This window comes from Compostibacillus humi (assembly GCF_014637175.1).
In the GTDB taxonomy this organism is placed as follows: Bacteria; Bacillota; Bacilli; order Bacillales; family Amphibacillaceae; genus Oceanobacillus; species Oceanobacillus humi.
In genome coordinates this window covers 1-40,825 of record NZ_BMEV01000028.1, presented here as the reverse complement: position 1 = coordinate 40,825, position 40,825 = coordinate 1, and the positions used below count along the sequence as shown (strand labels likewise).

Here is a 40,825-nt window from a genome sequence, read left to right as displayed (position 1 = left end):
TGACTATATTTTACCAAAAAGGGATGTTTTTTTGTTCATTTTTAGATATAATGTTGTGAATTCTTTCAGTCATATCAAGTGTTTACTAGTGTTTTTCGACTGCGAAAGTTGAGATTGTAAAAGAAAAAGACGGGGTGGTAGATAATGGATAAGATGCAGGGATTGGAAGAAATGTTCAGAGCGATCAATCAGCTGTCGGAAGGGGAAGCGAAAGCTATACTGAAACTACTTTATGGGAGTCTTAATACATATGCAGCGGGAAACGGAGAATATACGAGTGAACAGTTAATTCAGGATATAAAGAATGTATTTATAAAAATCCCGGATGCTGCGAATTAATATCTTCTATGGCAGGAAAACGAAAAGCTCCGCATGTCATTATGCATGCGGAGCGAATGATTACATCATTTGTTTCGTTTTTGTTTCTTCAATTTTTGCGTCTTTCACATAGGCTTCTTGCAGCTTTTCGGTTATTTCGCCCGGTTTTCCGTCAGCAATAACGATATCGTCCACTTGGATGACCGGGGTAATTTCTGAAGTGCTGCTCGATAAGAACATTTCATCAGCAGATGGAATATCATCCAATGTAAAGCTTTCTTCGATAAATGGAATGTTTAAGTCTTTTGCAAATTTTTCTACGGCCATCCGCACGCAGCCGTGTAAAATATTTTTTGTTGCAGGGTGGGTATAAATTTTTCCGTCTTTTACTAAGTAAATATTGGATGAGCTGCATTCGGTAACGACACCATCTTTATGCAAAACTGCTTCATAACAGCCTTGTTCACTGGCCTCTTGTTTCGCAAGCACGTTCGGCAGCAGATTTAAACTTTTAATATAACAGTTTTCCCAGCGGGAATCTCTTATACTAATTGTTTTGACTCCGTTTTCCAATGCTTCGAGATTACGAGGCAAATCTTCAATATAGGCATACAGATTTGCAGTAACTCCTTTAGGAAACACATGATCCCGAGGTGCTGACCCCCTCGTTACTTGCAAATACAATTTTCCGTCGCTCGTCATTTTGTTTCGTTTTATCAATTCTAGTAAAAGCCGGGAAAGTTCTTCTTTTTCAAATGGAATGTTCAGTTTGATCGCCTCTGCCGAGCGGTAAAGCCGGTCTACATGTTCCTGGAACAAATAGTAGTTTCCATGATAAATCCGAATCACTTCATAGATTCCATCGCCGAATTGTAATCCCCTTTCCTCAAAAGGGTATTTTAGGCTGTCTTTATGTTTAAATGTAGATTGGCTTAAAATAATTGGATATAAAGACATTTTTCTCCCTCCCTAAACACTTCCAGTGTACCATAACAGACTGAAACTCTCCATTGAAATTTATGAAACTGGCAAGTAATAACCACTTCATTAATATTATAATATAGGAAATTGAGGAATATTGTCCGATTCTGTCAAAAAAATGGTTGATTTGTAATCGGAACCTTGATATAATACTTTTTGTCCACAAAATATAACGCATGTGCGGGTGTAGTTTAGTGGTAAAACCACAGCCACGAGCAATGCTTCTGCCGAATAGGCTGCGAGTTGCCTCGAAGCGTAAGACCATCTACGATTAGGCTAAGTAGCTGCAGAGGCATGACACGGGCGTAAACAAATTCAAAATTAAATATTTTTATAATATGCGGGTGTAGTTTAGTGGTAAAACCACAGCCACGAGCAATGCTTCTGCCGAATAGGCTACGAGTTGCCTCGAAGCGTAAAACCGTCTCTGAGCAGGCTAAGTAGCTGCAGAGGCATGACACGGGCGTAAACAAATTCAAAATTAAATATTTTTATAACATGCGGGTGTAGTTTAGTGGTAAAACCACAGCCTTCCAAGCTGTTGTCGAGGGTTCGATTCCCTTCACCCGCTCCATACATAGTGTCCAACGCAGTGTTTCGTAGAAATGGCTACGAAGCGTTGCGTTTTTTATTTTTTATAGCACTGAAATATTTCTTCTTAACTTGAAATTCTGCTTTTCCCCATTGTAGACTGGGAGTATCAGAGAAAAGAAGAGGGATTAAGATGAAAAAGCTGGTCGAACAGTTAAAACTGCTGCATCAAAAAGGATATAAAGCTTATAAAAGCATCCAAGGCCGTTATGAAGGCGATAAATTTACTTTATATATTGATTATGTTCAAGGAGATCCCTTTGCAACTCCGTCGAAGATCCGCCTGGAAATACCAGTCCGTCTCCTTCCGATTCAAGCAGAGTGGTTAAAATTGCGGCATGAAAAAACAGCCGTTGAGGATTGCATTGCCCGTGCCGTTGGCAAAGCAGTATCAGAGCTGGACAATAGACCGCGAGGGAGCGGACATAGCGGAAAAATTTTCTTTGACAAACCAGGGCAGGAAATATTAGAGAGAACGGCAGTTATGATGAATGATCGAACGGTAACCGTTTGTATGTCCGTCGGATTGCCGGCAAACGGACGGAGAATCAATGCGAAGGAGGCAACACTACTATTTGCCAGCCGTATTCCTCACATCTTAAACCGTTCTGTCTTTCGAATTTCCTCAGAAACGATACAAAGTGCTGTTTGCCTTGCTGACCAGCAAGCCGCCATTCGTGAAGAACTGAAAAGAAACCAGTGGATTGCCTTTATTGCCAATGGTTCGATTTTGCCCCGGGAAAGCGGCATTAGCAATCTCCCTTTAAAAAACGCCCTTCCTTTTCAAAGTCCAAGAGAGCTGGAAGTGGAATTAACGGTGCCCCATCGGGAAAAGCCGATAAAAGGGATGGCTATCCCCCGCGGGATTACGCTAATTGTAGGTGGCGGATATCACGGAAAAAGTACTTTGTTAAAAGCAATCGAGCGAGGGGTATATTTTCATGCAGAAGGGGATGGAAGGGAATTTGTTATTACGGATCCGGACGCTGTAAAAATTCGTGCCGAAGACGGCAGGAGTATTCAAGGGGTAAACATTTCTCCTTTTATTAACCGTCTTCCCCGTCGAATCGATACGACATTTTTTTCTACCGAAAATGCCAGCGGCAGCACCTCCCAAGCAGCCAATGTGATTGAAGCAGTAGAGACTGGAGCAACGGTATTATTAATAGACGAGGATACGAGCGCAACGAATTTTATGATTCGGGATGTTCGGATGCGGGAATTGGTCAGCGAAGAAAAGGAGCCAATTACTCCATTTATTGACAAGATTGTCGCGCTGCGGGATAAATTTGATATTTCTGCTGTATTGGTCATGGGCGGTTCTGGAGATTATTTTTCCGTAGCCGATACGGTCATTATGATGGATGAATATAAGCCAAAAGTGGTTACCGAAAAGGTAAGGGAAATTAACCGCAAATATCCAGCACCAACAGAAACGTTTTCAAGAGATTTTGGCATCGTAACTCATCGTCAGTTCCATCCTTCCTCGCTGCAGACAAAAAAGGGAAAGCGTCATAAAACTCAGGGGAAGGAACTTTATACAATCATCATGGGAAAAACAGAAATTGTTTTCGATGCATTGGAACAGTTAGTCGACCTGTCCCAAACGAGAATGATTGCTGAAATTATCCAATATCTGGAACGGACGAACAGTTTAGAAGGCAAAACGTTGACGGAACTCCTTGCTGAAATTGAAAGGAAAATGGATAAAGACGGTCTAGGATTTGCAGTGTTGAACGGGGATAAACATCCCGGTGATCTTGCCCGGCCGCGTAAACATGAAATTGCCGGGGTATTGAACCGGATGCGGACGTTAAAAGTAATTAGACAAAATTAGAAAGGAGGGGTTCTTTTGCAAATCGATAAATTGAAGGATGAAATAAAGGAATATGCGAAGGAAATAGGCATTGATAAAATCGGTTTTGCATCGGCAGATGTATTTGGTGAATTAAGGGAGCGGCTGCGGCGTCAGCAGGAACTGAATTATCAATCCGGTTTTGAGAAGGGCTCCATTGAAGAACGGACTGAACCGCAACGGTTGCTGCCGGAAGCCCAATCGATTATTTCCATTGCACTCGCTTATCCGTCAAGAATGAAAAATGCGCCAAAAGGAACAAAGGCTGATCGGAGGGGGATATTTGCCCGCGCGTCTTGGGGAATGGATTACCACCTCGTGCTGCAAGACCGGTTGGAAAAATTGGACAGCTTTATTAAAAAAAGAGTTCCGGATGCTGTCACAAAGATTATGGTCGATACAGGGGAATTATCGGATCGGGCGGTAGCCGAACGGGCCGGTATTGGCTACAGCGGAAAAAACTGTGCCATCATTACAAAGGAATTCGGTTCTTTCGTATATTTAGGAGAAATGTTGACCAATATTCCTTTTATTCCCGATGAACCGGTGGAAGATAGCTGCGGAGATTGCCGTAAATGTATAGAAGCTTGTCCGACCGGAGCACTTATTGATCACGGCGGGCCTAAGGGAGGGCAGATTAATGCCCAGCGATGTATTTCTTTCCTAACGCAAACGAAGGATTTTATGCCTGAGGAGTTTCGCGGAAAAATTGGAAACAGACTGTATGGATGTGATACGTGTCAGCAAGTTTGTCCAAAAAATAAAGGAATCGATTTTCATATTCATAAAGAGTTTGAACCGGACCCGGAAGCGGCCAAGCCAAAATTAAAGCCGTTATTGCGTATTTCCAACCGGGAGTTTAAAGAGAAGTTTGGCTATATGGCCGGCTCCTGGCGAGGGAAGAAGCCCATTCAGCGGAATGCACTTATTGCCCTCGGTCATTTTAAAGACGAAACTGCCATTGAAGATTTAAAAGAACTTTTGCGAAAGGACCCTCGTCCGGTTATTCGCGGTACAGCTGCCTGGACATTAGGAAAAATAGGCACAGAAGAAGCGGTAAAAGCGATTAATGAAGCCATGGAAAAAGAAACCGACGAACAGGTTTTATATGAAATGGAGAAAGGATTAGATTTAGCAAAGATAAAATAATATTAAGAATCGGCGGAAACTGGAAAAGCAGTTGTACGTCTTATGGATAGATGGGTTATTATAATGACCGTTGAAACAGAAGCCTTCTAAAGACCACTTAAGACGGAAAATATTTTTAAAAGTGCTCATAGGAGCGCTCTAAAGACCGTTTGAAACAGAAATTGTCTTTAAAAGTGCTTATAGAAGTGTTCTAAAGCCCATTATAAACGGAAATTGCCTCTGAAAGTGCTTATAGAAGTGTTCTAAAGACCGTTTGAAACAGAAATTGTCTTTAAAAGTGCTTATAGAAGTGTTCTAAAGACCGTTTGAAACAGAAATTGTCTTTAAAAGTGCTTATAGAAGTGTTCTAAAGACCGTTTGAAACAGAAATTGTCTTTAAAAGTGCTTATAGAAGCATTCTAAAGACCGTTTGAAACAGAAATTGTCTTTAAAAGTGCTTATAGAAGTGTTCTAAAGACCGTTTGAAACAGAAATTGTCTTTAAAAGTGCTTATAGAAGTGTTCTAAAGACCGTTTGAAACAGAAATTGTCTTTAAAAGTGCTTATAGAAGCATTCTAAAGCCCATTATAAACAGAAATTTCTTTTAAAAGTGCCTATAGGAGTATTCTAAAGCCCATTAGAAACAGGAGTTGTCTTAAAAAGTGCTTATAGGATTGTTCTAAAGACCGTTAGAAATGAAAAATAGCTTCGTAAGTGCCCATAGAAATGCCCCGTTGACAGCGAAAATATTATCAGCTGCAAAACTAAACCAAAAGGATGAGGAGAATGGAAATTTATTATGATGAATGGGAATCTCCCATCGGACCACTGCTCGTTCTTGCATGCGAAGAGGGGATTATTCGCATTGATTATGGCAGGATGAAAGATTTAAAGGACGAGATATCAGCCTGGCTTTTAAAAAATGGAGTAAAACCAATTTTCATTAAAGATTCTAATCAGACTACTCAAGCTAAAAACGAATTGGAACAATATTTTAAGGGAGAGCTCCGGAAGTTTGCCATGCAGCTCCATCTATTCGGCACTCCGTTTCAAAAAAAGGTGTGGCAAGCATTGCTCGATGACATTCCCCATGGTCAAACAAAGTCGTATCAAGATATTGCCTATACTATTGGAAATCCGAAAGCTGTCCGTGCGGTTGGCGGAGCGGTGAATCGAAATCCAGTTGCGATTGTCGTTCCCTGTCACCGGGTTATCGGCAAAAACGGCAAATTAATAGGGTATAATGGCGGACTGGATAAAAAAGAGTTTTTGCTAAAACATGAAGGTTTTCTTAATTAATTGTGGAAGCATAGACTGTCTTTTCGGCAGGTTATGCTTCCTGTTTTTTATAAAAATAGTTCTGTAATAAATACTGCCATGCAAGCAAAAAGTGATACGGCAATCAAACTGTTTCCGCGATAGGCAAAGAGAATGGCAATGATAAAACCGGCGAGTGCTGACCAGGGAGATGCTGTGGCATCCAATATAGCAGGGAAAATCATCACTGCCAACGTGACATAAGGTACGTAATATAAAAAGGATTTCACGTAAGGATTTGTTATTTCCCGGCGGACAAGGGTGAGGGGCAGCACCCTGATTAAATAGGTGACGCCGGCCATAACTAGGATATACAGGTACACTTGGTTCACGCTTCATCCTCCTTCACAGGAAAAAAATAAGCGGCGATTCCGGCTATGATAATCGTTAGGAGAATAATTTTTACTCCGGAAGAGATTTCGTTAAGCACCGGGAGCTGGGAGAATAACAGACTGCTCGCCATTGAAATAACAATAAGCGAAGCGATAACTTTATTCCCCCGGGCAGGAGGGATAATGACAGCCAGGAGCATACCGTATAAAGCAATACTTAACGCACTCACCGCCCTTGGAGGCAAGAGGTCTCCAGCAATGACGCCGGTCAACGTGCCGAATATCCATCCAGGCAGGGCAATAGATGCCACCCCATATGTATAAAAAGGATGCAATCTTCCTTTTGCAGCTGCTGATACAGCAAATACTTCATCGGTAATTCCGAAAGCCATGATGAACCGGTGAATCATTGGCGTATTTGGAGCAATTTTTTGGGATAGAGCAAAGGACATTAGAAAATAACGTGAGTTAATAATCAGCTGGGTCAGTGCCATTTCAAGGAAAGTAGCACCGCCGATAATTAAGGTTACTCCGGCAAATTGGCCAGCAGACGTAAAATTAGTCCCCGACATCGCTACAGCCTCGTTGGGCGTTAAGCCTGCCTGTTTGGCAATAATCCCAAAGGTAAAGGACACAGCAAAATACCCGAGGGCGATGGGGATTCCGTTTTTTAACCCTGTCCGCCACATATTCATCTTCGATTCCATTAGAAATCCTCCTGTAATGTTGAACCCATTGTTAAAAGTTTTGAGAATAAATTTATCATAGGAGTTTCCATAAGTAAAATTAATTTATATAATTAAAATATAAGAATTTCTTATGCAAAGGGAGATTGTATGAATCGTTACGAAGTGTTTCTGAAGGTGCTGGAAAAGGGGAGTTTTACAAACGCCGCAGAAGAATTGGGTTATACCCAATCGGCTGTCAGTCAAATGATTCTCGCTTTGGAACAGGAATTGTCAACGACGCTGATCATCCGATCGCGGAAAGGAATATCGTTAACGGCAGATGGGGAAGAATTTTTGCCCTTTATTACAAAAGTAGCCAACTCTTACCGGGAGTTAATGGAGAAAAGTAAGGAGATGCAAGGGCTGGAAAGCGGCAATATTCGAATTGGCACCTTTTCCAGTGTATCTTGTCATTGGCTTCCGGGTTTAATTAAAGAATTTAAGCAAAGGTATCCGTCCGTACACTTCCATCTTGCCCAAGGGGAATATACGAGTATTGCACAGTTTATTAAAGAAGGAACTGTTGATTTCGGCTTTGTAAACCCGGATGCAGCAAAGGATTTACAGACGGTAACATTGAAAAAAGATCGGATGCTTGCTGTCCTTCCTGTAAATCACCCGCTTGCCAAAAAGGAAAGGATAACGGTGGAAGAATTAGCAAAGGAACCGTTTATTTTTTTGGAACAAGGAGAATTAAGTGAACCGTTAGAGATTTTTAAGGAGAAGGGGTTTTATCCGAATATTCAATACCGGGTTTTTGATGATTATACGATTATGTCGATGGTGGAAAATGAATTAGGAATTTCTATTTTGCCTGAATTAATTTTGCAGAAAGTAGATTACGAGATTGTAACGAAGGAAATCGACCCTCCAATTGTCCGCACCCTCGGTATCGCGTACAAGAACAAAAAAACATTGCCAATTGCCAGCAGGTATTTCATAGATTTTATCATTTCCCGGTTTCAAAGTTCCAAAGTAACAGAAAGCAGGTGATATGACTGATATCACCTGCTTCTTCATTAACGGCCGCGCCAAGTATGGATAAGACTTTGATCTTGGCCGCGGGCGAATACGTCCGTACGGTTTGGTCCCCAAGAAACAGCAGCTGGTGCGGATGTAAGGTTTCCGCCAATATTTTCCCAAGCTGACCAGCGGGTGCCATTCCACTCCCTGCGGAAAAGTCTATTTCCTGTGCCCCTGACAAATACTTCCAGGTGGTTTGGTCTTCTGGAAGATACGGCTGGAGCACTTGTCAAAGTTCCTCCTAAGTTTTCCCAATTGCTCCACGATACACCGTTGAACCAGCGATGGATTAACTGGTTATTTTGTCCCCGGGCAAAGACATCAATACGGTTTGGCCCCCAGGAAACGGCAGCCGGTTCGGAGGCAAGATTTCCTCCAAGGTCTTCCCATTCTTCCCAACGGCTTCCGTTCCACGTCCGTTTATACAGCCGGTTTCCGCTTCCGCGAACGAAAACGTCCAGTTGATTTGTTCTCCGGGAAGATGCTGCCGGCCCGCTCGTCAGAACGCCGCCAAGGCTTTCCCAGTCATTCCATCTGGAACCGTCCCACCATTTATGATACAGTGCATTATCTGTGCCTCGGGCGAAAACATCGATGCGGTTTGGTCCCCAGGAAACAGCGCCTGGAGCTGATGTCAGCACTCCGCCGAGATTCTCCCAGCTGCTCCAGCTTCTCCCATTCCACCAAATATGATATAGGGCGTTATCGGTACCTCGGGCAAAAACATCCAAGCGGTTTGGCTGCCAAGAAGACACAGCTGGGGCTGATGTTAATACTCCGCCAAGGTTTTCCCAAGGGGCCCATCCATCTGCAGGCTCCTCCGGCCGCAGTAATTGTAATGTAATTTCAATAACCCTGGTTAATATTCGGTTCATGACATTTCTCGGTACATTTAATTGGGTAAACAATAAAGTTAGCCATGGCACTTGCCGCTGAAACTGCTGGTAAATTTGTGCTGCAGACTGGTTCGTATTAGCCAGATTTAATGTGAAGTTAATAACAAAGAAAAACACATATTCCGCAATTTGCCGGTCCATTCCTGCCTGTTGCAGCTCATTAAACAGGCTGCTGTGCTCAGTACGTATATGCTGCAACACCTGCTGGGCATTGACTTGCTGGCGCATTTGATACATCGGTTCTAAACGATGAGTACTTGCTGGTACGGGTATATATACAGGTACCAAGAAATACGAGTGATTGTACATATCCATTCCTCCGCTTTTTCATTAGCATATGCGTTGAATGGAAAAGTGGGTATATAACAAATAAAAAATGATTTATTATGCTAAAATAACGGAATAGGTAAAGGAGACATTACATGAATAGACAGAATCGGATACGGGAAAAATGGATTGTTTTGGCAGTTAGTTTAGGAGTTATTTTAAATCCGTTAAATACAACGATGATCACCGTTGCGCTGCCATCGATTCAAACTGATTTTCAATTGGATGCAGCGGATATTTCCTGGCTTATTGCGTCTTATTTTATTATTAGTGCCGTTTTTACTCCGTTAATCGGAAAGCTGAGTGACGCTTACGGAAGGAAAAATATTTATCTCATCGGACTTGGGCTTGTTGTTGTTTCCTCTATTTTGGCACCCTTGTCTTCGTCCATGCTTGTTCTTTTATTTATGCGGGGAATTCAGGCAATTGGGACTTCCGCCCTTTATCCGGCGGGTATCGGAATTATACGCAATACAATTCACCATAATCAGAACCGGGTTATCGGAACGTTATCGGTATTTGCAACGACTTCCGCCGCATTCGGTCCGACGATTAGCGGCCTGCTTATTCAATTTGGCGGCTGGCCGATTATTTTCTACGTTAACTTGCCGGTACTAGCGATTGGTCTTATCTTAACTATTTTATATATCCCAAGGGACGAAAAGAGCAGCAAGAAAACATACAAATGGGATGGGATTGGAATTCTTCTTTTTAGTGGGTTTGTCACTTGCTGGATGGTTTTTCTATTGGCATTAGAAGAACAATTCCAGTGGGGAACGTTAATCATCGCGATTCTTTTGACATTTTTGTTCTGTTTATACGAAATGCGGATAGAGGAGCCGTTTATTAATGTCAACTTTTTCCGGAAGAACATGAACATTTCGCTCATCTATGTGCAATACATATTATCGACGGTGATTTTCTTTGCCATTTTGCTCAGCATTCCGACATTTCTGCAGAGTGTATTGCAAGCCAGTTCCCAGGCAGCCGGCATGACGATGCTGTCTTTGTCGGTTTTTGCGATGATTTTTACCCCGATAGCAACGAGATGGATGGAGCGGGCCGGTTTTCGTATGCCGTTGTTCATAAGTGCAATTATTGGCCTGGCCGGAAACTATTATTATTTACTATTGAGGAACATTCTTTGCTGCTTTGGGTCGGCATCGTGCTGGCAGTTACAGGAATTAACAATGGGATCCAAAATATCGGACTGCAAAATTTACTTTATTCTTTCATAAGCGTGTCAGAAAGCGGCATTAACTCCGGGCTGTTAATGACTTCCAGATTCATTGGAAATATATTGGCATCAAGCATTTATGGTGTCGTCTTTGCATCGGGGATGAACTCGGCCAATTTAGATAAAATGTCAGTCGTATTGCTGGCGGTTGCCATCGTACTTATCCCGGGAATGGTTTCAAAAGCGCAAAGAAGAAAAGTTCGGCAACTAGTGCGGAACTTTCGGCAATATAGGCAAGCCTTCCTTCCATATACATAAGATGGAGGGATTGCTTATGGAAATTTTAAAGCAGTATTGGCTCGATTTTTTTGGGGAAATGCGTGACGAGGAAAACTGGTGGAAAAGGAAACAAAAGCTATGGGAAAGCCGGGACGGGAAAATTGTTCAAATGAAGGGAAAAGGGAGGATTTACGAAAAATACGTTTTTCGCAATGAAGAAAAATATCAATACCACTTGCATTTACGCTTTCTTATTAAACAGAAAGACCGTTTTCATCTGGAAGAACAGATCATTCCGTATGAATTGCTTATCGTCAATGGAAAGGTAAAGGAACATAAGGAAGTCAAAAGAAGGAGTATGCCCGATGGGGGAAAACTATCCTTTGAAATAGAGGCTGGTACTGGTGAACGGTTTACGTATAACCGCTTGCAGGCGGTACAGTATGCGGAACGGTGGTGGAACAGTTACAACCCTGCTTACCGCAAGTTTGAGGTGGACTGTACAAACTTCGTATCCCAATGTTTGCGGGCGGGGGGAGCGCCGATGCGGGGAGCGCCGGTGCGAAGCCGCGGCTGGTGGTATAGCGGTGACAGCTGGAGCTACAGCTGGGCGGTGGCCCATTCTCTTCGCTGGTATTTAAGCGGTTCCACCGTCGGGCTTACAGGAACGGAAGTCGAACGGCCAGAGGAACTGGATCCGGGGGATGTCATATGCTATGACTTTTCCGGTGACGGCAGATGGGACCATAATACAATTGTCGTCAGCAAAGATTATTATGGAATGCCTCTCGTCAATGCCCATACTGATAATAGCAGGCACCGTTACTGGTCCTATGAAGATTCCACCGCATATACCCCCGATATTCAATATAAATTTTTCCGTATTGGCTAGCGAAAAATGTTATAATGAATGATGCTATCTATCATAGTAAGGAGAAATGAAAAGTGGGACTGCACGTAGTTTTATATCAGCCAGAAATACCTGCAAACACGGGGAATATCGGAAGGACATGTTTGGCTACCGATACGACGCTCCATTTAATTCACCCGCTGGGCTTTTCGACGGATGACCGGATGCTGCGCCGGGCCGGGCTGGATTATTGGAAAAATGTGGATGTACGGGAATATCAGTCAATCGAAGAATTATATGAAACTTATCCCGAAGGGGAATTTTACTATATCGAAAACTTTGGTACAAAGCACTATACAGATTTCGATTTCAGCAGTCGGGAAAAAGAATTGTTTTTTGTCTTTGGCCGGGAAACGAACGGTATACCAAAAGAATTGTTAGTCGGAAAAGAAGACCGCTGCCTCCGCATTCATATGAATGATAAAGTTCGTTCGCTAAATCTTTCCAACACAGCGGCGATTATCATTTATGAAGTGCTGCGCCAGCAAGGATTTCCGAATTTAACGTAAATAAAAAGCCGTCATGGTCTGTCCATGGCGGCTTTTATCATTATTGGTTATCTTTAGGGACTCCAGCCTTTGCTTCATAACCGGAAGTAAATATGGAAACGAGAAATGTAATAACAACCCCAATGATTAAAGCTAATTTCATTTTATAATCCTCCTCGATATGTAAAAAACTAGAAATGGGTTCATCTGTATTTATTATAGCGAAAATCGCTTACAAAAGAAACATGGAATACATATATTAAAATTTAGGAATTGTCTGCGATTTATCGATAAATGATAAAAGTTTGCGATAATTCTTTTTCTTATCTAAATATCTGAACTTATGTTGTTTCCAACAATAAAATAAGGTATATTAGTCTTTGAGGGCAAGAAATATAACCGTTTACAAACGGTCAAAGGTATATGGGGGTATATATCGTGGTAGAATACGAGGAATCTACACTAAGATTCTGGGATCAGTTTTTTGGTCCGAACAAGGGGTATGTTGAAGAACAGTATGAATTGTACAAACAAGATCCAGAATCCGTAGCGCCGTCCATTAGAGAGATATTTGATAAATATGGGGCACCTATTTGGCTGCATGAGGATTCAACTACTGTCTCCGTGTCTCAAGCGCCTTCAAACACAGATGTGAAAAAGTTATCCTCAGCATTCCGACTTGTTGAGGCTATTCGGCGTTATGGGCATTTAGAGGCAGATATTTATCCGGTCAGTAAACATAAAGACCCGCATACTGCGGAAATTGACCCAAAAACTTACGGGCTGACGGAAGAAGATTTGCGGAACATGCCAGCATCCTGGCTATGGGATAAGGCGCCAGCCGGTGTGGAGAATGGGCTGGACGTCGTCAAAACATTAAAGAAATATTATACTGGAACAATTACGTTTGAATATGATCACGTGAATAATGATGAAGAAAGAAAATGGCTATTTGATTTAATAGAATCTGGAAATGCTAGATTGGAATTATTAACAGAAGAACGGAAACAGTTATTGGAACGACTTGCCGAAGTGGAAGGATTTGAAAACTTCCTCCAAAAAACGTTCGTCGGCCAGAAACGATTTTCTATCCAAGGGCTGGAAGTAATGGTTCCGATGCTCGATGAAATTGTGGACCATGCCAAAGAAGATAAAGTGAACAATATTATGATGGGAATGGCCCATCGCGGCCGATTGGCAGTTTTAGCCCACGTATTAGGCAAACCGATTGACAAAATATTCTCGGAGTTTAATGCCGGGGCGGATAAAGAACTTATCCCATCGGAGCAGGATTCGAGAAATATTCACTACGGCTGGACTGGAGATGTGAAATATCACTTCGGTGCCGAGAAAGTGATTGAAAACGAAGGGAATCCTTTGAAATTAACGTTAGCCCATAATCCTTCCCATTTAGAATTTGTCAATCCGGTAGTAAATGGGTTTACAAGGGCTGCTCAAGATGACCGAAGTGAGAAAGGATATCCGAAGCGGGATATTAATAAAGCATTCAGTGTGTTAATCCATGGAGATGCAGCTTTCATTGGCGAGGGAGTTGTCGCCGAGACATTGAACTTAAGCGGACTACCTGGCTACAGTACAGGCGGAACGATTCATATAATCGCCAATAACTTATTAGGATATACAACGGACCGGGAAGACGGCCGTTCCACCAGATATGCCAGCGATTTGGCAAAAGGATTTGAAATCCCGATTATCCGAGTCAATGCGGATGATCCGATTTCCTGTATTTCAGCAGTGAAAATTGCCTACGAATATCGCAAGCGATTTAATAAAGACTTTTTAATTGACTTAGTCGGCTATCGCCGTTACGGCCATAACGAAATGGATGAGCCGAGAACGACTCAGCCGCTGCTTTATAAAGAAATTGACAATCACCCTTCCGTAGCAAACGTATTTGCTTCATCGCTAATCGAGAAAGGATATATCAAGGAAGAAGACTTCCAAAAGATTACTGAAAAAATAGAAAGTAACTTACGGGCAATTTATAACAGCTTGATTGAAAAAGAAGATGCTGATGTGGAAGTCCCTTATATGCCGGAAGTATTGAAAAATGGACTGGATCACTTTAATACGGCAGTGGACTTAAATGTCTTGAAAAAATTAAATAAGGACTTGCTCAAACGTCCAGAAGGATTTAACGGATTTAAGAAAACGGAAAGAATATTAAAACGCCGTGAAAATGCACTGGAAGAAGGAAACAAAGTCGATTGGGGAACAGGGGAAGCACTAGCCTATGCCTCAATTTTACGGGATGGCATTCCAATCCGAATTACCGGTCAGGATACGGAGCGGGGAACGTTCGCCCACCGTCACATGGTGCTGCACGATGTCAATACGGGAGAAAAATATTGCCCGTTACACGGATTAGAAGATGCCAATGCTTCCTTTGAAATTAGGAACAGTCCGTTATCCGAGGTAGCGGTACTAGGATTTGAGTATGGCTACTCAATTGAATCTCCGGAAACATTGGTTATATGGGAAGCACAATTCGGAGACTTTGCCAACGTTGCGCAAACGATGTTTGATCAATTTATTTCCTCTGCCCGGGCCAAATGGGGTGATAAGTCCAATTTAGTGATGCTTTTGCCGCATGGATACGAAGGCCAAGGACCGGAACATTCCAGTGCCCGTTTAGAGAGATTTTTGCAAATGGCAGCGGAAAACAACTGGATTATCGCCTATCCGTCATCGTCGGCCCAGTTTTTCCATCTGATGCGCAGACAGGCGATGTTAGGCGGACGGGATGAAGCAAGGCCGTTAATTGTCATGACGCCAAAGAGCAGCTTAATCCGGAATCCGCGTATGGCTTCAGAAGGAAAGGAATTTTCCGAAGGACGTTTCGAATTATTGCGAAATCAGCCGAATTTTGCGGTTAATAAAGACGCGAAACAGCTCCTAATCGGCACCGGGAAAATTATGATTGATATCGAAGAAGCAATGGAACAATCCGGCGGCAGCTATGATTGGATGCGCATTGTACGAGTAGAACAAATTTATCCTTTCCCTGAAAAAGAATTAAAGAGAGTAATAGATGAAATGCCTAATTTGGAAGAAATTGTTTGGGTACAAGAAGAGCCGCGCAATATGGGTGCTTGGGATTTTGTCGATGATTATTTGCGCGAATTGAAGAAGGAACACCAATCTCTTCGTTATATTGGTCGTCCTGACCGTTCATCACCAGCAGTAGGTTTGCCAAATGTTCATAAAGAAGAACAGCAACAAATCATACAACAAGTGATAAACCCTGAAGGAGGAAATTCCAGTGCAAGAAATTAAAATTCCAGAATTAGCAGAATCCATTACCGAAGGAACGATAGCAGAATGGTTAGTCAAAGTCGGAGATAAAGTCGAAAAGGGAGATCCGGTAGTAGAGCTGGAAACCGATAAAGTCAACGTGGAAGTAAACTCTGAGTTTTCTGGTGTCATTACGGAAATTGTGCAAGAAGAAGGCGCTGACGTATCTGTAGGGGACGTCATTGCGAAATTGGATGAAAGCGGAACTCCTGGGGCAGTACAGACGGAATCTGCACCAAAACAAGCGGAAGAAGCTCCAGAGAAAAAAGAAGAAGCGAAGCCGGCTGCACCGGCAGCACAAGAGCCTGCAGGAAATGCAGGTGTTATCGCAACACCAGCAGCAAGAAAACGGGCTCGGGAATTAAATATTGATCTCAGCTCTGTCCAGCCTGTTGATCCATTAGGCCGCATCCGTCCGGAAGACGTGGAAGCAGCTGCTCAAGCCAAGACGGCACCTAAACAAGAAAAAGCAAGCAAATCTGCGGCTAAACCAGCAGCACAAGAATTTACAAAACCGGTAGAAAGAATCAAAATGTCCCGCCGCCGGCAAACGATTGCGAAGAACTTAGTCAATGTCCAGCACGAAGCAGCGATGCTGACAACCTTTAACGAAGTAGACATGACCGCAATTATCGAACTCCGGAAGCAACGGAAAGACAAATTCCTTGAAAAACACGGTGTTAAACTCGGATTCATGTCTTTCTTCACAAAAGCTGTTGTCGGGGCATTGAAAGAGTTCCCGCTTTTAAATGCGGAAATTCAAGGAAATGAAATTGTCGTGAAGAAATTCTATGATATCGGTGTTGCCGTATCGACAGACGAAGGATTAGTTGTGCCAGTTGTTCGTGATGCGGATCGTTTAACATTTGCCGGAATCGAAAAAGCGATTGCTGACTTAAGCAAAAAGGCAAGGGAAGGCAAGCTCGAGCTTAGCGATCTGCAAGGCGGAACCTTCTCAATCACAAATGGCGGTATTTTTGGTTCGATGATGTCTACGCCAATCTTAAATGCGCCGCAAGTCGGTATTTTAGGAATGCACAACATCGTAAAACGTGCGGTTGTTATGCCGGATGATACGATTCAAGTTCGTCCGATGATGTACTTGGCACTTTCCTACGACCACCGCATTGTCGACGGAAAAGAAGCAGTAAGTTTCCTCGTACGAATCAAAGAAATGCTCGAAGACCCGGAAACTTTATTATTAGAAGGGTAATAGATGAACGAATAAACCCTGTATTTGACGTCGGTCAAGTACAGGGTTTTTTCTTTTTAATCGAATAGGGAAATCCTTTAATTTAATTGTTTTTTGCAGATTTAAGTTTAAGCTGTTTTTCGTTTCGTGCTGATTGCAAAAGATTAACGTACGTTCCTACTTTCATATAGTTGAGATGATTTAAAAGCGTATTGTTTCTGGATATAAAACTGCCGCCATAGGAGAGCAATGGCGCCGCATGTCAGGCCAATCGTAATTCCAATCCAATAGCCAAAAGCTTCCAGCGCAGTATAGTTTGCGAAAATCCATCCGATTGGCAGCCCGATAAGCCAATAAGAAACGATGGCAATGAAAAAAAGAATCCGTACGTCTTTATATCCCCGCAGCACCCCTTGGATTGGTGCGCCAAAGCTGTCCGCCAGCTGATAAAATATGGCAAGAATAAGAAACTTGCTCGTTAACTCGATTACTTCGGTATCGGTATGATATAAGGAAGCGACCGGTTCCTTGAAAACAAATAAAATAACACTATTAAAGACGGCCATTAATAAGGAGCAGCTTATGCCGATATTTGTATATGTCCGGGCGTCCTTCAGCCGGTTTGCTCCGACTTCATAACCGACGGCAATCGTTAATGCCATGCCAACGCTTAATGGAATCATATAAAGCAATGAAGAAAAGTTCATCGCCGCCTGATGCGCAGCAATCGTATTTGTTCCATATCCGCTCATTAAAATTGTTACAGCCGAAAAAATACTCGTTTCCAAAAACAGGGCAGATCCAATCGGCAGACCAACCGTCAGCTGTTCTTTCCATTGCTTAAAAATCGGCTTTTTCCAATTTTTAAAAATATGGTAGGAACGAAACGGAGTAAGAGCATACACACAAACGACAGCGATAATGCAATTGATCCAATACGTCATCGCCGTTGCCAGTCCGGCGCCGATTCCGCCCATTTTCGGCAAACCGAATTTCCCAAATATGAATATGTAATTCAATACAATATTGACTGGCAAAGTAAGAAGAATAATTGCCATGGACATTCTCGTTCTGCCTAAAGCATCCATAAAATTCCGCAGCGTATTAAAAATAAAATATGGAATAATGCCTAAACTTAGCGCGAACAAATAATATTTGGCAATTCTCTCCACATCCTGCTGCAAATTCATTACTTGCAATACCGGATCCAAAAGAAGAGCTCCCAAAATAATTACGAAAATCCCAAGAAATATTGCCACATAGATGGCTTGCTGCATGCTTTCTTTTATCTCTTTTTGTTTCTTTGCTCCTGTAAGCTGAGCTATAATGGGGGTGACTGCCAAAAGAATGCCATACATCCCGGTATAAATCGGCACCCATAGACTCGTTCCGATGGCAACCCCAGCCAGATCCTTTGCCCCGGCCTGGCCGGACATAATGGTGTTAAAAAAGTTCATCAGAAAGAGGCTAATTTGGGTAACAAAGATAGGAACGAAAATGATGACAAAAAGTTTTATTTTCTCGGTAATGGAAGATGTTTCATACATCGTAAAATCTTCCTCCTATGTATAATAAGCATAGAGACTTATACGGCATGAGGATAATTATAACCTTTATTTTCAAAAAGGCAAAGAAAGGAAGTACATAATGACTAGGAAACGGATATTATTTACCGGAGGCGGAACAGCAGGCCACGTCATGGTCAATTTGGCTTTAATTCCCGTATTTTTGGAGAAGGGCTGGGAAGTGGATTATATTGGCTCCCATCATGGAATTGAGCGGGACTTAATTGAAAAAATTCCTGAAGTAACATATTATCCAATATCGACTGGAAAGCTTCGCCGGTATCTATCTAAAGAAAACTTAAAGGATCCATTTAAAGTAATGAAAGGAACGCTGGAGGCGTACCGGATTATCGGAAAGAGAAAACCGAGCATCGTTTTTTCCAAAGGAGGGTTTGTCTCCGTACCAGTTGTTGTTGCAGCTAAATTAAGGGGGGTCCCGGCTGTTATTCACGAATCCGACTATACACCTGGACTGGCAAACAAATTGTCTGTTCCTTTTGCCAAAAAAGTGTTGACAACTTTTCCAGAAACGTTGAACTATCTGCCGGCAAAAAAATCGGAAAATGTCGGCGCGGTCATCCGGGACGAATTGTTTCAAGGCGAGAAGGAGAAAGGATATCAATTTACCGGTTTTTCTGGAAAAAAGCCTGTACTGCTTATTATGGGCGGCAGTGCCGGTTCGGAAAAAATTAATCAGGCGGTCCGGGACAATCTCCCCGTGTTACTGGACAATTTCCAAATTATCCATCTTTGCGGAAAAGGAAAGGTAGATACGGACATTCGCCGGGAAGGTTATTTACAATATGAATATCTTCATGAAGAACTGAAAGATATATTCGCTATTACGGATTATGTCGTATCCCGGGCGGGGGCAAATGCAATTTTCGAATTTTTAGCACTGCGAATTCCGATGCTTCTTATCCCGCTTTCCCGGGCAGCAAGCCGAGGAGATCAAATTGATAACGCCAAATCTTTTGCCAGTAAAAAATATGCCCGCATGCTGGAGGAAGAAGAACTGACAAATGACAGCTTTATACGTGAATTATTTCGCCTTAAGCAGGAAGCTCCGGTAATGATCGATAAAATGAGAGAATATGAAAGTACCAAAGCGAAAGAAAGGGTCATTGACATTATTATGGAAAATAAGAAGTAGAGGGTGTCCGAAAAGTAAAAATTTCCAAAGAGGCGATAAACAAGAATATTGATATATCAAGATTTTGAAACATGAAAAAAGAGCTTCCAGAAGTCGAAATACGACTTTCTGGACAGCCCCTTTTACATAATCGTTCCATGATTTACTATTTTTACTTTCACATTATATTTAACTGATATTTCCGGGAATTTTTCCCGCCATTCCTCATTCGTTAAATCTTTTTCCCGCAATGTTGCAGCATAATATTTACCATAGCCAATTACATCTGAATTTATTTCTTGCAGTTTGTTAAGCAATGTTTCATAGTCCTTTTTCAAACTTTTTTCGATTTCCTTTTCAAGAAGCTTAAAATTCTTTTCGTTTATTTTTATAGACCGGGAAATTTCGTTTAAATTCATTCTTAAGTTTATGTCAGTTTCGTATTGCAAGTTTTCCTTATCCGTCAGGGAAATTTTCGATTTGCCCTTCAAAATGGTTAACATTAGTGAAATTTCCTCGACATCAACCTTAGGGTCAAATTGGATATAGGGTGCAAAAGGTTTTGCAGGAAGGGTTATTTCAATCCGTGTATCCTTTAAAGTCTTTTTCATTAAGTTGACTAATAATGCATCTTTCATTGATATCCGGTCAACGTACTTATCTTCCTGAAATACGGCCAGTCCTGTCAATGTTGGTTTATTGTTGACTAAATCGATAATCGGCAAAACCGGGTCGATGCCAATTTCTGTGTGCATATGGTCAAAATGGGTAATGGAAGTTTCCGGCAGCCGTCCATCATTCATTTCTTTTTCAATCAGGTTTTGCAAATATTGCCCGATATTAATGGCCACATTCTCCTGTCCTGCCGTCAGCACCTCTTTTGCAGTACTGTCTGTAATGGCGAAATAGGCTGTTTCGTTATCCCTTGCATCCCTAACAAGGCCATTTAAATAGCTGGACAGTCCCCGTTCCGCCAGCTCCCTGCCAAACATTTCCACACTGATTTGGCCCGGCACGAGATTATAGCTCATATGATAGCCTGCCCTTTTTCTTGCTCCTTTAATCGTTTTTCCCCTTTCAATAATCGTATTCGTCATAGCGGAATGCTGAATGTCAAATTGAAAAACGATTAACGTCGTTTCCAGCAGTTCGTCACTACTTTCTTCGTATAAATCAACTCCGCGGGCATTAATAATTCCCAGTGTTTCCAGTTCCTGTGTCTGAACGCATGCAGCGAGGAACGTAAACAGGGCAAGGAGCGGGAATATTTTAAGCTTTTGCATGTTTTTCATTTCCTTTCCTTTTTCGGCTTCGATTTTTTATCCATACCCAAGGCAAAAGGAGAAAAGGATAGACATAGACAATCCATAAGCCAATAGCAGAAGATAAATCGATGATTTTATGAATGAAAAAATGGTCACTGATGAGAATGATGCAAATAAATAAAATAATGGCGACGATATATAGAGTAGTTTTTTGCGAAATTTGAAAAAGACGTTTTGCGCCATACGTAATTACCCACATAAATATTACAATATTCGGAATCACAACCATCATCCACTCGGCAACAACGACATAGTCAAAGCGCTCAACAAAAGAAAAGGTTTGCAGCTTATATAAATCTAATACGGGCCATTCCCTTCTCGTTAATTGACTGGCATTAAAATAGCCAATGGCAACCACTGTTAAAACCAGGGTTTTAGCTGCCGAAAATCCAATAGCTGTTTGAGTCGCCTTATTCGTCTTTTGCTTATTTTGAATAAAAGGATAAATAAAAAACAAAAGCTCAAAGCCCATCATTGTATAGGAAGTCGATTTTGCTCCGCTGACAATTTCATTGAAAGAGGCTTTAAGAACCGGCTGGAAATGAAGAATGTCAAAGTTTAATATCGGCTGAATCAGCAGGAGATGCACCCATTGGGTCAGGAAGAAAAAGATAAAACAGACACCGACAACTATGCGAATTCCGCCAAGTACAGTATAAATTGCAAGAATGAGCAGCAATCCGCCTAAAATGTAATTATCCATATCCGGAAAAATATAGACTTTTACTACTTCAATATAAGTGATGAGGATGGATAATAAACCAATGGTAAAATAGATCAGATAAATCGTTCCGAGTATTTTGCCGATCCATTTTCCGAATAAATCTACTTGAATTCCGAGAATATCTGCATTTTTATATTGCCTTAAAATATAGATCATGGTCCATACAACAAGAACGATATAAAAATAGGAGAGCAGGATGGAAATCCATCCATCGTGCTCTGCTTCGAGATAAACAATTCTAGGCACGCCTAAGATTCCTACTCCAATCTGTATGGAGGCAATGAGAAAAAATACGTAAAAAGCTTGAAACTCCAAATCTGGTTTCTTTTTCACGTTAATCTCCATACATTCACCTACTCATCAATATCTCTTTTTTTCCGCGCATCCTTTTTGCTGTACCGAATCGCTTTTTTGGGACGATAGGATATAAACCGTTTATTTTGAAAATCATTCGGCAGCCGGAATATTACTTTATTCAAATCTTCCCAGCGGAAAGGGTAGATTGGCGCTAAATACGGCCGGCCAAGGGAAGTCAGCTTTAACAGATGGACAACAAGAAAACTCATCCCGTATACGATGCCGACGATTCCAAGGGTGCCAGCAAGAAAAATCATCGGAAAGCGAATTAGCCGAGCCGTCGTACCCATTAAGTAGTTTGGGGCGGTAAAAGAAGCAAGGGCGCTCAAGGCAACGACAATCAGGAGAACATTGCTCGTTATCCCGGCTTCCACTGCTGCTGTCCCGATGACAACACCACCAACGATACCAATGGTCTGGCCGACTTTTGTCGGCAGTCTTGCCCCGGACTCCCGCAATAATTCAATGAGCAATTCCAGGATTAATACTTCCAAAATCGGGGGAAAGGGCACTGCTGCCCTTGATTGGCCAAGATTTACTAATAAAGATGTCGGAATGATTTCATAGTGAAAGGTAACGACGGACACATAAATTGGCGTCAGCAAAGTAGAGAGAAGAAAGGACAAATATCTGAGAATGCGCAAAAATGAGCCGACATTCCAGCGCATATATAAATCTTCGGTTGATTCAAAAAAACTAAAAAATGTGGAAGGAGCAATGATAGAGGTCGGACTATTTTCCACTAATACCCCGATTCTCCCCCGGGAAATGCTGTAGCAGAACCGGTCAGGCAATTCGGTTGACAGAAACTGGGGAAAGATTGACCGGGATGAATCCTCTAAATATTGCATTAATACCGAACTGTCATCCACGTTGTCAATGTCCAGTTCTGTCAATCTTTGACGCATCGTGTTAATATCCGAAGTGTTTGCAACGGATTTTATATAAACGAGCCGCACTTCCCTTGGTTCTTGTTTTCCGACTGTATACTTTTCCATCACGAGGTTTTCTGAACGAATATTCCAGCGGATCATATTCAAGTTTGTAATAAGGGATTCGGTAAAACCGACTTTTGGGCCTAAAACGAGCGATTCCGTTTCTGCCTGCACTAGGGACCGTTTTTCTTTTTTCAGCAGCAAATAGGAAAGGGCTGCATCTTCCCCTTCAATGTAGACAAATACTTTGCCGATTAAAAGTCCGTCCAGTAATTCTTGCAGTTTCTTCTTCTTTTCCGCTTCAGCAAGGGGAATATTGTTGAGTATCGCTTTGTTTGTCCATGGTTCGTTTCCTTCTAGTAATGTCTTTACTAGCGATTCATGGACCCATTGGGTTTCCACAATATAGCTGATAAAAAATACAGCAATTTTTTTATTTTCGTGGTCGTAAACGGTAAAACTTAAATCCGGATTATTTTCAAACCGATTCTTCAAAAGTTTTTCCAGTTCCTCTATTTTCATAGGGAAAATATTTTTATCATTGCTGCCGCTCCCTCGCATCTCGAAATCCTCCAGAAAGTAATTCTACCGTTTAGTGTGTGGAGGAGCAGAGGATTTTATGAATGAAAAACCAATTATTTTTTATTTCTCATTAATCCCCCCTCGTTACAACGTCCACTTTCCCCGTTTCCGGATCGATGACGAGCCCATGAACTTTGATTCCTTCCGGCAGCAGCGGATGTTCCCTTACAATTTGAACGCTTTTCAAGACGGATTCCTCCACCGTGTTAAAACCATGGAACTCTTCGTCCAAGTGAATTCCACAATGTTCAAGTATATCTAGAGTTGATTCCGGAATTCCCCTGTTTACCATTTCTTTTTTTAGTGCTTCAATGTCAACATTGGACATGCCGCAGTCATGATGGCCGATAATGACTACTTCTTCGGCTTTTAATTTATAAATGGCAACTAAAATGCTTTTCATGACCGTATCAAAGGGTTTCCGGATTATTGCTCCGGCATTTTTAATTATTTTTACGTCACCATTTTGAATATTTAGCGCCCGGTGGAGAAGTTCGACGAGCCGGGACTCCATGCACGTAAAAATGACCATCCGTTTATTCGGATACGTATCCGTTTTATACAATTCGTATTCTTTGTTTTCCACAAATCGTTTATTAAATGCCAGCATCTCATCTAAATACATTGTTTCACCTGCTCCTTTAGAGAAAAATTTAAAAAAGGGAGGGGTATAACCCTCCGTTAGAAGTTTACCATATATGTAGTTTAAATGTCTCCTAATTTTTTTATTCCTTCGATTCCGCTTGCCAGCTGGCTGTCGACCACTTTGGCATCATTAATATGTTCCAGGAGCGCTTCTTTTATGGACTGGAAGTAGCTGTCCGAATGATCGATATGTTTTACCATATCTTGGGCAAGCTGATTTTGTGTATGGATATGATCAAGGACATCCTGGGAATTAGTTCTCACTGTTTCCAAAATCTTTTTCATTTCATCAAGCATTTTAACGGTTGTATTATTGAAGGCAGACGATTGTTTTACCTTTTCCTGACTGTCATACGCGCCCTGCTCCGCTTCGAAAATTTTTTCCTGGATCATGGTTGTTACTTCGTCGATATGCTGCGTGCTCTCCCGAGTATTTTCAGCCAGCTTGCGAATTTCCGAGGCAACAACGGCAAAGCCCCTGCCGTGTTCTCCTGCTCTTGCGGCCTCAATGGAAGCATTCAGCGCCAGCAGATTCGTCTGATTGGCAATTTCGCTGATAACTTGCACGATTTCCTTAATCGTATTGGAATGTTCCCCCAGTTCCTGCATGCTATTCGCTGTTTTTGTCATCTGGTCCGTTAAGTTATCCATAAATTCTTTATTTTGATGAACCGTTTCCTGATAATAATTTGTATACCCATTTAATTTATCGTAGGATTCCATTAATTCGTTTCCTTTTTTCACTAACGTATCCGATTGCTCAATTGACTCATGTCCAAGGGAATGAATGTGAAGCAGCCCTTCTTTTATTTGCATGACCAAATGTTCCAAATCCTGATGCTGATTGTTTACGATTTCGTGCTGCTCAATAGTACGGATAAGGTTTTGCTGGAATTCTTCTAAAATTTGTGCCTGTTTTTCGATGATTTCTTTCTTTTCTGCCTCTAATTGGGATATTTTTTCTCTGGCTTGAATAAGCTGTTCCTGGAGCAGTTTAATTTGCTTTGATTTTGTTACCATCACTTTACCCCCGAAAAATAATAATAAATAAAAGCGAATAGTTCATTTAACCTATATATTTATTTTCGGTAATGTGGTATAAAATGTAAAGGGTTGCAAGGAAAAGTTAACTAAACTTTCTTTTTTCCAAAGAATATTAACTTGATTAGAAAGGCGGAGGTCGCGATGATGAAAAATATGCTAATCATCCCAAATCAGCTTGTTATATGGATATCCGTGGCTTTCCGCTGGGAAATGTAGGAGACCGGCCTGTCTGTGCCCTCTTATCTCATATTGACTTTCGGAAGCATACGTCACGGACGTATGCTTTTTTCTGTTTCAGTTGCAGAAGGATATACTTTTTGCTAAAATTTTTAAATATTTTCTCAATAGTTTCGGACAAAAGAAGGTGATCCATATGTTTTCTGTATTAAAAAAATTAGGATGGTTTTTTAAGCATTACTGGAAGCGGTATATATTTGCGATTATTGCTTTGAATATGGCGAGTGCCCTCGGTCTTATTCCGCCGAAATTGGCTGGATTCGTCATTGATCATATTCAATTTGATACATTAACATCTCAAATTCTGTTTACCGTAATCATCGGCTATTTGGGATTGATCGTTACCCATTATACGATCTCGTTTTTGTGGGATTATATTCTCTTTGGCGGGGCGGCTATTCTGGAAAAATGGATGCGCAGCCGTTTGATGGATCATTATTTAAAAATGACTCCGTCTTTTTTTGCCAAATATCGCACCGGAGATTTAATGGCAAGGTCCACGAATGATTTGAAAGCAATTAGCCAGACGGCAGGTTTTGGGATTCTGACGCTTGTTGATTCTACCATTTTTATGTTTATGATTATCGCAATGATGGGGTTTACAATCAGCTGGAAACTGACTTTTGCCGCGCTGATTCCTTTGCCGATTATGGCAGTCATTATGAATAAATATGGTGCGGCAATCCATAAGCGCTTTACCGTTGCCCAGCAAGCTTTTGGAAATATGAACAACGAGGTGCTGGAATCGATCCGCGGTGTACGGGTCATTCGGGCATATGTACAGGAAGAGCAAGACGTCAAACGGTTTGAAAAGATGACGGAAGATGTTTACGGAAAAAATATGGAAGTTGCCAAAATCGATGCCTTGTTTGAGCCGACGATGAAAATTCTTGTCGGACTCTCCTATACAATCGGAATCGGCTACGGCGCCTTTTTAGTATTTGACAATGTCATCACTTTAGGGGATTTAGTCTCTTTTAACGTCTATTTGGGAATGTTAATTTGGCCGATGTTTGCCGTTGGAGAACTCATTAATGTTTTGCAGCGGGGAAATGCATCTCTCGACCGGGTAAATGAAACGCTAAGCTATGAACCTGATGTAAAAGATAAAGAGAACCCGGTACACGTCCCTTCGGTGGAATCGATTATTTTTGACGACGTATCTTTTTCTTATCCGGGAACGAAAGCAAAACAGCTGCAGCATATTAACTTGGAAATAAAAAGGGGACAAACGATCGGAATCGTTGGGAAAACCGGAAGCGGAAAGACATCATTGTTCAAAATTCTGCTCAGGCAATATCCCGGTTTTACCGGCCGTATTACCATTTCTGGCGTAAATCTGGAAGATATTAGCATAAAACAGATTCGGAACTGGATCGGCTATGTCCCTCAAGATCAGATGATGTTTTCCAAAACGATTCGGGAAAATATACAATTCGGAAAAAATGATGCAACCGATGAAGAAATATTGCGGGTTTTGGAATTGGCTCATTTTCTGGATGATATTCAGCAATTGCCGGAAGGGCTCGATACGAAAGTTGGAGAAAGCGGAGTAACGTTATCCGGGGGGCAAAAACAGCGGGTCGCTTTAGCAAGAGCATTTATTAAAGATCCGGAAGTTTTAGTTTTGGATGATTCTTTGTCGGCTGTAGACGGGAAAACGGAGGCAAAAATCATTGCCCATTTGCGAAAGAAGCGAAAAAACAGAACGACAATTATTTCCGCCCACCGCCTCTCAGCCGTAACCCATGCCGATCATATTATCGTTTTGGAAAACGGAAAAATCGCTGAAGAAGGCACGCACGAACAATTAATGGAGCGAGGCGGCTGGTATAAAGAACAATATGTGAAGCAACAGCTGGAAGAACAGGAGGTGGCACCGTAATGAAACCTTCTACGGAAAAACGTTTAATCCAATATGCCCTCAAATTTAAAAAGGAAATTCTCATTGGATTTTTTTGTCTGATGATTGCCGTTACCCTCGAACTGGCAGGCCCGCTCATTGCGAAAAAAGTAATTGACGACCATATTTTAGGTGTTGAAGGCTATTGGGTGGAAGTAAAGGATAGGGATAATCAAACCGTACCGTTTCAGGATAGTTACTATAAAAGAGCGGATCGGCTGACGGAGGAAGAAGATATAATCGGTGATCCGGTTACGATTTTGCATGTTGGCACCAATTATGTATACATTCCGGATGAAGCGCCGCTGCAAGGGAAAAGAGAGATACGGGATGGAGAAGTGGAAATAACGGCCGGGGAAGAAGTGTCCACCTTCCCGATGGAAAAACTTTCTTTGTCCGAGATTTATCCGTTTTTCAAACCGGAACAAAAACCGATTTTATTATTGCTCCTGCTCTACATGGTACTTATTATATTTTCCGGTCTGTTTAAGTTTTTTGAGACCTTTTATTTGCAAAAAGCAGCCAATCAGATTGTAAAGAAAATGCGCAACGACATATTTCGGCATATCCAGCGAATTCCGGTCAGCTACTTTGTCAATCATCCGGCAGGTTCAATTGTCGCCAGGATTACAAATGACACGGAGGCAATCCGGGATTTATATGAACGGGTACTGTCCATTGTCATTACAAGTTTTATTTACATGGCAGGAATTTATACTGCCTTATTTATTCTTGATCCGAAAATGGCAGCAATCTGTTTATTTATCGTTCCGTTATTATACATTTGGATGAAAGTATATAAATATTTCGGAACAAAATATAACAAAGTTGTCCGTGAAACAAACAGCGAAATAAATGGAAATATTAACGAAGCAATTCAAGGAATGACGGTTATTCAGGCATTTAATCAAGAAAAGAAAATGAAAGAGGATTTTGAAAAGCTAAATGAAAGACATTTTATCTATCAGCGAAAGCTTGTCAAATTAAGTGCATTGACTTCCTATAATCTCGTGACCGTTTGCCGCAACTTAACCTTCGTCCTTTTTCTCTGGTATTTTGGGTCGGCTTCGTTAAATATCGAAAATGTCATCTCCATTGGGATGCTTTACGCATTTATCGATTATATTACCCGTCTGTATGAACCAGTAACAGATATCGTAAATCAATTGCCATTGCTGGAACAAGCGCGGGTAGCAGGAAGCAGGGTATTTGCACTGATGGACGTTGAAGGGGAGGACGTTTTAATTAAAGAAACTGAAAAAATAAAGGGCAAAATCACGTTTGACGGTGTTACCTTTTCTTACAATGGAAAGGATGAGGTGATAAAGAATATTTCCTTTGAAATCAAGCCGGGCGAGACGGCTGCTTTTGTCGGCCATACCGGGTCTGGAAAGAGTTCCATCATGAATTTATTGTTCCGTTTTTACGACCCGCAAAAAGGAACGATTGCCATTGATGGTTATAACACAAACAACTGGTCGAGACAGCAAGTGCGCAGCCATATGGGTATCGTCCTGCAAGATCCGTTTTTGTTCAGCGGAACGATTCTTTCCAACGTTACGATGAACGATCCGAACATTCCAAAAGAAAAGGCCATCGCCGCCTTAAAAGCAGTAGGAGCGGATGATTTTATCGAAAAGTTGCCGAAAGGTTATGAAGAAGAGGTGACGGAAGGCGGCAAAACGTTCTCCCTCGGTCAGCGGCAGTTAATCTCCTTTGCCCGGGCGCTTGCTTTCGACCCGGCAATTCTCATCCTGGATGAGGCAACAGCAAATATCGATACGGAAACGGAAGAGACGATACAGCAAGCCTTGGAAGTACTGAAAAAAGGACGGACGACCTTGGTTATTGCCCACCGGTTATCCACCATCCAGCAGGCGGACATTATTTTTGTATTAAATCATGGTACAATAGTGGAAAAGGGAAATCATGAATCATTGATTGCCGAGAAAGGGCTATATTACCAAATGTATGAAATGCAGCAAGGGAAAACGAATGTGGTAGTATAAGCATTTCGGATGATGGAGTGAACGATGGATAAAAAAGAACAGTTGCAAGATATTATTGATGAGGATTTGTACGAAGAAATTGATGATGAGGAAATGTATGAATTAGTACAAAAAGAAAGGGAAAAGGCGCTGGCACGGCTGAAGGAAGAGAAAGAAAAACCGAAACAGCCTTTTCCAAGATGGGCTTTTTGGCTTATTGCCTTCTTTTTAGTATTTAATGTGTTCGCCCTTATCCCGGAAACCTTTTCCATTCCTGCAATTAAGTTTTTAAAAGCATCGGCTTCGTTGTCACTAAATCCGGATATCAAACAATATAAGGATGCGGTAGTCGTCATTGAAACGGAAAACAGCAAAGGAACCGGGTTCGCCATTTCACCAGACGGCATAGTAATTACAAATTACCACGTTATTGAGGATAAAAATACGTTAACTGTTGCTTTTCCGGAAGACGGGCTTTATTATGCAGAGGTGACAGAAATATACCCTTCGATCGATCTTGCGGTGCTTCAAGTAGAGGGGGAACAGCTGCCCCATTTAACCTTGGCAGAACATGCAGCCTATGAAGATAAGGAAAGGATTCGTTTTATCGGAAACCCTCTTCGGTTCAATGGCATTGCGAATGAAGGGGAAATTGTCGGTTCCACCCAGCTATCCAGCTGGAAAGAAGAAGTAATGATGATTAAAGCCCCAGTATACCGGGGAAATAGCGGAAGCCCGGTCATAAACGGAGAAGGAAAGGTGATTGGTGTCATTTTTGCTACCATGCAGCATGAGGTACACGGAAAAGTTGGCCTGTTTGTGCCGATTGATTTGTTCCATCAATATCGCTCAGAATAAACTTAATCCCCCAAAAGTTTAAGAAGCTTTTGGGGGTTGTCTTTATATTTCCATCGTTAACGTCGGGGTTTGTTTCATGGCGTGGTCAATATAATAAAGAAGGTTATCATGGGTACGGATTATTTTCTGTTCATCAAAAGAGTAATGGAAGGCATGCAAAAATTGCTGTATCCGCTTCGATAATATATCGTCTTCAGTTCTTACCATCAGCACGAGCAAATCATCCCATTGGCCCCAAAGGGTATAATACAGTGCTTTGTCGTAATCTAACACAAAATTCCCCTCCTTCGTTTCCAGGGCTATTCATATTTTACCCGTTTATCTTATTAAATGTTGCTTAAACCAATGGTGTGAGAACCATTTAAAGGCAAAGGTTTTCAGGTATAGACGGTTTAAGAATAAACATACTAAAGCTAGGTTCACCAAAAAGGAGGTTACTTCATTTGAAAAAAGTACTAATTTCTGGTGGATTAGCTGTATTTATAGCCCTGGCCGGCTGTCAGGCAACGAATGAAGAAGGGGCAAGGCATCCCGACAATAACATCGACCGCTATCAAAATACTACTACAGAGCGGTGGGCAAACGATCGAAACTATACAATGGAGCGGGATGCGGACCGTTACCAAAACCGGGATTTTCGCAATGTAAACAACCGGTTTGGCGACCGTACTGATAATGTTCAGCGAGTGCGGAACAACAATAACGAAAACCGCTACGAAATCGCAGAAGAGGCAGCAGAGAAAATTACGGAACAAGTGGCAGAAATTGAAAGCGCATATGTATTGACGACAGACAACAATGCTTACGTTGCAGCCGAATTGGATACAAGCCATCGGAATAAAAACACGAATAACCGTAACCGTTTTGATGATGAAGTTTCGGACGAAGTAAAAGAAAAAATTGCCGATATTGTCCGTTCTGTCGACCGGGACATTGAAAATGTGTACGTATCAACGAACCCTGATTTCTTTGACTTGACGAACGGATATATTGATGATGTAAACCGTGGTGAACCAGTAGAAGGATTTTTTGATCAATTCAGCAATATGATTGAACGGTTATTTCCGCAAAACCGGTAAATTTGCAAAAGGGGAGAGCTATTGATTGAGCTGTCCCTTTTTTTATGCGCATATTCTATTTTTTTCCTATCAGCTGTGCTACAATATGTTAAAAAATGGAATGGGAGGAAACTAGATGAGTCATAACGTTTTGACCTATTTACAAGAAAATCGGGAACAGCTGCTTGAAAAATTAAAAGAATTTTTAGCGATACCTAGTGTAAGTACAGACAGCTCCCATCGAAATGATATTCAGCAGGCAGCAGACTATCTCGTTACATATTTACAGGAAATCGGTTTCAAAGCGGAAAAAATGCCGACAGGCGGGCATCCGCTCGTTTACGGGGAATACCTCGCCAGAGAAGATGCACCAACCGTACTTTTGTATGGTCATTATGATGTACAGCCGGCAGACCCCCTGGAAGAATGGGAAAGCGAGCCGTTTCAGCCGGTAATCCGGAACGGGCGGATTTATGCCCGCGGAGCTAGCGATGATAAAGGACAAGTTTTCATGCATTTAGCTGTGTTTGAAGCATATATGAAGACAGAAGGGAAGCTCCCTGTCAATGTTAAGGTTTGTCTCGAAGGGGAAGAGGAAATTGGCAGCAAAAATTTATATGCATTTCTGGAGAAGAATAAGGAGTTATTTTCTGCCGATTTTGCCGTAATTTCCGATTCTGGGATGATTGCCAAAAATCAGCCGACGATTGTATACGGTCTAAAAGGTTTGGCAGCCATTGAAATTACAGTAACCGGACCGGATCACGACCTTCATTCCGGAGCATATGGAGGTGCAGTCCGGAATCCGATTATGGCCTTAAGCCATATTTTGGCATCGATGAAAAATAAAGATGAAGTCGTCACTGTTGAAGGATTTTATGATGGGGTAGAGCCTCTTAGTGAAGATGAACGAAAGAAAATCGCTCAAATTCCAGGTGAAGACTTTGCAGAGGCAACCGGCGCACCGGAAACCGTATCGGAAAAAGGCTATACACCGGAGGAACATACGATGGCAAGGCCGACATTGGAAATTAACGGGATTTATGGAGGTTATCAGGGAGAGGGTACAAAGACGATTATCCCGTCCAAAGCTACAGCGAAAATCACCTGCCGCTTAGTACCAGGCCAAGATCCGAAACGAATTCAAAAACTTCTGGAAGAACATGTGCAAAAAACGGCACCTAAAGGGGTTACGGTCGAGGTGAAAAAGGAATCCGGTTCGGCAAAAGCGTATAAAGTGGAGCCGAATCACCCATTAATTCAAAAGGCGGCCGAAAGTTATACGAAAAGCCTTGGCAAGGAGACGGTGTACGTACGCATGGGCGGTTCCATTCCTGTTGTGGAATGGATTGACGATATATATGACATGCCGATTGTTCTCCTCGGATTCGGTACACCAGAGGACCGGCTTCATTCTCCGAATGAAAGCTTTCCATTGGACAGTTTCGATAAAGGGATGGAAACATTAGTCTACTATTGGGAAAAAGTTGCGTCTAAATAACGGTTGAAAGGGGAGGAACCGGTTGGGTAAATTTGCAGTAGTTACGGGCGATTCAAGAGGATTGGGGAAGGCGGTCAGTTCGCTCTTTTTAGAATCCGGCATCGGAGTCATCGGCCTATCCCGAAACCGAAACTTGGAGCTGGAAGAAATAGCTGAAGAAAACCATTGTTTCTACAAGCATTTGCCGATTGACCTAGCCAATATACAATCCATTGAAGAAAATTTCCCTGCGATAGCTGACACCCTCCTGGAGCAGGAAGCAACAACGGTTTATTTGATTAATAATGCAGCATCGGTAGAGCCGATTGAACGGGCAGAAAATGTAAAGCAGACAGATTTATTGCGGCATTTTCAGCTCAATGCGGTTGCCCCGATGACATTAACTAATTTATTGTTAAAATTTGCCTCCGAAAAAGGAATGCTGCTTCGGATTACGATGATTACGTCCGGAGCGGCTGTCCGGCCGACATCTGGATGGAGCGCCTATTGTTCTTCAAAGGCAAGCATTAACATGTATACGCAAACGGTGGCCCTGGAGCAGGATGAAACGAATACCGGCCATAAAATTATTGCATTTAGCCCAGGTATAATGGATACGGAAATGCAAGCGGTTATCCGTTCCAGTTCCGCATCCGCCTTTTCTGGCGTGAAGACTTTCCAGCAGTATAAAGAAAATAATGCATTGCGGAACCCGGCGCTCATTGCCAGCGTACTAATCGACATCTTATTTGATGAAGGAATGGTTAACGGGAAAATATATGATGTCAAAAATTATGTTTAAGGTTTCAGCAGGAAAGGGGACGCATGTCCCTTTTGCTGCTTTTCTTTATTTCTCTCCTGCAGAAGTAATCACTTTATGGTACACTCAATAATAGCATTTTTTAATTCATGCTTCAGAGAGGAAGATGTAAGTTGATTACCCGTAAAAGCAAACGAGAAATTGAAAAGATGAAAAAAGCCGGAGAACTGCTCGTTCAATGTCATAAAGAAATTGCCAAGATGATCAAACCTGGAATAACGACAATGGAGATCGATACTTTTGTAGAGGAATTTTTGCGCAAGAACGGGGCAACACCAGAACAAAAAGGGTATAACGGATATCCTTATGCCATTTGTGCCTCCATCAATGATGAAATCTGCCACGGATTTCCCCGCCATGAGAAACTTAAAAACGGGGACATTGTGACAATAGACATGGTTGTTAATTTAGATGGAGGGCTTGCCGATTCGGCGTGGACATATGCTGTCGGGGAAGTAGATGAAAAAGGGAAACGATTAATGGAAGTGACAAAAACTGCGTTATACAAAGGTATTGAACAAGCGCAAGCCGGCAATCGGATTGGCGATATTGGCCACGCCATTCAGACATATGCTGAAGGGGAAGGCTTTTCCGTCGTGAGGGATTTTACCGGCCATGGCATCGGACCGACTATTCACGAAGATCCCCACATTCCGCATTTTGGCCTTCCGAATAAGGGGTTAAGGTTAAAGGAAGGAATGGTTATTACGATTGAGCCGATGATCAATGAAGGCGTTTGGCAAAGCAAAATGGATGCTAATGGATGGACAGCCAGAACAGCCGATGGCAGCCGTTCTGCCCAATACGAGCATACGTTAGTTATTACAAAAGACGGTCCGCTTATTTTAACAGAACAAGATAATTGATTCGGGAGGGCTTGGAATTATCCAAGTCCCTTTTTTTTTAATTTAAGCAAATAGTCAAAACTCTTTCTCTTATTAACAAAATTCGTTATAATAATTTTAATTTTATCAAAATAATGGGGGGATGACCGATGGGGACAAAAGTGAATTCAAATGTTTCGCAAAAGGCGGCAAAATCACCTAGCTTAAATATGATTCAGCAAGGGCTAATCACCGGTTTTCCGATCATGCTCGGATATTTGCCCATCGCGATTACCTTTGGCGTTTTGGCAAAGCAAGCAGGAATGACTCTTTGGGAACTGACCTTAATGAGTATGCTCGTATTTGCCGGTGCATCCCAGTTTATGGGAGCAAATATGATTGCTGTCGGAGCAGGTGCAATTGAAATCGTCATAGCTACATTCGTGCTTAATTTCCGGCATTTCGTCATGAACTTATCATTTATGAATCAGCTGCGTCCTATTGCGCTAAGATGGAAAATTCCACTGTCTTTAGGATTAACCGATGAATCATTTGCGGTATCCTCCATGCATCCGGATAAAGCAAAGGAGGAAAAAGGCGGATATTTTTACGCATCTCTTTTTCTCGTTGCTTATCTTTCATGGGTGTTAGGTTCGCTATTGGGCGGTATTTTAGGGGATATTATCCCGGAAATATTAAGCCAAAGTATGGGGATTGCCCTCTATGCGATGTTTATCGGATTGCTAGTTCCGTCCGTGAAAAAGGAGAAAAAAGTCGGGCTCATTGCTATTCTGGCGATGCTGATAAATGCTCTGTGCGTACAACTCGGCATGAGTGCCGGATGGGGTATTGTTACGGCAACAGTTATTGGCGGATTTAGCGGCATCTTCTTGCTAAAGGAGGAGAAAGAATGACAATTATAATGATTATACTTGGTATGTCTTTTGTTACGATGCTGCCGAGGGTTATTCCGGCTTTTGTAGTAGAAAAGCTGCAATTCCGTCCCTGGATTAATCAATGGCTTAGCGCCATCCCCTATGCAGCCTTAGGAGCGTTGATATTTCCCGGGATTCTTTCCGTCGTTCCGGATCAGCCGTTTATCGGTATTATTGGCGGTATCATTGCAATTATATTAGCTCTTTTTGGGTTAAATGTCGTTCTCGTCGTTATCGGTGCGATTTTAACTGTATTCCTATTGACACTTTAGCCGCCGCATCCTTATAAGAAATATATCCGCGACATTTGGCAGCAATTGTTTGCTTCGGAAAGAAGGACATTTTAGCTGTATACATAATGCTTCCAATAATTAAAAGTCCTGCATATACGGTCAAATATTTGCAGGACTTGTCGAGTTTTAATCATTTTCCTGTTTCTTATGCTGATTTTCCTTCGGGAAATACGGTTCGATATGGATGTGGGCATGGCTTATGCGAAAATTCCCTTCCAGCTGTTTCTCTACTTTATCTGCAATTTGGTGGCCTTCATCTACTGTTAACGACGGGTCTACTAATATCGTTGCTTCAATTAACAGTCCATTTCCGTGGATTCGGCCTTTTACATCTAAAACGTGCAGCACATCATCTACTTCTCGAATACTTTCTTTAATTTGAATCAGCTGATCTTCATCAAACCCATCGGTTAATGTATGAGTTGCATCTTTAAAAATCTCCCATGCAGTTTTGCAAATAATAATTCCTACGATAAAACCTGCCAACGGATCTAACCAAAGGAGACCGAGTTGGGCTCCGCCAATTCCGACGAATGCTCCTAGACTGACTAAAGCATCGGAGCGGTTATCCTGGCTTGCGGCGTATAAGGACGCGCTTTCAATCCGTTTGGACAGCTTTAAATTGTACCGGTAGACAAAAAACATGACAAGGGCAGAACCGAGGGCGGTCCAGGCGGTAATCATGTCGGGCTGGGGTACCGTGCCGGAAAAAATAGTTTGGAGCGTGTCAATAATTACCTCAATTCCGACAACTGCCATAATAAAAGCGGCGAATAGCGATGCGACGGATTCAGCCCGGTAATGGCCGTAATGGTGATCTTCGTCCGGCGGTTTCCGGGAGATTTTCAGGCCAATCAAGACAGCGACCGATGCGACAACATCGGTCGAATTATTTAATCCGTCCGCTCTGAGTGCATCGGAATCGCCAATATAGGCAACGACGATTTTGACAGCAGATAAAATAATGTATGTAATGATGCTAAGCCAAGCACCTTTTTCCCCTTTTTTTAAGTTGTCTGAATAATTCATCTTTTCCTCCACTGCTTGTTTAAGCTTATTTCAGTCTATCAAATGAAGTTGGGTGGGTCTAGAGCAACAAAGAAGAGCATGGTAATATGTATTGGCTAAAGGAAACTTTCCGTATATGTTGAAATTTTCTGAATTTTCCACGATAATATAGAGAATAGGAATTTAGTTTGAATACCAATGATAGAGGTGGCTTATGGGTAGAAATAGGAAAGTAATTCGTCGGCAAAACCGGATTTTAATTAACATTCTTATCTTTTCTTTTGTGCTCGGAGCAGGTGCAGAGCTTATTTTAGGTGCTCCAACAGCCAATATTTTATCCATTAGTATTGGTGGAATCTTTGGCATTTCCCTTGCTCTGTTTTTCCACATAAAAGAAATATATATGAAAGCTGTACCTTATATTGCAATCTTTGTGATATCCGGTATTACCTTGTTAATTATGGCCAGTTCCAGCTATGTGACAAATATATTATTTATCTTTTATTTGCTGGCAGTAGCAGCTGTGTCGCTGTCTTTGACGGTTTTACATATTGGCGGGGCACTCGGATTATTGCTGCTTGCCTATTATGTCGGAATCAAAGGGGGGATTGTCGGCTTAGATTTACGGGCAACCGCCATTACGATCGTCTTTTATATTCTTATTTTTACTGTGCTTGTGATGCAAGTGAAAATTGCCCGGTCCCTTATTTCCGATGCGGAAAATGCATTACAGCAAAATCACCAATATTTACGAAAACAAGAGAAATTTGTTGAAATCGTTCAAGATGGGGCAAAAGACGTACGAAAACAGATGGATATCATTGAACAGGACAGCCGAATGAATTCAGCCTCTTTCCAGGAAATGCTGCAAGCCTTCCGCGAAATCAATGAAGCAGGCAAAGCTCAGGCCGAATCGGCAACTAGAATTACCGTAACGACCGAAACGGCGGAAAAATTAGTGGAAGAGATGATCGATTCCTTTATGGAGAACAGCAAAAACGGCAAAAAACTGACGGATTTATCCAAAAAGGGAAGGCAGTCAATGGAAGCACTAATGAATCTGCTCTATGGATATCAACAATCCTTTAATCAGCTGATTACCAATACGGAAGCTTTAATCGCAAAGCTGAAGGAAAATCACCAGTTCACCTATAAAATTCAGGATATTGCCGCTCAAACCAATTTATTGGCCCTAAATGCCAGCATCGAAGCGGCAAGGGCAGGAGAATCAGGTAAAGGTTTTTCTGTCGTTGCTAATGAAGTCCGCAAGTTAGCCGAGCAAACCCATAATTTTGCAGTCCAAATGAGCGAAAATTTAAGGGCTGTCGAAACGAACGTCATGGAAACGGAGCAGGAAGTCCAGAGAAATAAAAAGCAATTGGAAGAAAGCTCAGCGACGGTTGCCATTGCTAACGAGCATTTTGAAGAGATTTCGGAGCAATTATTCCGTTTTGTGCATGAAATTGACTCACTTCATAATAAAGCAGAGAAAATCAAATACTCGGCAAAGACAATTGATCAGTCTGTTGACCAGCTTGCCTCCCTCATGGAAGAAACATCGGCAACCATCGAACAGCTGGAAGGGGTTATTAACGGACAGGCCGATCGATTGAAACATTTAGTAGAAGCGATCGAACGATCTAACGAAGCAGCGGCTACATTGGAAAATTTAAGGTAATCTTAAAACTTCATTTTTCCCAGGAATGGTATGATGAATGAAGATTATGCGCAACAATAAATTGTTTAATAAGGCAAATTTAAGAGGGAGGGAAAGAGTTGGATAAGAAAAAAATTCAGCGCAGCTGGATGCTGTATGATTTTGGAAATTCGGCTTTTGCGACGACGATTATGGCTGCAGTTCTTCCTGTATATTATTCTACCGTCGCTGCCAGCGGGATTGACAGCCATTTGGCGACAAGTTACTGGGGGTATTCCCAGTCGATTTCCGTACTTATCGTAGCGATATTAGCTCCGATTTTAGGTGCGATTAGTGACTTCTCCTATGCTAAAAAGAAATTTCTGCAATTTTTCGCGTTTATGGGTATTGTTGCCAGTATTTTATTGGCCTTTGTCGGAGAAGGGGATTATATTTTAGCTTCTGTATTATTTATCGTAGGATCAATCGGTTTTTCCGGTGCCAACGTCTTTTACGATGCACTGCTGCCTCAAGTCGCAGACAAAGAAGAAATCGACCGGGTTTCTTCCGGAGGCTTTGCCTACGGCTATATTGGCGGGGGAGTCCTTTTGGCAGTCAATATTTTGATGATTTTAAAACCTGGATTATTCGGCCTGCCAAACTCGATTGTCGCCACACAACTTTCTTTTGTGACGGTCGGGATATGGTGGCTCGTTTTTTCCATTCCGTTAATCAAGAATATAAAGGAAGAAAAGAAGCAGACGGTAAAAAGGAACCGTTCCTACGTTGCCATTGGCTTTTCCCGGCTTGGGGATACCTTTCGGGAAATTAAACGATATAAACAGCTTTTATTATTCCTTTTTGCCTTCTGGCTATATAATGATGGAATTTCTACCATTATTAGGATGGCAACCATCTATGGCAGTGAAATAGGAATTGACAGCAATGCGCTTATTGTCGCTCTGTTGATTACCCAATTCGTTGGAATTCCTTTTACTTTCTTTTTTGGCTGGCTGGCAGGAAAAATAACCGCGAAAAAGGCGCTCTATATTACGTTATATTCCTATTTAATCATTGTTATTATCGGCTATTTCATGTCCAGCGCCTTGCATTTTTACTTATTGGCCATCTGTGTCGGAATGGTGCAAGGAGGTGCCCAAGCCTTAAGCAGATCCATTTACGGCAGCATGATACCAGAGAATAAACACGCAGAATTTTTTGGGTTTTATGGGATTTCCTCAAAATTTGCCGCGGTGGCTGGTCCGTTTGTCTTTGCTTTTATTGGGCAAATTACCGGAAATAGCAGATTTGGAATCATATCCTTAATCATTTTCTTTATTGCCGGCATCATCTTATTAAAGTTTGTCGATGTAGAGAAAGGAATAGAAGAAGCAAAAGCGGGATAATAGAAAGGAAAAGAGGCGGAATTGTTCCGCCTCTTTTAAATAATTGCATCGTAATATTTATTTTCTAACCCGAGTTCGACTGGTTTGCCAGTATCATAAGATATATCCCCAATAAGGGTCCTAAGCTTATGAATGGATGAATGCTCCTCTTTCCAATAGCGGATGATTTCCGTTATTACTTCGACCGCTTCCATTTTGCTCTCTTCAAAAAGCTCCAAAAAACTTTTGTTGCTCGGCTCATTCGTTGCAGAGTGATACCAGGTAGAATGGTTTAAATTCAAGTAATCCCGATCGTCTTCCACCGGCTGATGGGAATAGGAAGAAATCAGTGACGGAATTAGAGCATTTTTCCAGCCGTACGGATCATATAAAATTTTTAGTGCCAAGAGCATATCCCGGTACGCTTTTTGGATATAGGCAGGAGAGTCCTGATGATGTTCCGGATAATGTTTTCGAATCGTATCATGCAGTATGTGGACAATGTTCCGGTCTAAATGCCTGCCGACATCAATTTCTTTATATACTTTCGTTTTCCATGTTTTCAGATTGTATTTTTTTTCGGCCAGCAACGTATCGATAATAATTTCTAACTTTTGATGGTTGCTGCCTTGGTATCCTGCCCGATAATGAATATATGGATGGGTATTCCGGTCGAGTATATGATGGGTAACGAAACCGATAATAAAGGCTTGTGCCTGCTGGCTCGCATGTTTCCCGGAAATAATCAAATCCATGAGGAAATCCCCACATTTTTTCGTGTGGATTGCCATACCGATTTCACGTACAGGTTCGTCTTTCACCCACGGCCAAAACCGATAGTAAAACAATGGATCTGGTCCTTGTGCCCCGAGTTTAATGAACGATTCATTCGGAGAAGAGATTGGTTTCGTTATCGCATCGACTACTTCTTCACTAAAAAGAATATGGGTCCATACATTCGGCATAGCACTTTCCTCCTTTCTTTGGAAACAAACTTCCCTTTACTTTTATTATAAAGAAGAATAGCACGGTGCGGATAAGTTTAGTATTACAAATTTGTGGCGTTTCCCTTGTTGTATAACAATTTTAGCAAATTTGAGCACAGAGAGGAAATAGTTTTATTTAAGTTTACCCAAAAATAAAGCTTGACTTTGAAACAAAAACAGGCATCCGAAAATTTGGTGCAAAAGAGCACTTTTGGATGCCTGTTTTTCTCTCTATGGATCCAAAATGG

At 41.8% G+C, this 40,825-nt stretch carries 36 protein-coding genes and 1 tRNA gene; 24 read left to right on the top strand and 13 right to left on the bottom strand.

From position 1 onward, the window contains the following. The first annotated feature begins 144 nt into the window (after positions 1 to 144). Positions 145 to 339: a hypothetical protein gene (locus tag IEV18_RS08790; protein WP_188392018.1), complete on the top strand. Its 195-nt coding sequence runs from the start codon at positions 145 to 147 to the stop codon at positions 337 to 339. 60 nt (positions 340 to 399) lie between these two features. Here IEV18_RS08790 and dat read toward each other — a convergent pair whose 3' ends face one another. Further along, entirely contained in the window at positions 400 to 1,275 is an 876-nt protein-coding gene (gene dat / locus IEV18_RS08785) for a D-amino-acid transaminase (RefSeq protein ID WP_188392017.1), read from the bottom strand. A gap of 524 nt (positions 1,276 to 1,799) precedes the next feature. Between dat and IEV18_RS08780 the strand changes: the two genes are divergently transcribed. The 4 genes from IEV18_RS08780 (at position 1,800) to IEV18_RS08765 (ending at position 6,172) form a co-directional block, all read left to right on the top strand. Then, positions 1,800 to 1,873 (top strand) — tRNA-Gly (locus IEV18_RS08780). Positions 1,874 to 2,023: 150 nt separating this feature from the next. Beyond that, on the top strand, positions 2,024 to 3,727 hold the full coding sequence (locus tag IEV18_RS08775) for an ABC-ATPase domain-containing protein (protein ID WP_188392016.1): 1,704 nt from the start codon (positions 2,024 to 2,026) through the stop codon (positions 3,725 to 3,727). A 15-nt stretch (positions 3,728 to 3,742) separates the two neighbouring features. Next, on the top strand, positions 3,743 to 4,894 hold the full coding sequence (queG, locus tag IEV18_RS08770) for a tRNA epoxyqueuosine(34) reductase QueG (protein WP_188392015.1): 1,152 nt from the start codon (positions 3,743 to 3,745) through the stop codon (positions 4,892 to 4,894). Between the two features lie 765 nt (positions 4,895 to 5,659). Continuing rightward, on the top strand, positions 5,660 to 6,172 hold the full coding sequence (locus IEV18_RS08765; protein WP_188392014.1) for a methylated-DNA--[protein]-cysteine S-methyltransferase: 513 nt from the start codon (positions 5,660 to 5,662) through the stop codon (positions 6,170 to 6,172). Positions 6,173 to 6,219: 47 nt separating this feature from the next. Here IEV18_RS08765 and IEV18_RS08760 read toward each other — a convergent pair whose 3' ends face one another. After that, positions 6,220 to 6,522 (bottom strand): AzlD domain-containing protein, encoded by a 303-nt coding sequence (locus IEV18_RS08760; RefSeq protein WP_188392013.1) that lies wholly within the window; start codon positions 6,520 to 6,522, stop codon positions 6,220 to 6,222. Beyond that, positions 6,519 to 7,229 (bottom strand): AzlC family ABC transporter permease, encoded by a 711-nt coding sequence (locus IEV18_RS08755; RefSeq protein WP_188392012.1) that lies wholly within the window; start codon positions 7,227 to 7,229, stop codon positions 6,519 to 6,521. Before IEV18_RS08755 ends, IEV18_RS08760 begins: the two co-directional genes overlap by 4 nt. Before the next feature lie 129 nt (positions 7,230 to 7,358). On the opposite strand from IEV18_RS08755, the gene IEV18_RS08750 reads away from it, so the two are divergent. Then, a complete protein-coding gene (locus IEV18_RS08750; protein WP_188392011.1) occupies positions 7,359 to 8,243 on the top strand; it encodes a LysR family transcriptional regulator in 885 nt (294 codons plus the stop codon). A gap of 26 nt (positions 8,244 to 8,269) precedes the next feature. Here IEV18_RS08750 and IEV18_RS08745 read toward each other — a convergent pair whose 3' ends face one another. Next, positions 8,270 to 9,478 carry a PLL family lectin gene (locus tag IEV18_RS08745; RefSeq protein WP_229733609.1) on the bottom strand — a complete coding sequence of 403 codons (1,209 nt, stop codon included), beginning with the start codon at positions 9,476 to 9,478 and terminating at the stop codon, positions 8,270 to 8,272. A 113-nt stretch (positions 9,479 to 9,591) separates the two neighbouring features. Between IEV18_RS08745 and IEV18_RS08740 the strand changes: the two genes are divergently transcribed. From IEV18_RS08740 to odhB, 6 genes are all read left to right on the top strand, one after another. Further along, positions 9,592 to 10,734: an MFS transporter gene (locus IEV18_RS08740; RefSeq protein ID WP_188392009.1), complete on the top strand. Its 1,143-nt coding sequence runs from the start codon at positions 9,592 to 9,594 to the stop codon at positions 10,732 to 10,734. A gap of 62 nt (positions 10,735 to 10,796) precedes the next feature. Then, entirely contained in the window at positions 10,797 to 10,991 is a 195-nt protein-coding gene (locus IEV18_RS08735; RefSeq protein WP_188392008.1) for a hypothetical protein, read from the top strand. Positions 10,992 to 11,007: 16 nt separating this feature from the next. Beyond that, on the top strand, positions 11,008 to 11,844 hold the full coding sequence (locus tag IEV18_RS08730; protein ID WP_188392007.1) for an amidase domain-containing protein: 837 nt from the start codon (positions 11,008 to 11,010) through the stop codon (positions 11,842 to 11,844). 53 nt (positions 11,845 to 11,897) lie between these two features. Then, entirely contained in the window at positions 11,898 to 12,371 is a 474-nt protein-coding gene (gene trmL / locus IEV18_RS08725; RefSeq protein WP_188392006.1) for a tRNA (uridine(34)/cytosine(34)/5-carboxymethylaminomethyluridine(34)-2'-O)-methyltransferase TrmL, read from the top strand. Positions 12,372 to 12,788: 417 nt separating this feature from the next. Next, entirely contained in the window at positions 12,789 to 15,647 is a 2,859-nt protein-coding gene (locus IEV18_RS08720; RefSeq protein WP_188392005.1) for a 2-oxoglutarate dehydrogenase E1 component, read from the top strand. Further along, positions 15,634 to 16,878: a 2-oxoglutarate dehydrogenase complex dihydrolipoyllysine-residue succinyltransferase gene (odhB, locus tag IEV18_RS08715; protein WP_188392004.1), complete on the top strand. Its 1,245-nt coding sequence runs from the start codon at positions 15,634 to 15,636 to the stop codon at positions 16,876 to 16,878. Before IEV18_RS08720 ends, odhB begins: the two co-directional genes overlap by 14 nt. A 143-nt stretch (positions 16,879 to 17,021) precedes the next feature. Here odhB and IEV18_RS08710 read toward each other — a convergent pair whose 3' ends face one another. Then, positions 17,022 to 18,404 carry an MATE family efflux transporter gene (locus IEV18_RS08710; protein WP_188392003.1) on the bottom strand — a complete coding sequence of 461 codons (1,383 nt, stop codon included), beginning with the start codon at positions 18,402 to 18,404 and terminating at the stop codon, positions 17,022 to 17,024. A gap of 100 nt (positions 18,405 to 18,504) precedes the next feature. On the opposite strand from IEV18_RS08710, the gene murG reads away from it, so the two are divergent. Further along, a complete protein-coding gene (murG, locus tag IEV18_RS08705; protein ID WP_188392002.1) occupies positions 18,505 to 19,575 on the top strand; it encodes an undecaprenyldiphospho-muramoylpentapeptide beta-N-acetylglucosaminyltransferase in 1,071 nt (356 codons plus the stop codon). 122 nt (positions 19,576 to 19,697) lie between these two features. On the opposite strand, the gene IEV18_RS08700 is transcribed toward murG, so the two are convergent. From IEV18_RS08700 to IEV18_RS17530, 5 genes are all read right to left on the bottom strand, one after another. Continuing rightward, a complete protein-coding gene (locus IEV18_RS08700; protein ID WP_188392001.1) occupies positions 19,698 to 20,837 on the bottom strand; it encodes a Ger(x)C family spore germination protein in 1,140 nt (379 codons plus the stop codon). After that, positions 20,824 to 21,936 (bottom strand): GerAB/ArcD/ProY family transporter, encoded by a 1,113-nt coding sequence (locus IEV18_RS08695; RefSeq protein ID WP_229733608.1) that lies wholly within the window; start codon positions 21,934 to 21,936, stop codon positions 20,824 to 20,826. Before IEV18_RS08695 ends, IEV18_RS08700 begins: the two co-directional genes overlap by 14 nt. A 20-nt stretch (positions 21,937 to 21,956) precedes the next feature. Beyond that, on the bottom strand, positions 21,957 to 23,456 hold the full coding sequence (locus IEV18_RS08690) for a spore germination protein (protein WP_188391999.1): 1,500 nt from the start codon (positions 23,454 to 23,456) through the stop codon (positions 21,957 to 21,959). 91 nt (positions 23,457 to 23,547) lie between these two features. After that, positions 23,548 to 24,102, bottom strand: coding sequence for a beta-class carbonic anhydrase (locus IEV18_RS08685; protein WP_188391998.1), 555 nt, complete (start codon positions 24,100 to 24,102; stop codon positions 23,548 to 23,550). 80 nt (positions 24,103 to 24,182) lie between these two features. Beyond that, on the bottom strand, positions 24,183 to 25,142 hold the full coding sequence (locus IEV18_RS17530) for a methyl-accepting chemotaxis protein (protein ID WP_188391997.1): 960 nt from the start codon (positions 25,140 to 25,142) through the stop codon (positions 24,183 to 24,185). 397 nt (positions 25,143 to 25,539) lie between these two features. Here IEV18_RS17530 and IEV18_RS08675 point away from each other — a divergent pair, with 397 nt between their 5' ends. From IEV18_RS08675 to IEV18_RS08665, 3 genes are read left to right on the top strand one after another with little or no spacing between them, the layout of a single operon-like run. Beyond that, positions 25,540 to 27,288: an ABC transporter ATP-binding protein gene (locus IEV18_RS08675; RefSeq protein WP_188391996.1), complete on the top strand. Its 1,749-nt coding sequence runs from the start codon at positions 25,540 to 25,542 to the stop codon at positions 27,286 to 27,288. After that, positions 27,288 to 29,315 (top strand): ABC transporter ATP-binding protein, encoded by a 2,028-nt coding sequence (locus IEV18_RS08670; protein WP_188391995.1) that lies wholly within the window; start codon positions 27,288 to 27,290, stop codon positions 29,313 to 29,315. The genes IEV18_RS08675 and IEV18_RS08670 overlap by 1 nt, the downstream gene beginning before the upstream one ends. 24 nt (positions 29,316 to 29,339) lie before the next feature. Next, complete coding sequence (locus tag IEV18_RS08665; RefSeq protein ID WP_188391994.1) at positions 29,340 to 30,152, top strand: S1C family serine protease; 813 nt, start codon at positions 29,340 to 29,342, stop codon at positions 30,150 to 30,152. 42 nt (positions 30,153 to 30,194) lie between these two features. Here IEV18_RS08665 and IEV18_RS08660 read toward each other — a convergent pair whose 3' ends face one another. Next, entirely contained in the window at positions 30,195 to 30,425 is a 231-nt protein-coding gene (locus IEV18_RS08660; RefSeq protein ID WP_188391993.1) for a YhdB family protein, read from the bottom strand. A gap of 170 nt (positions 30,426 to 30,595) precedes the next feature. On the opposite strand from IEV18_RS08660, the gene IEV18_RS08655 reads away from it, so the two are divergent. The 6 genes from IEV18_RS08655 (at position 30,596) to IEV18_RS08630 (ending at position 35,541) form a co-directional block, all read left to right on the top strand. Then, positions 30,596 to 31,231 carry a YhcN/YlaJ family sporulation lipoprotein gene (locus IEV18_RS08655; RefSeq protein ID WP_229733607.1) on the top strand — a complete coding sequence of 212 codons (636 nt, stop codon included), beginning with the start codon at positions 30,596 to 30,598 and terminating at the stop codon, positions 31,229 to 31,231. A 115-nt stretch (positions 31,232 to 31,346) separates the two neighbouring features. Further along, positions 31,347 to 32,711 carry a dipeptidase gene (locus IEV18_RS08650; RefSeq protein WP_188391992.1) on the top strand — a complete coding sequence of 455 codons (1,365 nt, stop codon included), beginning with the start codon at positions 31,347 to 31,349 and terminating at the stop codon, positions 32,709 to 32,711. A gap of 22 nt (positions 32,712 to 32,733) precedes the next feature. Further along, a complete protein-coding gene (locus tag IEV18_RS08645) occupies positions 32,734 to 33,492 on the top strand; it encodes a (S)-benzoin forming benzil reductase (RefSeq protein ID WP_188391991.1) in 759 nt (252 codons plus the stop codon). 131 nt (positions 33,493 to 33,623) lie between these two features. Then, a complete protein-coding gene (map, locus tag IEV18_RS08640; RefSeq protein WP_188391990.1) occupies positions 33,624 to 34,376 on the top strand; it encodes a type I methionyl aminopeptidase in 753 nt (250 codons plus the stop codon). Between the two features lie 128 nt (positions 34,377 to 34,504). Continuing rightward, a complete protein-coding gene (locus tag IEV18_RS08635) occupies positions 34,505 to 35,248 on the top strand; it encodes an AzlC family ABC transporter permease (protein WP_188391989.1) in 744 nt (247 codons plus the stop codon). Beyond that, complete coding sequence (locus IEV18_RS08630; protein WP_188391988.1) at positions 35,245 to 35,541, top strand: AzlD domain-containing protein; 297 nt, start codon at positions 35,245 to 35,247, stop codon at positions 35,539 to 35,541. Before IEV18_RS08635 ends, IEV18_RS08630 begins: the two co-directional genes overlap by 4 nt. Positions 35,542 to 35,688: 147 nt before the next feature. Here the strand turns inward: IEV18_RS08630 and IEV18_RS08625 are convergent, their stop codons facing one another. Further along, on the bottom strand, positions 35,689 to 36,591 hold the full coding sequence (locus IEV18_RS08625) for a cation diffusion facilitator family transporter (protein WP_188391987.1): 903 nt from the start codon (positions 36,589 to 36,591) through the stop codon (positions 35,689 to 35,691). A gap of 193 nt (positions 36,592 to 36,784) precedes the next feature. Between IEV18_RS08625 and IEV18_RS08620 the strand changes: the two genes are divergently transcribed. Then, entirely contained in the window at positions 36,785 to 38,248 is a 1,464-nt protein-coding gene (locus IEV18_RS08620) for a methyl-accepting chemotaxis protein (protein ID WP_188391986.1), read from the top strand. A 128-nt stretch (positions 38,249 to 38,376) separates the two neighbouring features. Continuing rightward, on the top strand, positions 38,377 to 39,612 hold the full coding sequence (locus IEV18_RS08615) for an MFS transporter (protein WP_188392019.1): 1,236 nt from the start codon (positions 38,377 to 38,379) through the stop codon (positions 39,610 to 39,612). Positions 39,613 to 39,647: 35 nt separating this feature from the next. Here the strand turns inward: IEV18_RS08615 and IEV18_RS08610 are convergent, their stop codons facing one another. Then, the gene (locus tag IEV18_RS08610; RefSeq protein WP_188391985.1) at positions 39,648 to 40,556 is read right to left on the bottom strand and encodes a zinc dependent phospholipase C family protein; all 909 of its coding nucleotides are present in this window, start codon (positions 40,554 to 40,556) and stop codon (positions 39,648 to 39,650) included. Positions 40,557 to 40,825: the final 269 nt, after the last annotated feature.

What these genes read in the sequence shown, in the direction of transcription:
- IEV18_RS08610 (WP_188391985.1), bottom strand. Translation starts at nt 40,556, where the DNA reads ATGCCGAATGTATGGACCCATATTCTTTTTAGTGAAGAAGTAGTCGAT.
- dat (WP_188392017.1), bottom strand. Translation starts at nt 1,275, where the DNA reads ATGTCTTTATATCCAATTATTTTAAGCCAATCTACATTTAAACATAAA.
- IEV18_RS08775 (WP_188392016.1), top strand. Translation starts at nt 2,024, where the DNA reads ATGAAAAAGCTGGTCGAACAGTTAAAACTGCTGCATCAAAAAGGATAT.
- IEV18_RS08710 (WP_188392003.1), bottom strand. Translation starts at nt 18,404, where the DNA reads ATGTATGAAACATCTTCCATTACCGAGAAAATAAAACTTTTTGTCATC.
- IEV18_RS08740 (WP_188392009.1), top strand. Translation starts at nt 9,592, where the DNA reads ATGAATAGACAGAATCGGATACGGGAAAAATGGATTGTTTTGGCAGTT.
- IEV18_RS08620 (WP_188391986.1), top strand. Translation starts at nt 36,785, where the DNA reads ATGGGTAGAAATAGGAAAGTAATTCGTCGGCAAAACCGGATTTTAATT.
- IEV18_RS08665 (WP_188391994.1), top strand. Translation starts at nt 29,340, where the DNA reads ATGGATAAAAAAGAACAGTTGCAAGATATTATTGATGAGGATTTGTAC.
- IEV18_RS08635 (WP_188391989.1), top strand. Translation starts at nt 34,505, where the DNA reads ATGGGGACAAAAGTGAATTCAAATGTTTCGCAAAAGGCGGCAAAATCA.
- IEV18_RS08615 (WP_188392019.1), top strand. Translation starts at nt 38,377, where the DNA reads ATGCTGTATGATTTTGGAAATTCGGCTTTTGCGACGACGATTATGGCT.
- IEV18_RS08675 (WP_188391996.1), top strand. Translation starts at nt 25,540, where the DNA reads ATGTTTTCTGTATTAAAAAAATTAGGATGGTTTTTTAAGCATTACTGG.
- IEV18_RS17530 (WP_188391997.1), bottom strand. Translation starts at nt 25,142, where the DNA reads ATGGTAACAAAATCAAAGCAAATTAAACTGCTCCAGGAACAGCTTATT.
- IEV18_RS08745 (WP_229733609.1), bottom strand. Translation starts at nt 9,478, where the DNA reads ATGTACAATCACTCGTATTTCTTGGTACCTGTATATATACCCGTACCA.
- IEV18_RS08765 (WP_188392014.1), top strand. Translation starts at nt 5,660, where the DNA reads ATGGAAATTTATTATGATGAATGGGAATCTCCCATCGGACCACTGCTC.
- IEV18_RS08700 (WP_188392001.1), bottom strand. Translation starts at nt 20,837, where the DNA reads ATGCAAAAGCTTAAAATATTCCCGCTCCTTGCCCTGTTTACGTTCCTC.
- IEV18_RS08690 (WP_188391999.1), bottom strand. Translation starts at nt 23,456, where the DNA reads ATGCGAGGGAGCGGCAGCAATGATAAAAATATTTTCCCTATGAAAATA.
- IEV18_RS08750 (WP_188392011.1), top strand. Translation starts at nt 7,359, where the DNA reads ATGAATCGTTACGAAGTGTTTCTGAAGGTGCTGGAAAAGGGGAGTTTT.
- IEV18_RS08630 (WP_188391988.1), top strand. Translation starts at nt 35,245, where the DNA reads ATGACAATTATAATGATTATACTTGGTATGTCTTTTGTTACGATGCTG.
- IEV18_RS08730 (WP_188392007.1), top strand. Translation starts at nt 11,008, where the DNA reads ATGGAAATTTTAAAGCAGTATTGGCTCGATTTTTTTGGGGAAATGCGT.
- IEV18_RS08670 (WP_188391995.1), top strand. Translation starts at nt 27,288, where the DNA reads ATGAAACCTTCTACGGAAAAACGTTTAATCCAATATGCCCTCAAATTT.
- IEV18_RS08790 (WP_188392018.1), top strand. Translation starts at nt 145, where the DNA reads ATGGATAAGATGCAGGGATTGGAAGAAATGTTCAGAGCGATCAATCAG.
- IEV18_RS08755 (WP_188392012.1), bottom strand. Translation starts at nt 7,229, where the DNA reads ATGGAATCGAAGATGAATATGTGGCGGACAGGGTTAAAAAACGGAATC.
- IEV18_RS08685 (WP_188391998.1), bottom strand. Translation starts at nt 24,102, where the DNA reads ATGTATTTAGATGAGATGCTGGCATTTAATAAACGATTTGTGGAAAAC.
- murG (WP_188392002.1), top strand. Translation starts at nt 18,505, where the DNA reads ATGACTAGGAAACGGATATTATTTACCGGAGGCGGAACAGCAGGCCAC.
- IEV18_RS08625 (WP_188391987.1), bottom strand. Translation starts at nt 36,591, where the DNA reads ATGAATTATTCAGACAACTTAAAAAAAGGGGAAAAAGGTGCTTGGCTT.
- IEV18_RS08650 (WP_188391992.1), top strand. Translation starts at nt 31,347, where the DNA reads ATGAGTCATAACGTTTTGACCTATTTACAAGAAAATCGGGAACAGCTG.